The following is a 57,671-nucleotide window of genomic DNA, read 5'->3' on the forward strand; positions in this document are numbered from 1 at the left end:
GCTGCGGCTGGCGCTCGTGGACTGCGAGTTCTCCGTGGCGGGGCCGCCGCAGCTGGTGGCGTATCTGGAGAACCTGGGCACCCGGCTGACCCGCGCCGCCAGGCACCCGCCCGCACACCCGATGCGGAGCGACGCCCCGGAACGGGGAGACGCCCCGGAACAGGGATGAGCCCCGGCGCCGGGGGGTGGGCGCCGGGGCTCAGCTCAGGGACCGGGGAAAACCGGTCGGGTGACCGGAAAGACCCGGTCGGTCGGCCGGTGCGAACCGGCTTGATGGGGAGATTACGGGTTATTGGCTCACGCCGCAGCGTCAAAGCCCGTGTCGTGAGCCATTCGCTTCAATTCGAGGAGTGCGTGCTTCTCGATCTGGCGGATCCGCTCCCGTGTGAGGCCGTGCTGCTTGCCCACTTCGGTCAGGGTCCGCTCACGGCCGTCCTCGATGCCGTACCTCATCTTGATGATCGAGGCCGTCCGGTTGTCGAGCTTGCCGATCAGGTCCTCCAGCTCCTCGCTGCGGAGCAGGGTCATCACGGACTGCTCGGGCGAGACGGCGGAGGTGTCCTCCAGCAGGTCGCCGAACTGGGTGTCGCCGTCGTCGTCCACGGACATGTTGAGGCTGACCGGGTCGCGGGCCCAGTCCAGGACGTTGCCGACGCGCTCGGCGTTGGAGTCGAGCTCGGCGGCTATCTCCGCGTGCTCCGGGTCGCGCCCGTGCTCGCGGTTGAACTCGCGCTGGACCCGGCGGATCCGGCCGAGCTCCTCCACCAGGTGGACGGGGAGCCGGATCGTGCGGGACTGGTCGGCGATGGACCGGGTGATGGCCTGCCGGATCCACCAGGTGGCATACGTGGAGAACTTGAAGCCCTTGGCGTAGTCGAACTTCTCGACCGCGCGGACCAGGCCGGCGTTGCCCTCCTGGATCAGGTCGAGCAGGGGGAGCCCCGCGCGCGGGTAGCGGCGGGCCACGGCGACGACGAGTCGGAGGTTGGAACGGATGAATATGTCCTTGGCGCGCTCGCCCTCGGCGACCAGCGCCTCCAGCTCTTCGCGCTTCGCCCCGCCCGCGTCGCTCTCCACCTCGCCGTCGAGGATCTTCTGGGCGTACACGCCCGCCTCTATGGTCTGGGAGAGGTCGACCTCCTTGGCGGCGTCGAGCAGCGGTGTGCGGGCGATCTCGTCCAGGTACATGCCGACCAGGTCGCGATCGGCGATTTCCCCGCCCACGGCGCGAACACTGCTTGCCCGGTCGGTCCCACCGGAAGTGGCGGACGTACGACGGGCGACGGCACGGGTTGCCATGCGTGCTCCCTTGCTGAGTAGGTCGCGACACCCTCTCGGGTGCCCTGCATCCGATGGAAACAACGACTGGAATCCGGACAGAATTCCCATGCCACGCATTCATTTTCGCGATCATGCAGTACCCTGTTCGGCCCCACCAGGAGGCGGCACGCCGGAGATGCGCATGGACGTGCAGGTCAGAACCGGTACCGAAGCAGTTCCGGTGCCCGGGACCGAGATCTGCAACCGCTACGCCCATGAGACCGCGCTCACATTCGGCACGGCCCCCTTCACTCCTCGCCCCCCTCACTCCGGAGCAGCGGCTCCCGTGGCTGCGCTCCCACCCGGAAGACGGACCGCACCGCCTTCTGGTTGCCCGGGACGCCCACGGCCACCGCGTCCCGGGGTACGCCACCAGCAGCCGCCGTCCGCCCCAAGTTGGCCTACGACGCCTCCATCGAGCCGAGCGTCCACTGCGGCCCCGACACGGTGGGCCGGACGTTCGGCCGGCACGGGGACGCGCCCTGGTACGAGCACGAGCTCGGCCCGAAGTCCTAGGGCCCCGGCCCGTTCCGTCGGGTCCTGCGCCGCCCTAGCGTGACCGCCACGAAGCAACAGGCACGGCGTGACGGGCGCGGAGTGACGGGCAGAGTGCCCCGCGCGGAGTGACAGGCAGGAAGTGCCCCGCACGGAGTGACCCGCACGATGCGGCCCGCACACAGTGGCCCACTCAGCGGCCCGCACGGACGACACCACGGGAGCGTGATCGGCATGGACGACGACACCACGGGCACCCTCGACGAAGCTCTGGAGCGCCTCCACGCCTCGGGGCCGGAGCGCGACGGCTGGCTGAGCAATCACGCGCCGATGGCCGTGGAGGCCCTGGTGCGGCACGGTCAGGCACCGGTGGTGCAGCGATGGCTGGACCGCTACGGCCCCAAGCTGGAGGAGATGCCGGGCAGCGCAGCCCCGGTGACCGTGCGGAACTGGCGCGAGGCGCTGGGCGATCCCCGTCGCGTCGCCGACTGGACGGTGTACTTCGAACGGGAGACGGCCGACCGCCCCTGGCGTGATGTCCTGGCGGAGTGGTGGCCCCGGCTGCTGCCCGGTATCGCGGCGGGTGCCACGCATCCGGTGATCCGGGTGGGCCACTCCGTACGGACCCTGCTGGCGGGCGAGGAGACCGCGCCGCGCGTACGGGAGCTGGCCCACGGGCTCGGCTACTGGGCCGCCCGCCACCAGCCGCTGCCGGCCCTGGAACTCCTCGACCCGGCCCCGAGCGCGGCGGCTGCCCTGGACCGGGTTCCGCTGGTGCCCGATCCGAGCGGCGGCATCCTGGCCCGGTTCGCGCAGCTGACCGGCCTCCCCCACTGGCCGGGGCAGGAGCCCGCCGAGCCGGAGGAGGCCCGCTCCGCACTCCGTGAGCTGGTCCGGGCTGCCACCCACCGGTACGCCACCCACGGGCACGGTGAGCCGGTGATGCTGGTCCACGCGGCGACCGCGCCCAACGCGGTGCTCCGGACCCTGCCCGCGCTCCCCCGGGCCCTGTGGGGGCCGAGCCTGGGGGCGGCCTGGGCGGCGAGCGCGGCGGTTACCGCCGCCTACGCGCCCCCTCTCCGCGACAGTTCCCTCGATGCCCCCGCTCGCACTCCCGGGGCCCAGGGCGCTACGGACGCGGAGGAGCTGTTCGCCCGGGCGGCGGCGCACGGGGACGACCACACCATCAAGTTCGTCGACACGGCGCTGGACGTCGGCGATAGGACCGCGTTCGTCGCCGCCCTGCGCTCGATCGAGCTGAACACACCGGTCTTCTGAGACCCTCAAGCTCCCCCGGCCCCTCAGCCGAACCGCACAGCACCGCCCCTCACCGCACCGGGGCAGCCGGACTGCGCCGGATCAGCCGAACTGCACCGAGCGCTTCGCCAGTCCCATCCAGAAGCCGTCGATGACGCTCCGCCCCCTGTCCAGCTCGTCCTCGGCCGCGCCGAGCGTCACGAACAGCGGGGCGAAGTGCTCGGTGCGGGGGTGGGCCAGCTTCCCGGCGGGTGACGTGTGCTCGAAGTCGAGCAGCGCGTCGATGTCCTGCGCCCGCAGTGCGCGGTCGCCCCAGTCGTCGAACTCCGCCGACCAGCCGGGGACGCCGCCGCCGGTGTGCCGCAGGGCGGCCAGGTTGTGGGTGAAGAAGCCGCTGCCCACGATGAGCACGCCCTCGTCGCGCAGCGGGGCGAGCTTGCGCCCGACGTCCATCAGCTTCTGCGGGTCGAGCGTCGGCAGGGAGATCTGGAGTACGGGGATGTCGGCGTCCGGGAACATCTCCACCAGCGGTACGTAGGCCCCGTGGTCGAGTCCCCGGTCCGGAATGTCCTGGACCGGCGTACCGGCGCCGCGCAGGAGCCCCCGGACGCTGTCGGCGAGCCGCGGGGCGCCGGGGGCTCCGTACCGCACCCGGTAGTAGTGCTCGGGGAAGCCCCAGAAGTCGTACACGAGCGGCACGGTCTCGGTGGCCCCGAGTGCGAGCGGCGCCTCCTCCCAGTGCGCGGAGACCATGAGGATCGCGCGCGGGCAGGGCAGGGCGGCGGACCAGGCGGCGAGCTGGCCGGGCCAGACGGGGTCGTCGGCCAGCGGCGGGGCGCCGTGCGAGAGATAGAGGGCGGGCATGCGCTCCGCGGTGGCTGTCATGGCACTCACTCCCATCCACAGGACTCGGGACGAGTTCGTCCGAGCGTGGTTTCCCTAGGTCATCCGGGGGATCGTTGTCCAGGGGCCCTGCGGAACTCCGCCGGAGTCCCGCGGGATTCCTTCTCCGACAGGAATCCCTCAGGCATCCCAGGGATCTTGAAACTTCAAGTTCCCACCTCCGGAGACCTTAGCCCTATCTAGTTAAACTTTCAAGAAAAGGTCGTACAGTGGAGTCCATGACCACGGCATCCACCAGCGCGACGCGCTGGCTCACCGACGAGGAGCAGCGCGTCTGGCGCGCTTATCTGCATGCCACCACGCTGCTGGAGGATCACCTCGATCGCCAGCTCCAGCGCGACGCCGGCATGCCGCACATCTACTACGGACTGCTCGTCCAGCTCTCCCAGGCGCCCCGGCGCCGGATGCGGATGACGGAACTCGCCCGGAACGCCAAGATCACCCGCTCCCGGCTCTCGCACGCCATCGCCCGGCTGGAGAAGAACGGCTGGGTGCGCCGCGAGGACTGCCCCTCCGACAAGCGGGGCCAGAACGCGGTCCTCACGGACGACGGGTACGCGATGCTCCGACGCTCGGCGCCTGGCCATGTCGACGCCGTACGGCAGGCGATGTTCGACCGGCTCACGCCCGAGCAGGTGCGCAGCCTCGGGGAGATCATGCGGGTGCTCGCCACCGGCCTGGAACCGGAGGGCCCGGACGCGGATCTGCCCTGGCTCCGCTGAGCGGCGGAACCAGGGCAGAGGGGCGACGTTCCCGGTGCCGTACGGCGTCAGTGGGCGACGACCGGGATCCGGAACTCGTCCTCAGCACCGTCGGCACCCTCGGCGTCGCCGCCGGACGCACCGCCCGGACCCGCCCCCGGGCGGCCGGTGTTGATCAGGACGGCCGCGATCGCGGAGGCGGCGACCAGGATGCCGACCGCCCACCAGATCGCGGCGGAGAAGCCGCTGACCATGGCCTGGAGCTCCAGGAGCTCCGGGTCCGTGGCGCGGGCCGCGTGGTCGGCGACGTACGCGGTGGTGGCGCTGGCGGCGATGGTGTTCAGCAGAGCGGTGCCGATGGCGCCGCCGACCTGCTGCGAGGTGTTGACCATCGCGGAGGCCACCCCCGCGTCACGCGGCTCGATGCCGTGCGTGGCCAGGGACATGGCGGGCATGAACGCCGTACCCATACCGAGGCCGAGCAGCAGCTGGCCGGGCAGGATGACCGCCGCGTAGCTGGTGTTCAGGTCCAGCTGGGTCAGCAGCAGCATGCCGGTCGCGGCGACCAGGAAGCCGGGGCCCATCAGCAGGCGCGGCGGAACCCGGGTCATCAGCCGGGTACCGATCTGGGTGGAGCCGATGATCATGCCCGCGATCATCGGGAGGAACGCGAACCCGGTCGTGACCGGGGAGTAGCCCTTCACGACCTGGAGGTAGTAGGTCAGGAAGAGGAACAGCCCGAACATCGCGATGATCGCGAGACCCAGCGAGAGGTAGACCCCGCCCCGGTTGCGCTCGGTGAGCACGCGCAGCGGCAGCAGCGGGGACTTCACCAACGCCTCCGTCACGACGAAGGCGATCAGGAGGACGGCGGAGGCGATGAACATGGTGACGGTCAGCCCGTCCGACCAGCCGGCCGACTCGGCGCGGGTGAAGCCGTAGACCAGGGCGACCAGGCCGAGCGTGGAGAGGACGACGCCGGGGATGTCGAGCGACGCGCGGTTGCGGGTGCCGGACGGCTCGCGGATGACGAAGTACGCGCCCGCGGCGGCGACGACGGCGAACGGGATGTTGACGAAGAACGTCCAGCGCCAGTTCAGGTACTCGGTGAGGAAGCCGCCGAGGATCAGCCCGACCGCGCCACCGCCACCGGCGATGGCCCCGTAGATACCGAAGGCCTTGGCACGCTCCTTGGCGTCGGTGAACATCACGGCGAGCAGGGAGAGGGCGGCCGGGGCGAGCAGGGCGCCGAAGACACCCTGGAGGGCCCGAGAGCCGAACATCATCGCCTCGTTCTGGGCCGCCCCGCCGAGCGCGGAGGCCAGCGCGAAGCCGATCAGTCCGACGACGAAGGTGCGCCTACGGCCCCAGAGGTCGGCGATCCGGCCGCCGAAGAGGAGGAGCCCGCCGAAGGCGAGTGCGTAGGCCGTGATGACCCACTGCTTGTTGCCGTCGGAGATGCCCAGGTCGGCCTGGGCGGAGGGCAGTGCGATGTTCACGATGGTGGCGTCGAGGACGACCATCAGCTGGGCGAGCGCGATGAAGGCCAGCGCCTTCCAGCGCCCGGGATCGGGAAGTCGGCCGGGATCGGGAAGTCGGCTGGGATCGGGAAGTGCGGTGTCGGCCGTTTTCGACATGGGTGTAGCCACCTAAGGACGTATGAAGGCGCCGAGGGCGTCATGAGGCGAGCGTCGTCGGTACGGGCTGTGCCGTACACGCGACGGTTACGTGGGCTGCCGGTACGTGACGTGGACGCGGACGTGGACGTGGACGTGGACGTACGAGGCTGTGTTCAGGCGAGGAGAAGCGGGACCGGAAGGTTCAGTTCGGGGCGGGCGTCAGGGGCGGCGCCGCAGATCCTCCAAAGTGGCGGCCGATCCGGGCAGTTCGGAGCGGGCCGGGGCTTCCAGTCCGTCCAGGAAAAGCTGCAGATGGCGGTGGGTGAACCGGTCGATGCCCTGGCAGGCGATGCCGGGGAGCGGCCGGGTGAGCTGGGAGAGGACGACGAATACGTCACCGACGCCGATGTCGGCACGCAGCCGCCCCGCGGACATGGCGCGCCTCACGAGCCCCCCGACGGCCTCTTCGAGGCGTCGGCGCTCGGCGAGCAGGTCGGGGTGATCCTGGTCGAAGACGCCGGAGAGCATCGGGCACAGGGCGCCGATCCGTTCGTCGGCGGCCGCGTGCACGAAACGGCTGAGCGCGGCGAACGGGTCGGCCTCGGCGGCGACGGCCTCTTCGGCCCGGCTGGTGGTACGGGAGGTGACCGCGAGGACGACCTCGTGGATGAGGGCGGACCGGTCGGGGAAGTTGCGGTAGAGCGTGGCGTTGCCGACGCCGGCCCGCCGGGCGACGTCGTCGAGCGGCACCTCGGGCCCGAACTCGACGAAGAGCTCGCGCGCGGCGCTCACGATCCGCTCGCGGTTGCGCAGCGCGTCGGCCCGCGGGCGGGACGAACGGCACTGTGCTGCCGGTGCGGTGTTCTCGGCGGCGCCCTCGGTGACGGTCTCAGCGACGTTCTCGGCCACGCAGTTCACGACGACAGCCCTCCCTTTGCTTCCCGTTACCAGCGACTCCGCTGCCTCTGTGCAGCCGGTCGGCCCCCTCGCGTAACCGGGGACCGATTCCCCGGTTAGTGGGGACACGTATGCAAACGGGGAGTAGCTCCCCACTTATTTCCCTCATCGCATGTGACCTGAGTCACATCACCTGACGAGGAAAAACCTCCGATCGGCGCACCCAGCGAGCGCCCCCGGACCGCCCGGCACAGGCTGATCGCCAGAGCGCAGTCAGGTCGGCCGACTGCCGCGGACCCCGAAGGCGCCTCTATGCAGCAGCCTCGCCACCGCATACGCAGACACCGCCGCCCGGTCGCCCTGGCCGGGGCGACCGCCCTGGTCATAGCGGCCATGGCATCGGCGAGCACCACCCTCCCGACGGGCGGTCGCGCCTCGGCGGGTCCGGCGGCCACGTCCCCGGACTCCGCGCTCGCGCCCTGCCGGATCTCCGCGGTCATGGGTGTGCAGATGTCCGAGGGCATGCCGACCCCGCCCGGTTACACCCGGTCGACCGGCGACGTCAGGGCGCTCAACCTGATGATCGACTTCCCGGACGCGGAGGGCGCCGAACCGGCGATGGACCGGTTCGCGGAGTTCTTCCCGCAGACCTCCGACTGGTTCGCGACCAGCTCCTACGGCCGCCTCGTCTACCGCCCCGAGGCCCCCCTCAAGGACTGGCTGCGGATGCCGCTGCCGTTCACGGAGTACGGGATAGAGCGCGGCTCACCGTTCGAGCCGGGCTACCGCCAGCTGGTCAAGGACATCGTCGCGGCCGCCGACCCGGAGGTCGACTTCTCCGCGTACGACCTGGTCAACATCCTGGTCACCCCGAACGCCGGGCCCTCCGCTCTGGACACCGTGCTCTCGGTGACCTTCTCCGGCAACGACGACGCCCCGACCGCCGACGGCGTCCCGCTCTCCAACACGTCCTTCGTCTACAGCCGCCAGGACGACGGATCGGGTTCGTTCGCCGAGACCGGCTACCGCGTCCTGCCGCACGAGAACGGCCATGTCTTCGGGCTGCCCGACCTCTACACGATGGAGGGCGGGGGCTCGGTCGGACACTGGGACATCATGTCCGAGGACTGGGGCGCCAACAACGACTTCCTGGCCTGGCACAAGTGGAAGCTGGGCTGGCTCGACAACGAGCAGATCAGCTGCGCCTCGCAGCCCGGCGTCAGCGAGCACACGCTCGGCCCGCTGGCCACCGAGGGCGGCACCAAGCTCGCCTTCGTCCCGCTGAGCACCCAGTCCGGCTACGCCGTGGAGGTACGCACGGCAGGCGGCAACGACGACGCGGTCTGCCGTCCCGGGGTGCTGATCTACAAGGTGAGCTCCGATGTGGACACGGGCCAGGGGCCGGTCTCCGTCGCCGACGCCACCGAGGACAGCGGCGGCTGCACCCGGCGGCCGAACGTCCACGCCGAACTGTCGGACGCACCGTTCCGCCCCGGCCAGACGTTCACCGACCGGGCCAACGGCGTACGGATATCCGTGCTCGACGAGGACGACCGCGGCAACTACCGGGTGCGGGTCACACGTCCGTGAGCGGCGCGGGGGACTGATCGGGTTCGGGGCCGGGGTCGGGGCCGGGGTCGGAGCCGGTACCTGGCCCCGCGAACCCTTCCCCTGAGCCGGACCCCGCGAACCGGCCCCGGAGCTCGTGCTTGAGGAGCTTGCCGGTGGCGTTGCGCGGGAGCGGCTCGTCGGTGAGCAGCACCCGCGTAGGCACCTTGAACGCGGCGAGCGAGCGCCCGACGTGCGCCCGCAGGGCCTCGCCGGTGACCCGGGACCCGGTGCGCGGGCGGACGACGGCGGCCACCTCCTCCCCCAGCACCGGGTGCGGGACACCGAGGACGGCCGCGTCGCACACGTCGGGATGGTCGTGCAGGACGCCCTCGACCTCGGCGCCGTACACGTTCTCGCCGCCCCGGATCACCACGTCCTTGATCCGGTCGACGACGCTGACCCGCCCCTCGTTCCGTACGGCGAGATCCCCCGTACGGAACCAGCCGCCGTCGGCGAAGGCCTCCTCGGTCGCCGCCGCGTCGCGCCAGTAGCCGCGGAACAGCGACTGGCCGCGCAGCCACAACTCGCCCGGCTCACCGTCGGGCAGCTCCTCGCCCGAAGGACCGGCGACCCGCGTCTCGGTGACCGGGGTCGGGCGGCCCGCGCCACCGGGCTCGGCGCGGTAGTCGGCCCCGTTGTGCGCGAGGACCCCGCCGCTGGTCTCGGTCAGTCCGTAACCGGTACGGGGCTCGACGCGCTCGCCGTACCGGGCGGTGAGCCGGGCGACCAGGGCGGGCGGGGCGGCGGCGCCTCCGGTGCTGAACAGGGTGAGGCTCTCCAGCTCGTCGCCCGCCCCCGTCCGCTCGGCGGCCTCCAGCAGTCGGAGCCCGGTGGTGGGGACACCGGAGAAGTGCGTGACGCGGTGCGTACGGATCAGGCGCAGCGCCTCGTCCGCGTCCCACCGGTGCATCAGGACGAGGGTGCCGCCCGCGGCCATCACCCCGTAGAACCCGGTGAACGCGGCGACGTGGAAGAAGGGGAACGTCATCAGGGAGACCGGGGCGGCCCCCTGCCCGGGGATGACTCCCCGCGCCAGGGCGGAGGCCGCCGCCTGGTAGCGGGAGTTGAGCGCGGCCCCGGCCTGGGCGAGATGGGTGGCCACAGCGCCCTTGGGGCGGCCGGTGGTGCCCGAGGTGTAGAGGACCGTGGCGTCGTCCTCGGGCCGGGGCACCACGTCGGGCGGCGCGGCCAGCGGATCGGGGGCGGGGAAGTCCTCGTACCGCTCGACGCGCAGCCCCTCGGCCCCACTCCCCTCCGTACTCCCCTCCGCGTGGGAGCCGTGGAAGAGAACGACACGCGTCCCGGTCCGCCGCGCCCAGCCCGCGACCCGCCCGAGCCGCTCCCCGTCAACGAGGAGCACCCCGGGCCCGCAGTCGTCGAGGACGTGGGTGAACTCGCCCTCGGTCCACCAGGCGTTGAGCGGTACGGCGACGAGACCGGCCAGCTGGGCGGCCCAGAAGGCGATCTGCCACTCGGGGTGGTTCCGCATCGCGACGACGGCCCGGTCACCAGGGCGCAGCCCGTACCGCTCGTGCAGCCGGACGGCCAGGGCTGAGGCGGCGGCGAAGAACTCCCCGTACGTGTACGTCCGCTCCCCCGCGATCAGGAACGGCGCGTCCCCGAAGGCCCAGGTGGCCTCCACGAACTCCCGGAGCGTGCGGGGCCCGTCGGCGTACTCCAGCACCCCCCGCTCACCCCGCACCACGGCGAAGGGGGCGCCGGGCGCGGTGAGTGCGGCAGCGACGCGCGCGGCTCGGGCAGCGCGCTCGGCGCATTCCGCGCGGGCTGCGGCGCCTTCGGAGCCTGGTTCCGGGGACGGGCGGGTGTGCGGCACGGGCGGCCTCTCTCGCACTGGCGCTTGCTGGCTGGTACCCGTGACGCTATGCGTACGGCGCCGCAGCGCCAAGGCCGAGGTGGAGCCGCAGCGGCCGCTGCCGTCCCCGACGGACTCGACGGCGCCCGTCCACGGCCTGCGGTTGCCCTCGCGGAGGAGCCTGCCGGGTCCGCGGCGAGCGCGTCGGGGAAGTCAGTGACGCGACCGCGACCATGTCCGGCCGCGTGGGCGACCTCACCTCAGCCACCCCGAAGTGCGCGGAAGTACGCGGAGGCCCTGACCCACCCGCCACACCATGCCCGTACCCGCGGAACGGGTGTCGTCGACCAGCTCTGACGACGGCCGCGACCAGGAGTTTCCCGCACATATCGGGCTTATATGAGATAGACCACTTTCGGGGGCCATAGGCAGGGGCGGTCCCACCGGCCTACAGTCCTGTCGTTTACGGAGTATTCGGCTCCGCGCCGTCCGGCCCAACCCTCCGCTCCGTACACGACCTGTACGCGCACGCAGAGACCGGGCCGATTCCCCGACTCACAAGGAACCGGGAACATCCGCATGGGCACGTTGGAAACCTGGGTCGTCGAGTTCAACGACGTCTTCTGGACATACCTGCTGATTCCGCTGGTCGCCGTCGCCGGCGTCTGGTTCACGCTGCGCTCCAAGGGCGTGCAGATCCGCCTGATCCCGGAAATGTTCCGGGTCTTCAGGGACAAGCCGCAGTCCGGCGTCAGCCCCTTCGGCGCCTTCACCATCTCCGCCGCCGCGCGGATCGGCACCGGCAACATCGCCGGCGTGGCCACCGCGATCACCATGGGCGGCCCCGGAGCCGTCTTCTGGATGTGGGTGATGGCCCTGGTCGGCGGTGCCTCGGCGTTCGTCGAGTCGGTCCTGGCCCAGCTGTACAAGGTGCGCGACGCCGAGCCCGGTACGTACCGAGGCGGCCCGGCCTACTACATGCAGAAGGCGCTCGGAATGCGCTGGCTCGGCGTGGTCTTCGCCGTTCTGATCACGCTGACGTTCGGGTTCGTGCTGACCGCGGTGCAGTCCAACACGATCACGGTGGCCACGAAGGGCTCCTTCGGCTCGGACGCCTCCTGGTTCAATCCCGTCCTCGGCGTCGTGCTCGCCGGGCTGCTCGCGCTCGCGGTGTTCTTCGGCGTGAAGCGCCTGACGGCCGTCACCAAGGTCATCATCCCGGTGATGGCCGGGATCTACCTGCTGACCGGCCTGGTCATCGTGCTCCTCAACCTCGGCAACGTGCCGGGCATACTCGGCGACATCATCGGCGGCGCCTTCGGCTTCCGCGAGGTCGCGGGCGGCGCCGTGGGTACGGCGATCCTGCAGGGCGTGCGGCGCGGCATGTTCTCCAACGAGGCGGGCATGGGTTCCGCCCCGAACGCCGCCGCGGCCGCGGAGACCACGCACCCGGTCAAGCAGGGCCTGGTCCAGACCCTCGGCGTCTACTTCGACACCCTGGTCATCTGCACCATGACCGCCCTCGTGATCCTCTCCGCCAACCCGACCCTCGGTGAGCGCGGCGGCGCGGACGTCACGCAGGCCGCCTTCACCAGCGCGCTCGGCGACTGGGCCGGTCACCTGCTGACCCTGGTGGTCTTCATGGTCGCCTTCAGCTCCATGATCGGTAACTACTACTACGGCGAGTCCAACATCCAGTTCATCACCCGCAGCAAGAGCGTGATGAGCTCGTACCGTGCGATGGTCATCGCCTGCGCCGTCCTCGGCGCGATCGGCTCCGTCCCGCTGGTCTGGAGCCTCGCGGACGTCACGATGGGCGCGATGGCCCTGGTCAACCTGATCGCGATCATCCCCCTCAGTGCGGTTGCCTTCCGCCTCCTCGACGACTACCTGGCCCAGCGCCGTCAAGGCCTCGACCCGGTCTTCCGCAAGGACCGGGTTCCGGGCCTGCGCGGCGATGTGGAGTGCTGGGGCACGTCGGACCAGGACGCCACACCGCAGGAGCGGATGCCGGTCGGCTCGCTCTGACGCGGACGCGCCCCGCGCGACCGTACGCGTCGAAGGGCGGCATCCCGGGAGGGGTGCCGCCCTCGGGCGTTCGGAGGCCGGGCCCGAATCCCGGGACCGTGTCGTGCCGCGGCACGAAGGTGTCGCGGCGCACAGTGGCAACGGGGGCGACCTCCGCAATCCCTATCCGCTAGGCTGTCAGCGGTCAGTCGACCTCCAGTGCGCCTGCTCGGGAAAGTGTCCTTCCGGATCCCTACCGCGGCACCGCCACGGGGTCGCATGACCAGGGCGTTTGCCTCACTCCGCCCGGCATTCCCCCCTGGGGATTCCGGCACGGTTTTCGGCAAGCCCCCGCCTTCGTAGCTCAGGGGATAGAGCACCGCTCTCCTAAAGCGGGTGTCGCAGGTTCGAATCCTGCCGGGGGCACACTCTCCACCAGCACGAACACCAAGAAGGGCCAGGTCAGGGCACATGCCCAGCCTGGCCCTTCTCCGTTGGCCGCCGTCCTGCTCACGCTCTCAGACGTGCTGTCACGCACTGAGCACGTGACCTCGTGCCCCGAACAACGCCATGCGGATCACGGAAGCGGGTGAGCAGTGCCTCCGGTCACTGTGACTCACCCCCGGCGGTTCCCGCGCCCCGCGGCAAGCACCTCGTCGATCACGTGCGCCGCGATCCCCGCCATCACCGGGTTCGTCGTCCTGTAATGCGCGAGCTCCATCAGCGCGATGGACAGGGCCCAGCCGCGCCCCCGCGCCCAGGTCGCCTCGTCGGCGCCCACCGCCGTACGGAACGTCTCCCTGGCGTCCGCGGTCAGCAGGTACCAGGCCGCGATCAGGTCGACGGCCGGGTCGGCCAGGCCCAGGCAGTCGAAGTCGATGACCGCGGTGAGGCGGCCGTCCGCGACCAGGACGTTGCCGGGCTGGAGGTCCCCGTGCACCCAGACGGGCCGGTCCGTGAAAGCGGGGGCGGCCAGCGCCTCTTCCCAGGCCGTGGCGACGGCCTTCGCGTCCAGGACACCGTCCAGGGCCGCGAGCGCCTCGCGGGTCTCAGCGTCACGGGAGGCCAGGGCTTCGCTGCGGTAAGCGGGCGGGGCGTCGGCGGGGTCGATCCGGCGCAGGGCGCGCACGAACTCCGCCAGGTCCGCCGCGAGCAGCTCCGAGGCCGAAGAGCCGTCCCCGGGGCGCGGGTTGGCGCCCTCCAGCCAGCCGCACACCGACCACGCCCGGGGGAAACCCTCGCCCGGGGCCCCCTGGGCCAGCGGGACCGGAACGGGGAAGGGCAGGTGCGGGGCCAGCCGGGGCAGCCAACGGTGCTCCGTCGCCACGTCGGCCGCGCCGCCTTCGGTACGGGGCAGCCGCACGGACTTGTCGGCGCCCAGGCGGTAGATCGCGTTCGCGGTCCCGCTCGCGTCGACGGCCTCCACGGGCAGGTCCGCCCACTGCGGGAACTGGGCGGCGATCAGGCCTCGTACGAGCGACGGTGCGGTGGTGATGTGACTCATCGGTTGATGAAACCAGCCGCTCCGGGCGCGCACAACACGTTTCGGTCCGCGCCCGGGGAACCCGAGAACCCGGTCCGCCGGAAACCCGGTGGGCCACTCCCCCGTCCGTACGGGAGGATCGGCGACCGTGACCGACCTACCGCGCACCCTCGTCCTTCCACCCCGGCTCACCGCCTCCGCTCGGGCATTGCGCGACACGGCGCTCCGGCGCGGGCTGCGGATCCTGGAGTGCCCCCGGTTCGCGGTCCCCGAGGAGCTGGCGGGGCAACCGGAGACGGAACAGGGGACGGGACGGGAAACAGGGCAGGGAACAGGACAGGGGACAGAGCGTGCCGTCCATCTGCACGCCGGGCCCTCCTTCGCCGACGCCGTGGCCCCCGCGCTCGGGATCGCCCTCCTGGAAGCCCCCGCTGACTGGCTCGCCCGGCTCCCCCGTGCGCTGACCCTGCGCGAGATCCGGGCGGTACCCATCCGCGAGGCGTACCGGCTGCGGCGCCCCGCGTTCGTCAAGTCGCCCAACGACAAGAGCATTTCTGCGCTCGTTTACGCGGACGGGAGTCGGCTGCCCGGACCCGATGCCGTGAACCCGGCGACCGTGGTGCTGGTGAGCGACGTGCTGGCGTTCGCCGCCGAGTACCGGCTCCATCTGCTCGACGGGGCCGTCCACACGGCCGGTCGGTACGCCGAAGGCGGCAGGCTGCGGCTCGGCCCCGCCGACGCCGACGCGCTCGCCTTCGGGCGGGACGTCCTCGCGGCCGCCGGGGGTTCCCTGCCCTCCGCCGTCGTCGTCGACGTCGGCCGGGACGACGAGGGCCGGTGGGCCGTGGTCGAGGCCAACGCGGCCTGGGCGAGCGGATGTTACGACGCCGACCGGGACCGGGCCCTGGACACCGTACTGCGGGCGGCCGGACCCGCCGCAGCCCTCTCGCCGCACGACCGCGCCTTTGTACGGGCCGAAACGCGATAGGGCACGCTCAGCGGCACAGCTCAGCACAGCCGAGCCCGTCCCAGCACAGCTCAGCCCGGCTCAGCGGCAGGCCGCCCTCATCTGCCCCGACCCGTGGTGCGCCCCGACCCGGTCCGCGTCGCCCCAGTCCCGGCCCCGGTCGATGAGCTGTACGGCGAAGACGTCCCCCTTGACCGGGTAGTCGCCCACCGGGACCGCGATTCCCCGGTGCTCGGTCTGGAGCACCGTGAAACCGGTGTACGCGGAGTCCGGGTCGTCCGGGTCGGAGAGCACGCGGTAGACGGTCGGGGCCCCGGCGGCGTCCCGGGCGCGGCCGCTGTCGGGGACGAAGACGGTCAGCGCGCAGGTCCGGAAACCCTCGCCCGGCCGCCAGGACCAGGTCGCCGTGGAGCCCGCGTCCTCGGTCGGGGTGCCCGACATGGGGACGGCGCTGAACCGGCCGTCGCACCCGTCACCGGTGAAACCGCCCGCCTCGACCGTGTACCAGCCCGCGTCGCCCTTCTCGAAGCGGCCGTGCTCCCGGTACGTACCGGTCGTACAGCCGGGCCCCGCCCACTGCGAGAAGCGGTGGCCGTCCGCCGGGTCGGGTGCGGGAACCGCTCCCGCATCATCCGCTCCCGCGCCGATCCGGGTCGGGGCCGCGCCGCCGACCCGGTCGGGCAGCGCGCCCGCCCGGCCCGCCGCGTCCGTACGGCTGTCGCTGTCGCCGCCACCGCCCCGCGCGGCCCAGGGCGTCAGAAGGGTAGCGCCGGCGACCAGCCCCCCGGCGGCCACCACGATCCCCGCCGCCAGCAGGGCCTTGCGCCGCCGGGGCAGGGTGGAGATGCGGCCGGCCAGGGTCTCCGTGGCGATCCAGGAGCCCTCCGCGGCCGCCGACCGGGGCGCTCCCACTCCGCAGTCGGGACAGACCATTCCGGGCAACGCGCCCCGTTGTCCACCGCCGCAGTACGGGCACCTTGTCGCCTTCATGGCAGGACACCTTGCCAGGCTGCCGCCCGCAGAGGGAGGGCTCGCGCACGATGCCCCCTACACGCGCAGGCTGACGTTCAGTCAGCTCAGCTCTTCCGGGCAGGGTGTGCCCGGCTGGAGCTGGTACGGGGCCGCCAGCCGGTACACGCCCGGCCGCGGCGCGAGCAGCTCCGTCCACTCGTCGCCGTAGGGGCCTTCCTCGACCTTGTTCAGGCAGCCGTGGGTGTTGAGATACGTCTTCGGCGCGGTCTCGTCCGCCTGCGACCGTTCCTTCGACTCCTCGGTCTCCTGCGGGCGCTCCACACTCTTGCCGTCCTCGTCGACGAGGGCGAGCCAGCGCGTGTACGGGATACGGATCAGCACCCGGCCCGCCGACTTCACGGTGATCGTCAGCTCGCCCGCGCCCGCCCGCTCCACCGTCGCGGGCGGGTCTGCGAGCGGCACCGGGTCCAGGACCCGGAAGAGCTTCCAGTTCGCGTCGCCCCAGATCTGGCGCAGGTAGGGCTGCCCCCGCTCGATCAGCTCCGCTTCCTGAACGGCCCCCGTGCCGTCCGGCCGGTCCTTGGGCAGCACCACGTAGTGCACGGCCCACCGGTCCAGCCACTCCCGGTAGTTCACCGGGTCCAGGGTGTCGTCGTAGAAGAGCGGGTTGCGCTTCATGTCCGCCTGGCGGTTCCAGCCGCGCGCCAGGTTGACGTACGGGGCGAGCGCCGAGGCCTCGCGGTGGCTGCTCGCGGGCACGACCTCGACCCGGCCGCGCTCGGCCTTCACCTGCTGGAGCTGGTTGACCAGCGGGGCCAGTTCGCGGTTCCAGGACGCGGCGGGGGCGGTACGGACGATGTCGTCGACGCTCTTGAAACCGATCCAGAAGTTGAGCCCGGCGAACGCCAGGACCAGGGCGTACCAGCGGCGGCTGCGCGGCACCGCGTACGGCAGGGCGGCGAGCAGCGCCACCCCGGCGAACAGCATCGCCATGCGGGTGATGTTCGACCCGATCTGCGAGTCGATGAAGTACGTGAGCACCGTGCCGAGCCCGTAGACGGCGGCGGCGGTGCGGACCGTGCTCCAGTCGCGCGGTACGAGGACGAAGACGAGGACCGCGAAGAGCAACGGCAGCGAAACCGTCCCGAGCGACATCGGCTGCGTACCGGAGAACGGGAACAGCCAGGCGGACAGCCCGACCACGGCGACCGGGGCGAGCCCGATCGCGTACGCCCCCGGGCGCCGTTTGTGCAGGAACAGCGCCGCCGCCACGACCCCGAGGAACAGCCCGGCGACAGGGCTGGACGCCGTCGCGAGTCCGGCGAGCGGGGCGGCGACGGCGGCCTTGGCCCACCGCTTGTAGCGCCACCGGTACGGCCAGCAGAACACCGCCGCCACCGCACCGACCGCGAACATCATGCCGAGCCCGAACGTCACCCGGCCCGACAGCGCGTTGCACAGGAAGGCGAAGACCCCGGCGAGCGAGCAGACCAGCGGATTGCGGACCGCCGGGACCCGGACCAGGATCAGCGCGGTCAGCGCGGAGGAGACCGTACCGACGATCATCATCGTCGTACGGACGCCGAGCAGGGACATCACGTAGGGCGAGACCACGCTGTACGAGACGGGGTGCATGCCCCCGTACCAGGCGAGGTTGTACGCGGTTCCGGGGTGCCGTCCGACGAACTCGGCCCAGGCGTCCTGCGCCGCGATGTCGCCGCCGGTGTTGGCGAAGAAGAAGAACCAGAGGAGGTGCGCGACGGCGGCCAACGCCGTCGCGACGGTGACAGGGTGCCGCAGCAGCCGCCGCACCCGGCCGGACGGCAACCGACCGGGGGTTACGGGTACGGCGGGGGCGTCGGGTTCCGCCGGGGATTCGGCAGGCCCGGCATGCCCGCCGGGTGAGGATTCCCGGGGCCCCGGGGGCTCCGGGGCACGGGGGGACGGCACGCGGACGTGCAGGGCAGCCTCGTCCCCGGCACTGGTACCGGACCCGGCACTGTCACCGACCCCGGCACCGGTGGTGCCGTACCCAGTGGTGTCGCCCGCCTCACGGCCGGGTCTCGGCTCCGCGGTGGTCACTACGGCTCTCCCCGTCTCCGCCGGCCCCGTACCTCACCAAAGACGCGTCCCGGCGTCCTTGAGTTGTCCGGGGACGCTAACACGTACCTCCGACACGTATCCCTGTCATAGGAGCGGAGGGGCGGACGCCGCCGACCGGGCGCCGCTCACCCCTCCCCACCCGGGGTTTCCCACCCAGGGGTTTCAGCCGATCCTGGTCAGCTTGTCGCCGAAGGCCGGCTCGGGCAGGTCGCTGCGGAGCGCCACCGGCGCCGTGACCTTTCCGGTGCCCGTACCGACGGTCACCATGCCGACCTCGCTCCCGGCCTTCGCACCGTGGTCGATGCCCTTGCCGTTGCCGGTGACCTTCAGCTCGACCTTCAGCCCGGACCAGCCGACCGCCTTCAGGTTCTTGGTGGCGACCACCGGGGCCTGTCCGCCGTAGCCGTTGTCCACATACCCGACGACGTCACCCTTCTTCACCACCGTGGCGGAGGTGGGGGCCTCCTGCGCGCTCTTGATCAGCTTCAGGCTGTTGGTCAGGGACAGCGTCAGGCTGTCGTAGAGCCGTCCGGTACCGGCCTGCTGGCCCATGACCGCTCCGTAGATCCACAGCGTCTTGCCGTCGACCACGGTGTTCGCCGACCAGAGCAGGTTGCCGCCCGCCGGGGTGGAGGACCCGGTCTTGATGCCGCTCACGCCCGGCTCCAGCAGGAGCGTGTTGTTGTTGTAGATCTTGCCGTCTATGCCCTCGATCTCGACCTGCGGCATGTCCACGACCTCACGGAAGACGTCGTTGCGCATGACCGCCTGCGCCAGTTTCAGCTGGTCGCCGGCGGTGGAAACGGTGGTCTTCTCCAGTCCGCTCGGGTCGGTGTACGTCGACCCGGTCATCCCGAGCTCCTTGGCCGCGTCGTTCATCTTGTCGATGAACGCGTCCTCGGAGCCGGCGTCCCAACGGGCGAGCAACCGTGCCGCGTTGTTCCCCGAGGGGATCATCAGCAGCTGGAGCAGCTGCCGCTGGGTGAGTTGCTGTCCCTTGGTCAGTGGGGCCGTCGACTCGTCGGGGCGCTTGGACTCGTCCTCCGCCTGCTGGTCGACGGTGATCGTCTCGCCCTCCTCGTCGCCCTTGAGCGGGTGCTCCTTGAGGATCACATAGGCGGTCATGACCTTCGCGACGCTGGCGATCGGGGCCGACTTCTGCGCCCCCTCGGAACCGAGCGATCCCACGCCGTCCACCATCACGGCCGACTGCCCCTGGCCCGGCCAGGACAGCTCCGTCGCGCCGCCCTCGAAGGTGTACGTCGGCTTCGCCGTCAGCTTCAGCTCGGGCTCCGGCATCGGGCGCATCACCTGCACGATCGCAAAGACGATCAGCAGGAGGAGGACCAACGGGGTCCAGATCTTGACCCGGCGGACCGCATTGCGGACCGAGGTCTCCGGGGGCGGCGGGGTGTTCGTCAGCTCGGCGAGCAGGTCGAGCGGCGGCTTCGGCGGCAACGGCTGCTGCCGGGTCCGCTCGGCCGTGACCCAGGACGGCGCGGCGGACGCGCCGGAGGTCGACGGGCCCGCCCCGGGGGCACTGGCGGACGCGCCGGAGGTCACGGATGCCCCGGACGTACCTGACGCCCCGGACATGGTGGACGCCTCGGACGTCCCGGTCGCCTCGGACGTCCCGGATGGCTCGGGCTCCGGCTTGCGGGGCGCGGGAGCGGAACGTACGTCGTCGGAGCGCAGCGGCACGAAGGTGCTCGTGCGCTCGGCGGCGCTCTCGGGCTTGCCGTCCGCGGGCTTGTCACCGGCAGGCTCGTCGTCTGCGGGCTTGCCGTCCGCGGGCTTGCTGTCTGCGGGCTTGTCACCGGCCTTGCTTTCGCTCGGCGGGAGCTTCAGCGCGGTCGTCGCCTGGTCGACCCGATCAGGCGCCTTGGCCGCCTTGACCGCCTTGAAGACGGCAGTGGGCTGATCGATTCCTCGCAGGTCGGAGCCGGTGCCGGGGGCTGCGTCACCCGTGGATTCGTCCTCAGCCTTCCGCTTCGGCGCGTCCTTGGGCTCCGCCTCGGCGGCGGGCTTGGCCTCGGGCTTCTTACCCCCCTCAGCACCCGTACCCGTACCCGCATCCGCATCCGCGTCCTCCGCAGGCTCGTCCTCCGCAGCGGCATCGACCCACGCGGCCACTGCGGCGCGCAGCCGCACATCCCCGGGCTCGGCCTCCGCCTCGGAACCGCCCTTGGAACCGCCCTTGGAACCGCTCTCAGGCTCACTCCCGGCGGCCTCCCGGCCCTTCGGGACTTCCGGGCCCTCCGGAGGCTCGGCAGCCTCCCCAGAGGCCGTGACGGCCGCCTGCGGCTCGGGCTTCGCCGCGGGCTCGCTCACGGCGGCGCCCTCAGGAAGCCGGGGGCGGAAGACCGCGGTCGCCGTATCGGACGTCACACCGGAAGCCCCACCCACGCCTGCATCCGCTTCCGCGCCCCCGTCCGCTCCGGGGTCACGGAACACGGCGAAGCGCGGGTCGGGTTCCTCCGCAGCCGTCCCCGACGACTTCTGCTGCTCCGTTTTGTCGGGGGACTCGCCCGCCACCGATGCCTCCTCATACCCTGCGGGGCCACCCCGCGCAGTCCGAACCATCTACCAGTGTCCTGTGTGAACCCCTGGCCGAGCTGCTAGACGGGAACGACATAGCTACTGGTTCCCGTACAAAGCAGTCAGGCGCTCTCGACAGATGAATGTGAGAGGGGTCACCCTGTCAGACATCCACGCGGGGAGGCATGGATGGGCAGGAGCCGCAGAACAATTCCGGAGGAGCTTCTGCTGCTCGCTCTGGACCCGACCACGGGTACCACAGCGCAGCCGCAGTCGCTCGACCTCGGCCTGGCCGGGGCACAGCTAGTGGAGCTGGCTCTGGCAGGACGGATAGCCCCTGACGGGGATCGTATCGCCGTGGTGATGCCACGGCCGACAGGAGATCCGACTCTGGACTCCGCACTGGAACTGCTGCGCCGTCGCGGCAGCCCGGTTCGGGCCGTCCACTGGATCGGCGGACCCCGGCTGGGGCTGCGCCAGATCTATCTCGCGCATCTGGAGCGGTGCGGCATGGTCCATGCCGTGGCGGGCCAGATGTGCGGCGTACTGCCGACGACTCGCTACCAGGCGACGGACACGGCAATCAGCCGGGACATCAGGGCCCGGCTGGACAGCGCGATCCGCACCGGCGTACCGCCGGACCCGCGGACCGCCGCGCTCGCCGCACTGGCCCACGCGGTCGGACTCGGCAAGCACCTGTACCCCGGGAACGAGGGGCGTTCATCGCGCTCCCGGCTCCGGGACCTGATCAGGCACGACCCGATGGGCGGACTCGTGGCGCACGCCGTGATGGACGTCCAGAACGGGGTGGCCGTCCAGCCACGCCGTACGCAGCAGTCAGCGGGTCTCCCGTTGCAGCCGCAAGCACAGGCCCGTCGCGGCAGCATGGCGCACACCGCCGCAAGCTGACCGTCCGGACCCGAGCACAGAACAGCAGTACGCGACAACAGCACACCGCCGTACCGTCGTCACAGGACCCGGTCCGGGAGCCGCACCACGCACGGGGCAGCCGGTATTCACCATCACCGGCTGCCCCGTGCGCTTGCGCGCCCTCCCGCGCACCGGTGCGTACGCCCCCCGCAGTCCGCGTGTGGCCGTTTCCCAGCGCGGCCGGGGCAAGGGGTGGCAATCTGCTGAGCAGTAGATACGCACAGCTACATAGCCGGAGGTGCACTTTCCGTGCCGTCCAACGTCAATCCCACAGTCAGGCGACGCAGGCTGGGCCAGGAACTGCGCCGCCTGCGCGAACTCAAAGGCATGACGGCCGAGGAAGTGGCGGAACGACTGCTGGTCTCGCAGTCGAAGATCAGCCGCCTGGAGAACGGCCGCCGCTCGATCAGCCAGCGCGATGTGCGCGACCTCTGCGGGGTGTACGAGGTCGAGGACCACCGCATCGTCGACTCGCTCATGCAGATGGCCAAGGACTCGCGCCAGCAGGGCTGGTGGCACGCCTTCGGCGACATCCCGTACAGCGTCTACATCGGCCTGGAGACGGACGCGGAGTCGCTGCGGGTGTACGAGCCCCAGATGGTGCCGGGCCTGCTCCAGACCCGGGCGTACGCCGAGGCGCTGATCAGCGGCGCGCTCCCCGAGGCCCCGCCGACGGACATCGAGAAGCGGGTCAACGTACGCTCCCGGCGCCAGGACCGGGTGAACGCGCCGGAGAATCCGCTGCGGCTGTGGGCGGTGATCGACGAGTCGGCCCTGCGCCGTCGGGTCGGTGACAACCAGGTGATGATCGACCAGCTGGAGCACCTCGTCGAGCAGTCGCATCTGCCGCATGTGACCGTGCAGGTGCTGCCGTTCGACATGGGAGCTCACCCGGGGATCAACGGGCAGTACGCGATCCTGGAGTTCCCGGACGCGGCTGACTCCAGCGTGGTGTACATCGAGGGCGTCACGAGCGATCTCTACCTGGAGAAGGCGCACGACGTGCAGCGCTACAGCGTGATGTACGAACACCTGCGGGCCCAGGCTCTGAACGTGGAACAGACGCGGGAGTTCATCAGCAAGATCGCCAAGTCGTACACGAGCTGACCGATCACCAGCTGACCGTTTTCAGGGCTCGGCACCTGCCGTCGGCCCATCGAGTGAGTGGCGGCGGCACGGTACACCGCCGCCAGCTCACCACGGAAGATTTCACTGAAGAAGATCACCCGGTCGAGTGAACGGCCATCTCATGGAACAGGCTTGGCGAGTAGCGTCAATCACGCCAATCGGAATCAGGTTGGTGCGACTCACCCAACTCTCTGAACCGGAGTGAACATGGCAATTCTTCAGGGTGCTACGGACGCGTGGACGAAGTCGTCGTACTCCGGGGGCAACGGCGCGTGCGTCGAGGTCAAGTCCCCCGTCGCTCTGTCCATCGCCGTCCGCGACTCGAAGGCTCCCGAGGGGCCCTCGCTCACCTTCGTCCCCGGTGCGTGGAACGCGTTCGTGCGTGACGTCGCGGCGTACCGGGCCGACGTCTGACCCCGACCGGCCAGGCACGACCGGCGGTTGGCCGGTCACCACGCACCATCTGACAGGGCCCTCTCGACCGGTCGCCGTCCTGGCCGAGGGGGCTCGGCACGAGCCGAGGGGCTCGCCGCGGAGCGAGATCCGAGCCGGTTCGGAGCCGGCTCGGACGAGGGACCTCCCGCCTCACCCCCACCTCTCACCCCTCACCCCACCCCCCCCCCACCCCTCACCTCAGCCGGTCGACGTACCGGTCGGTCCCCGGCACGGTGGGAACGAACGGCGCGACCAGCTCCACCCGCCCCAGCCCCGTCTCCGCGACCGCCGCGTCCAGACCGGTGAAGTGCTCCTCCCAGCAGCTTCGCGGATCCTCCTGGAGGAACCACAGCAGCGTCAGCCGGGTCTCGACCCCCTCGACCTGCTTCACGTACGTCATCCGGTCGCCGGGCAGCGGGGTCGGCCGGAAGACCGTGACCATGGCCGCGGGTGAGCCCTTCAGCCGCTTCGGAAGATGGCGCGAACGCAGCCACTCCAGCAACTCCGCCCGTTGCTCCGGCCCTTCGGCGTCGACGACCTGGAGCACGAGCCCCGCGTACGGGTGATCCAGCGCGTGGAAGTCCCGGGGCCCAGCGGCACCGTCGCGGTAGACGGTGGCCTCGTGGTCCTGGAAGGCCGTGAAGACATGGGTCCGGTCCTGGTAGACCCGGCCGTCCCGGTTGAGCCGCTTGTTGATGGCGACGGTCCACTTCATGTGGTCGCCGTAGCGCCCCTCGGTCACCCAGTACGTCGACAGATAGCACCCCGTACCGACGGGCTGGGCGACGGCCGACTTCTCCGGATAGCGCAGGTCCTGGAGGTCCTTGGTGGCCACCCAGCGGCGCCCGGCGAACATCCACGGCATCGCCGTCGCGCCCGCGTAGTAGTGGTCGTCCTCGTACCAGCGGTTGTAGGCGTACTCATGGCCCGGGTGCGGTTCGACCATGGTGATCAGGGCGTGCCCTGGGCGCACCCCGTACGGCCCCACCCCGGCCAGCTCGGCATACCTCTCGCTGCGTGTCGCGTCGTCGCCCACCATGTCTCCCTTCCCCTTCCGCCAGATCCAGCGTCCCCCTACTCTGACGGTTCGTCAGATGGACTGCCAGGGCCGGGAGGCGCCGATGTTGCTCACGGGGAAGACGGTCATCGTCTCGGGTGTCGGGCCGGGGCTCGGGCACCGGGTCGCGGAGACCGTCGTACGGGACGGAGGCCGCGCGGTGCTCGGGGCGCGCACGGCGGCGAACCTGGCGAAGAGCGCGGCGGAGATCGACCCCGGGGGCCTGCACACCGCCCACCTCCCCACCGACATCACGGACGAGGCTCAGTGCGAGGCGCTGGCGGCGCTGGCGGTCGAGCGGTTCGGCGGGATCGACGCGGTGGTGCATGTCGCCGCCTGGGACAGCTGCTTCGGGGGACTCCAGGACGCGGACTTCGCCACCTGGCAGTCGGTCATCGACGTGAACCTGCTCGGTACGCTGCGGATGACCCGGGCCTGTCTGCCCGCCCTCAAGGAGCGGGGCGGCTCGGTGGTGGTGATCGGTACGCAGTCCGCGGTGGCCGCCCCCTCCCAGGTGCGGCAGGCGGCGTACGCCGCGTCCAAGGGGGCGCTCACCTCGGCGATGTACTCCCTGGCACGGGAGCTGGGCCCGGACCGCATCCGGGTCAACACGGTGCTGCCGGGCTGGATGTGGGGGCCGCCGGTGCAGGCGTACGTCCGGTTCACCGCGCACACCGAGGGCGTACCGGAGGCAGAGGTGCGGGCCCGGCTCACCGAGCGGATGGCGCTGCCGGAGCTGGCCACGGACGGGGATGTGGCGGAGGCCGTCGCCTTCCTGGCCTCCGACCGGGCACGGGCGATCACGGGCCAGTCGCTGCTGGTCAATGCGGGCGAACTGATGCGATGACGTTCTGCGTCCGGTTCCTGGGCACCGCTGCCCGCGCGGACCGCGGGCTCCTGGGCTGGATGCCTCGGATCAAACCGTCGAGGCACCGCTACCCGCGCGGGTAGCGGGCCAGCCAGCCCGGGGCGGCGGCGGACGGGCTGTGCAGGGCCGGCCCCTGGGTCATCTCCATCGCGAAGTCGTCGGCCAGTTCGAGGACGGTGGAGCGCCCCTCCAGCTCCACGAGCCAGGCCGGCGGCAGTGCGGTCTCCCCGTGCAGCGTGCCGAGCAGCGCCCCGCAGGCGGAGGCGGTGGCGCGGGAGGGGCCGCTGTGGTTCACGGCGAGCCGCAGCCCGTGCCGGATGTCCTCGCTGACCAGCGCGCAGTACACGGCGACGGCGAGGACCTCCTCGGCGGCGTCGCTCGCGCCCAGCGCCTCGATCAGGGCCGGGCCCGGGATGCCCTGCCGCACCGAGCCGAGGGCCTTCTGCAACGCCTCGGCGACCGGTTCGTGTCCGGGGCGTTCGACGAGCAGGGCCAGGGCGTTCTGCACGGAACCGTCCAGGGTCTCCCCGCGGGCCAGCCCGTGCACGAGTACGGCGAAGGCTCCGGCGGCCAGTTGGGCCGCGGGGTGGCCGTGGGACTGGGCGGCGCACTCGACGGCCAGCTGGAGCACGAGGCCCGGCTCCCAGCCCACGAGCAGCCCGAAAGGCGCGGACCGGGTGAGCGCGCCCGCGTCCCGGGCGGTGGGGTTCTTGGGCTGGTCGAGGGTCCCCATGACGGTGTCGCCGAAGCCGGTCAGGGCTTCCCGGGCGGGGCCGCGGCGGGCGTAGAGCCACTCCTCGGCGGCCAGCCAGCCGTTGTCCTCGCGGCGCTCGTCAGGCCCCCAGTCGTGCTGGGTGGCGGCCCAGCGCAGGTGGGCCCGGTGCACATCGGTGGGCGGGTGCCAGGCACCGGTGTCGCGGCGGACCTGGGCGCGGATCAGCCCGTCGACGGTGAACAGGGTGAGCTGGGTGAGCGCGGTGACGGCCCCGCGTCTGCCGTGCGCGACGACGTAGTCGGTGACCCCCTCGACCCCGTGGGCCGCCCGGATCTCCTCCAGCCCGAGCCCGCTGACCCCGGCCCCGAGCGCGTCCCCGACGGCCCCGCCGAGCAGGGCCCCGCGGACCCGGCTGCGGAAGTCCTGCTGCTCGGCCCGGCCCCAGACAGCCGTGGTCCCTGTGCTCACCCCGCCCCCTCCCGACGCCGCGTATCCCCGGACACCGCGTACAAGCCTGCGCGGGCCCCTGCGGGCGACCGCGCAAGCACTGTAATCGAACGGGAACGGGCGGCAGAGGGGGCGGCCGGGGTACGTACGGGTATGTCGACGCACGTCCCGCAGGTCGCTTTTGGCCGGTGTCCCGCAGGTCGTCTTCTGCCCGTGGGGACGGCGGCCGATCAGGAGATCGTCGGGCACGATCCGGAAGTGCGTGTACCGGCCCGCGAGCGGCCGCATGGCCCGGAAGTCCCGGATGTCCCGGGTCAGCACGGCGTCCGTGGCGTACTCGGCCGCCAGCGCGACATCGACCGCGTCCACCAGATCGAGGTTCGCCGTCGCGTACCGGGCCCGCACGGCGAGTACGGCGTCCAGGAGTTCCGCGGTCGGAGGCGCGAGGACGAGCCGCGTCTCCCTGGCCCGCTCCGTGATCGAGCGAAGAACGTGATCAGCCGCCCGGCCGCCTGCCCGGACCGTCGCGACGTGATGGATCTCGGTGAGCGCCAGAGGGCTCGCGACCCAGCCGTTCCCGCTGCGCCCGCGCCCACGCGTAGTCCGGGTCCAGCTCCAGCGCCCGGTCCAGGTCCGCCAGCGCCTCCGAGACCCGCCCCAGGGCCTCCAGCGCCAGGGCCCTGCTGCCGTGCGCCCAGGCGTACTCCGGGTCCAGGGCCAGCGCCCGCCCGTAGCAGCCGACGGCCTCCTCGTACCGTCCCGTCACCCGGTACACCTCGCCCCGCTCCCCCTCGGTCCCGGCGAGGCCGGGGGTCAGCTCCTCGGTCCGGTCCAGGTCGGCGAGGGCGCCCACCGGGTCGCCCAGCGCGGCACGGACCCGGGCCCGCCGCGCCAGCGCCCACGCGTACTCCGGCCACAGGGCGATCGCCCGGTCGAAGTCGCCCAGCGCCTCCTCGTGGCGGCCGAGGCGGTGGCGGACCAGGCCCCGGCTCCCGAGCGGCACGGCGTCCGACGGGTCCAGGGCATGAGCCCGGTCCAGGACGGTCAGGGCCTCCTCCAGGCGCCCCATCCTCCGGTACGTCTCACCCCGCTCGCGCACCGCCCAGGCCCAGGCGGGCGCGATCTCCTCGGCCCGGTCCAGGTCGGCGAGCGCGTCCTCGTACCGGCCGAGCGCCCGCAGCACCACCGCCCGCCCCTGGTAGGCCCGTTCGCAACGCGGGTCCACCGCGACGGCCCGCCCGTGGTCGGACAGGGCGGCGGCGGGCTCCCCGGCCCGGAGGCGGTCCCAGGCCCGCGCCACGAGGGCGGCGGCCCGGTCCTTGTCGGTCAGCTCGGCGCGGGTGAGGAGGAGGCCGAGGGCGGCGGTGGGGCGGGGCCCGTGGTCGGTGACGGCGGCGAGCAGGTCACGCCCCCAGTCGCGCAGGAGGGCGCTGTCGGCGTCCTCGCCCGCGTCCACGAGGGTCCGGGCCCAGTGGCGGGCGGCCGAAGGCTGCTGGGCACAGACCGCGATCCCGGCGCGCCAGGCGTCGGGCAGGGCGGTGCGTGGACGGGCGCACAGCCGGTGGTACAGCGCCTCCAGGGCTGCCCGGCGCCACGGCTCCTCGGCCCAGAGCCGTTCCGGGTCGACCCCCTCGGCGGCGGCGTCCCGGCGGGCGGCGAAGGCGTCGGCCAGCCGGTCGTGCGTCTCCTTCCACCGCCGCGGGGAGCCGGTACGCCGGAGCCGCAGCATCGGGGCCCGTACGACCCCGTGGTAGCGGGAGCGGCCCGAGTGCGGGGCGACGACGAACGGCAGCTCGTGCAGCCAGTCGTAGAGCCCGGGCGGGGAGTCCGGGGCGGCGACGGCCACCAGGTCCTCGTCGAACCGCCGGGGCAGGGCGCACGCGAGAGCGGCCGCCCGGCGGACCGGGTCGCTCTCGCCCGCCAGGAAGCGTTCGACGGCAGTGGCGTTCGCCTCACCCGCCGCGCCGGGGTTCGCGGCGAGCGTCGACACCAGGACCGGCAGCCCGCCGGAGAGCCGCAGCACCTCCCGTACGACGGGCTCCTCCACCACCCCGCGTCCGGTGAGGAGTCGGCGTGACTCCGCCTCCGTGAAGGGCCCGAGCGGCACGTCGGCGACCAGGCGGGCCCGGTCGCCCCAGCGCACGGGGTCCAGGCGGCGCTGTCCGGCCAGGGTCAGCACGAGGTTCGCGGGCAGCTCCCCGTACCGCCCCGCCGTCAGCAGGTCCGCCAGCCACCGGTCCAGCAGGGGCGCGGTGCGCTCGTAGGTGTCCAGGAACAGGGCGATCCACGGCACGGTGTCCGCGACCCGGTCCAGCTCGGCGACGAACACCGGGGTGAGGACCCGTACCGGTTCCGCCAGCAGCCGCGCCTCCTCCTGCTGCCGGGCCCGCCCCCCGAAAACCGCCCGCAGCCCGCCCGCGCCCCGGGCCACGACCGCCGGATCGATGCCCCCGGCGAGCGCGCCCACCACGGGGATCGCCCCGGCCGCGATCAGCCCCGCCTGCGCGGCGGCCAGCGCCCCGGGCGAGGGGTCGCCCCCGTCCCCGGCCAGTCGGCTCGCCGCGTCGTGGAGCGTGCGCCGGTATCTGGCGAGCAGCCGGTCGAGCGCCTTGAGCGGGTGCCCCTGCTCGGCGAACTGCGCGGCGACGGCGGCCAGTACCTCCGGCACGGAGTCGGCCCCCTCGTCCACGGACGCGACCAACGCCCCGAACTCCCCCGCCACCCGCCGCCATTCCCGCACCAGCGAGGTCTTGCCGACCCCCGCATTGCCCCGCACATGAAAGACGAACCGGTGCCGGGGGTCCTCCGGCGGTATCGCGAAGTTCCACCGATACAGGTTGAGTTCGGCCTCCCGGCCGACGAACGCGGCACGGCGCTGTTCCTCGATGATCTGCTGGAGGGACGGACGACGGGGCGTGGTCGCGGGCATGCCCCCAGTCTGTCAGCGCCCCTCACCCTCCGGCAGTCGCCCTCCCCTGCTGCGGGAGCCCCGTCGCCTGCCCCCACCCCCGTACGCCGCAGGGCCCGCGCGCCCGTCCTCACCGGGCGGGGGCGCGGGCCCCCGCGTCACCACTCGCCGAGGGCGGCCGCGCACGTCGCCGTCGGCGCCACCACCTGTCAGGCCCAGGGGTCGAAGGGGATTCCGGCGGGCCGGGAGTTGTTGAGCAGGTTGCGGAAGCGGTCGTCCTTGTCGGTGACCTTGATGGTCGCGGCACCGAAGTCGGCGTTCATGAGCCTTTCGCGCAACTCCGTGCTGGGGAAGCCGTTCCAGTCGACGACCGGGGGATAGCGCCAGTTGCCGTAGTGGTTCTCCGGCGGCTCGTCGTTGCCGTTGGCGAGGCGGAAGAAGTGCGTGCTCCAACCGTCCTTGTGGTAGACGACCTTGGGGTGCGAGCCGTCGAAACGCACCTGCGAGCGCGGGTAGGTCTTGACGGTGCTGTGCTGCGTCGTCGAGACGTAGTCCACTTGGTTGGAGCCCTGGTTGACCCAGGAGATCACATGCTCGAAGTCGTGCCGGTGCCCGCCGAGCCCGCTGCCGTGGACGGCCTGGTCCTTCTCGAAGTAGCTCGCGTAGACGATGGCGCACCAGCCGTTGTTGCACTTCGAGCGGGCGTACGTCTGAGAGTTGTCCAGGTCCCACTGGTCCCGGCAGCTGCCGTTGACCGCGCCGGTCGTCTTCAGCCCCGTCGCGAGGGTCCCGTCGGGACCGATGGCGGGCGTGGCGTAGCAGCCGTCCCCGTCGTAGTCGAAGGCGGGCGAGAAGGACTGCTCGTAACCCCCGGCGTTCTGGGGGAGGTTCTGCGGCGGGCCGGCGTGGGCGGCGGAGGCGGTGCCCAGCACGAGGAGGCCCGCGGCGGCGAGGACGGCGGCGGTGCGGGCAGTGCCGGCAAGAGCCGTGCCGATGCGGGCGGCGAACCCGTTGCGGCTGGGAAGTGGAACGCTCGCACCGGCGGGTGCGGCACTGCGGTTCCTGGGTGGCTTCGGCGGTATCGGTGGAGTTCGCATGTCTTCTGTCTCCTGACTCATCCGGCCCACTCAGCGCGTGGCGACGGGGGCGACCCCCGCAAGAGTTGCCCGGGTCATGACAGAGAGAAACAGAAAACCGCCTCCTACCTGCCCGTCGGCGCCTGGCCGCCGCCCTCCCGGCAAACGATCAAGAAGCGAAGATAACGTGAGGGAACAGGCGGCCCCATCGCGGAAGAAGAGATCGACGTACGGCGTCACGGAGGACCTATGGCTTGGGACGAGTGGGAGCAGGCGAAGGCGAGGGCGCAGCAGGACGCGGCCATGCGGTTGAACGAGGTCGCCCCCGCACGCGGTGGTGGCGACGGAGACCTGGTTGTCCACGACAACGTCCTCGGCGCGCTGGGGAACGCGGCCTACGACCTGCGGCAGCACTTCTCCTCCGCATCCGACCACGCGCGGCAGAACACCTTCGACGCGTCCGTCCAGCTGTTCAACGACGGGTTCGACATGGGTTCCGCCCTCACCGAACTCCATGACGCCTGGAACACGAAGGCGGGAACGCTCAAGGAGGCGTGCGCGCACATCTCCAACCATCTCGACTACACCCGCGCCGAGCACGCGAAGGACGCGGTCAAGATCGCGACGGACCTGCACACGATCGGCGGGGACGAGCTGTCCGTGTCGCGCATCAACGACTACTACAAGTAATCGGCACGTCGGGCAACGGGGGCACACATCATGGTCACCTTCCAAGAGCTCAACGACCTGCGGCTGGGAAAGCTCCAGGCGGCGGTCGCGGACTGGCAGGCGATGGTCGACAAGCTGGTCAAGGTCGCCGACGGCGGCAATGGCGAGGTCAGCGCGGCGGACCTGGGCAGCAAGGCCAAGGCGGCCGACTGGAAGGGGCAGAACGCGACCGTGACCAAGGACTTCGTCACGGTCACGGCGCGGGAGTTCGATGACGTCGTCACCGTCGCTCGGAGCGTGCACACGATCCTGAGCGGCGCGCACAGCAAGCTGACGAAGCACAAGAGCGACTTGGCCGACGCGGTGGGCCGCGCGGCCAAGAAGAACATCTATGTGAACGACAAGGGCATGGTCATCGGCGCCGTCCCCTCACCGCAGGCGGCCGGTAGCGCGAAGATCGAACCGCCGACCCAGGCGGAGATCGACGCGGTGGCCAAGGAGATCAGCACCATCCTGACCGCGGCCGGCGAGACCGACAGCACGGCCGCCACGGCGCTGCGTTTCCACGCGAAGGACAAGCACGGGTTCGAGTCGAACGGGTTCAACAGCTTCGACTCGGCGCAGAAGAGCATCCAGGACTCCGACGAACTCATCGCCCTGGGCAAGAAGGATCCCAGCCAGATCACCAACGAGCAGCTGGCCCGCTTCAACGCCCTGATGAAAGCCCACCCCAACGACCCCGTCTTCGCCGAGCGCGTGGCCCTCGGCCTCGGCCCGGAGAGGACGCTGGAGTTCTTCGCCGGAGCGGTGGACCTGGGCAGCTGGGAAAACCGGGACGGCGGCGGCACGGGCACGCAGGACGCGCGCGAGGAGCGCATGCGGCTGCTCGGCACGCTGGAGAAGCAGCTGGGCACCACGCTGGCCACCGCCTCCCACTCCAACAGCGAGGGCATGGAGTCCTGGAAGGACCGGGTGGTCGCGCTCGGCGGAGAGAACGTCGGCAGCGGCCAGGGCGGAAGCCAGACCCGCGTCCACGGCTTCCAGGCCATGAGCAACCTCATGCGCCACGGGAAGTACGAGGGCGAGTTCCTCAACGACTACGGCAACGCGCTCGTCAAGTACGAGAAGGAGAACACCGGGGACGTCAAGGACCCGGGCCCCGGCGGCAAGCGCCGGGAGGACGTGCTGCCCTGGGACAAGCTTCCGTCGTACGCGAAGATCGACCAGCTCCACTACGGGGAGAACAACGACGCGGGTACGGACCCGATGACCGGGTTCATGAAGGCGCTGGCCCACAACCCCGACGCGGCTACGGACTTCTTCAGCTCGACCGACCCCGAGGACAACGCCCAGTACGTCCTCAAGGACCGCGAGCCCTTCAACGACGTGGTGCCGGACTCCATGGGGTATGGGGAGTCGGCAAGCGACTACAAGGGCCCGAAGGCAATCTACGAAGCGACCGGTGACGCCCTCGTCGCGGCGGCGACCGGAGTCGACCCGGACGGCCGCTCCGCCCGGCCGGTCGAGCACACCGGACAGCACCGGCAGGTGCTCGACAGCTCCCTGAAGTACCTCGCGGAGCGGGGTGACGACTTCCCCTCCGAGCTGCGGGACGACATGGCGATCGTTCTGACGAACCACGGCGACACTGTTCACCACTCCGCCAGTGCGCTGGCTGACGACCCCGAGGACCCGAAGCTGCTGGACCGGGACCAGCTGCTGGAGGTCTCCAAGCAGATCTCCCGCGACCAGAACGCCTACGGCATGCTCAACGAGGGCTTGAACCGGGAGATCGTCAGGGACATCCACGAGGACGATCCCAAGGACCCGAAGGAGACCCTGCTCCGAGCGGGCAACACCATCGGTTTCCTGGAACAGGCCCGCTACCAGGCCCTGGTGACCGACAAGGACGATCCCACATGGGATGCGAAGTGGATCTACCACGGGTTCGGCAGCATCGCGAACTTCGTACCAGGGGTCGGCGACATCACCCAGCGGGGCATCGATGCGGCGGCGTACGAGTGGCAGACGCAGGAACAGAAGAGGATCGACACCATTCACGAGCAGGACAACAAGGATGTCTTCAAGGGCAGGGAGCAGCAGTTGCAGGCACTCGCCGACGAATGGGCCAAGGCGAACCCCGGCCACTCCAACACTCGCTACACCATCACGGACGAAATCAACGGTGCGGCGTACGACGGGAACAACCGCGCCAGCGGGTTGGCGGGCGGAGGGTGACGAGGTCGATGAGGTCGATGAGGGAAAACGGCCTGCGGCCGGTGGGCGGCGCTGTGCTGCTCGTGGCACTGTTCGTCGGAGCCACTGGTTGCGGCGAGCCCGAGGCCTTCGAAGTCTCGGAGGCCTGCGGCACGAAGTTCGACCCCGAACTGATCGGCCGGCTACTGCCCAGGGGCGATGACCTGCGTTCCGATAGCACCTTCTCGGAAGAAAAGCAGTTCCGCTGCGAGTTCGCGGTCGACGGACAGGAACAGGTCGGCCTGCGAGGTGACGTCGTCGAGCCGTTCGTCAAACCCTTGGAAGTCAAGAAGTCGGTCATGCTGCGACTGGGCAATCCGGCATCGGCCGACATCGGCGGCGGTGCCACCATCGCAGACCACGGAGCGATGGCCCTGCAGGCGTGCACGTACAAGGGCGAGAAGATGCAGTACGTACTGTCCATCGACGGCGTGGAGGACCCCAAGGACACCGCAGAACGTCGTCGCCTACTCGAAAGGTTCCTGCGCTCCCAACTGCCGATTGCCATGAAGGCAGAGAACTGCCACCCATAGCAGTCGGGACGTCAGGGGCAGGGGAATGCCCCCTGCCCCTGGGTCCTCAACCAGGCACCACCGGCAGCAGCTCCGGCAGCTGGCCGTCCGAGGCCGCTGCCGCCGCCACCCGTTCCGCCGGGACCTCCCCGTACAGGGTCGTGCGCGGGCGGGCCGGGCGGCCCGCCAGTTCGGCGATGGCGGTGAGGTCCTCGATGGAGCGGTACGAGCCGTAACTCGACCCGGCCATACGGGAGATCGTCTCCTCCATCAGCGTGCCGCCCAGGTCGTTCGCACCCGAGCGGAGCATTTCCGCCGCGCCCTCCGCGCCGAGCTTCACCCAGCTCGTCTGGATGTTGGTGATGTGGGGGTGGAGGAGGAGCCGGGCCATCGCGGTGACCGCGCGATTGTCGCGGTCGGTCGGGCCGGGGCGGGCGATGCCCGCCAGGTAGACAGGGGCGTTGGTATGGATGAAGGGGAGGGTGACGAACTCCGTCAACCCACCTGTCTCCTGCTGGAGTCGGGACAGCGTACGGAAGTGGCCCAGCCAGTGGCGGGGCTGGTCGACATGGCCGTACATCATCGTCGAGGACGAGCGCAGACCCACCTCGTGAGCCGTCCTGATGACCTCCAGCCAGGTGGCCGTGGGCAGTTTGCCCTTGGTGAGGACCCAGCGGACCTCGTCGTCCAGGATCTCCGCCGCCGTACCGGGGATCGAGCCGAGCCCGGCCTCCTTGGCGGCCGTCAGCCAGTCGCGGATCGACAGGCCGGTGCGGGTCGCCCCGTTGACGACCTCCATGGGGGAGAACGCGTGCACGTGCATGCCGGGGGTCCGCTCCTTCACCGCTCGCGCGATGTCGAAGTACGCCGTCCCGGGCAGGTCCGGGTGGATGCCGCCCTGCATGCAGACCTCGACCGCGCCCACGTCCCACGCCTGCGCAGCCCGGTCCGCGACCTGGTCGAGCGAGAGCGTGTACGCGTCGGCGTCCGTACGGCGCTGGGCGAAGGCGCAGAAGCGGCAGCCGGTGTAGCAGACGTTGGTGAAGTTGATGTTCCGCGTGACGATGTACGTGACGTCCTCGCCGACCACGTCCCGGCGCAGCGCGTCCGCGATCCGGCACAGCTCGTCCAGCGCCGGGCCGTCCGCGTGGAGGAGGGCGAGGGCCTGGTCGTCGGTGAGCTTCGTCGGGTCGTCGGCGGCCTGGCTCAGCGCCTGGCGTACGTCGGCGTCGATGCGGGACGGGACCATGCCGGGGGCCGCCGCCTCGCGGAGCGCCTCCCAGTCCCCGTAGACCTCGTCGAAGTCGTCGCGGCGGTCGCCGGTGCGGCCCTCGGTGTCGATGGTGGCGTGCAGGTCGGTGCGGCCGGTGGAGGTGAAGCCCTCGTCCGGTTCCTGCCAGGGCAGGCCGGCGGGGATCGCGTCCTCGCGGGCGAGGCCCGTCTCCGGGTCGGCCAGGGCGCGGACGTGCGGGAGGAGGCGGGGGTCGAGCCAGGGCTCCCCGCGCTGGATGAACTCGGGGTAGATGGTGAGGCGTTCGCGGAGCGTGAAGCCCGACTCGGCTGTCCGATCCGCCAGTTCGTCGATGTGGGGCCAGGGGCGCTCGGGGTTCACGTGGTCGGGCGTGAGGGGTGAGACCCCGCCCCAGTCGTCGATGCCCGCGCCGATGAGCAGCGCGTACTCCGCGTCCACCAGGTTCGGCGGGGCCTGGATGCGGGCGGACGGGCCGAGGATGTGCCGGGCTACCGCGATGGCCGCGGCCAGCTCCTCCAGCTCCGCGTCGGGCATCCCGCGCATCGCCGTGTCCGGCTTGGCGCGGAAGTTCTGCACGATGACTTCCTGGATGCCGTGGTAGGCGCGGGCCGTCTTGCGCAGCTCGAAGAGGGAGTCGGCGCGCTCCTCGTACGACTCGCCGATCCCGATCAGGATGCCGGTCGTGAAGGGGACGTTGGAGCGGCCCGCGTCCTCCAGCACGCGCAGCCGTACGGCCGGTTCCTTGTCCGGGGAACCGTGGTGCGGGCCGCCCGGCTCGGACCACAGGCGGGTCGCCGTGGTCTCCAGCATCATCCCCATGGAGGGGGCGACCGGCTTGAGGCGCTGGAGGTCGGTCCAGGTCATCACGCCCGGGTTGAGGTGGGGCAGCAGGCCCGTCTCCTCCAGGACCCGGATCGCCATGGCACGTACGTACGCGAGGGTGTCGTCGTACCCCTCCGCCTCCAGCCACTCCCGCGCCTCCGGCCAGCGGTCCTCCGGGCGGTCCCCGAGCGTGAACAGGGCTTCCTTGCAACCCATCGCCGCGCCCTCGCGGGCGATCTTCAGCACCTCGTCGGGCGAGAGGAACATCCCGTGGCCCGCCCGGCGGAGCTTGCCCGGGACGGTGACGAAGGTGCAGTAGTGGCAGCGGTCACGGCAGAGACGGGTGAGCGGGATGAAGACCTTGCGCGAGTACGTGATCACGCCCGGCCGGCCCGCGGCTTCCAGGCCCGCGTTCCGTACCCGGGCGGCGGACGCCGCGAGGTCCGTCAGATCGTCGCCGCGCGCCTGGAGCAGCACGGCGGCCTCGGTCACGTCGAGGGCGACACCGTCGCGGGCTCGTCTGAGCGCGCGCCGCATGGCGTTGGAGGTCGGGCGTCCGCTCTGAGCATCGGTCATGAACCGAGCATACGAGCGAGGTGCACGCGCCGGACCAGGGCCTCGGCCCGGGATTCGCCGCCCGCGACATGACCGTGGTCACTCGTGCGGGCCGACTCACCCGGATGAGAGCCCGCCGACGGTGTCCTCACGCCTACTGTCGGAACGGTGATGGAAACGATCGTCCTCGACATCGGCGAAACCCTCGTACGCGACGACCGGCACTGGGCGTCCTGGGCCAACTGGCTCGGCGTACCGCCGCACACGCTCAGTGCGCTGGTGGGCGCGGCCGTCGCCCAGGGCCGCGACGCCACGGACGCGCTGCTCGTCCTGCGGCCCGGCATGGACGTCGACGAGGCCTGCTCCGCCCGCGTGGCCGCCGGACGCGGTGAGCACCTCGACGAGTCGGACCTCTATCAGGACGTGCGGCCCGCATTGGGCGAACTGCGGGCCGCGGGCGTCCGCGTGGTGGTGGCGGGGAACGGCACGGCCCGCGCCGGAGAGCTGCTGCGGGCGCTGGACCTGCCCGCCGACCTGGTGGTCACCTCGGCCGAGTGGGGCGTGCGGAAGCCGGACCCGGCGTTCTTCGCGCGGGTGACGGAGTTCGCGGGTGCGGCCCCGGAGGCGACGCTGTACGTGGGCGACCACCCGGCCGAGGACCTGTTTCCCGCCGCCGCGGCGGGCCTGCGGACGGCCCATCTGCGGCGCGGGCCCTACGGGCACTGGTGGGCGGACCACCCGGACGTGGTGGAGACGGCGGACTTCCGCATCGGCGCGCTGACGGAGCTGGTGGGGCTGACGGACTCGGTCGGGCCGAAGGCGCCGCCCGACGCGGTGTCGGACGAGAAGCCGAAGGTGGTGCGGCGGGGGGCGCTGCGGTCGGTCCGGTAGGGACGGGTCGGCCCCCCGAGCCCGGCGTGATCCGAACGAAAGGCCCTGGCGTAGCTGTCGTCGTCCGCCCGCCAGGGATGACGGGACAGCCCTCAGTCCCCCAGCACCGCCTGCATCACGCTCTTCGCGATCGGGGCGCCGAGGCGGCCGCCGGAGATGTCGGAACGGGAGATGTCCATGTCCGTCGGGTCGATGAACACGGCGACCGCGACCGAGCGGCCGTCGTCCTTCTTGCCGTAGCTGACGAACCAGCCGTACGGGACCTCGTCGCGGACGTTCACACCGCGCTGGGCGGTGCCCGTCTTGCCGCCGACCGTCACACCGTCGATCAGGGCGCGCTGGGCGCTGCCCTCCTTCGCCGTGTGCTCCATCATTTCCTGGACCTTCTTCGCCGTCTCCGCCGAGACGGCCTGGCTCATCTCCTTCGGCTCGTTCTTCTCCAGCGTGGAGAGGTCCGGGCCGCGCAGCTCCTCCACGATGTAGGGCTGCATCAGCTTGCCGTCGTTGGCGAGGGCCGCCGTCACCATCGCCATCTGCATCGGGGTGCTCGTCAGGCTGCCCTGGCCCATGCCGGTGAGCGCCGTGCCGGGCTTGTCGAGCTTCTCGGGGTAGAGGCTCTTCGTGGCGAGCATGTCGCCGAACTCGTCCGAGTAGACGTCCTCGTTGAACCCGAACTTCTCCGCGGTCTCGCGCATCCGGTCCTCGCCCAGCTCGGCGGCCGCGTCGAGGAAGACGTTGTTGCAGGAGTACTGCATGGCGGTCTTCATGGACGCCTTGTCGCAGACCGCGTCCCCCGCCTCGCTGCCGATCCTGTTCGTGGAGAGCGGCAGCGGATACGGCGACACCGCGTCCGTCCGGGCGTCCACGTCCGTGACCACGCCGTGCTCCAGTGCGGCCGCCGCCGTGAGGATCTTGAAGGTGGAGCCGGGCGGGAAGGTCTCGCGCAGCGGGCGGTTGGCCAGCGGCTTGCTCTTGTCGTCGAGGAGCGCCTTGAAGCGGTCGCTCTCCTTGAACGAGATCCCGGCGAAGACCCCGGGGTCGTAGGAGGGCGTGGAGACCAGGGACAGGACCTTGCCCGTACGCGGGTCCAGGGCGACGACCGCGCCCCGGGCTCCCAGGTCCGTCAGCCCCTTGTAGGCGGCCTTCTGCGCCTTCGCATCGATCGTGGTGATCACGTCGCCGCCGCGCCGGGGCTGCCCCATCAGGACGTCCTTGGCGTGCCGGAAGGCGAAGCGGTCGTCCTGGCCGCTGAGGATGCTGTCGTACGTCCGCTCCAGCAGCGAGGTGCCCTGGGCCTGGGAGGCGTAACCGGTGACGGGCGCGTACATCGGCCCGTCCTTGAAGGTCCGCCGGAACTGGTAGTCCGTGCTCCCGGTCTCCTTCGAGCCGGTGATCGCCTTGCCGCCGACGATGATGTCGCCGCGCGGGGAGGCGAACCGCTCGAACCGCACCCGGGCGTTCCTCTCGTGCTGGGCCAGCTCCTCGCGGTCCACGTGCTGGAGCCAGTTCGCCCGCAGCAGCAGGGCCAGCACCAGCAGCCCGCAGAAGATGGCTATGTGCCGCAACGGCCTGTTCATTCCACTCCCCACTCGGGCGGGCACCAGGTCCAGCGCGGGACGCGCACTGACGCGCTCGTACGCGTCCGCGGACCGGGCCCGCGTTCGCGATCCCCGGAGAGTAAGGATGCCCTGCGGCCGTGCCCGGTTGCACCCGCCCCCCGCGGGCCTACAGGTACGCGGCGTAGGCGTCCAGTGCCCGCAGCACCTCCGGCTCGTCGGCCGGGGGCAGCTGGAGCACGACCTCCTCGATGCCCAGATCCGCGTAGTGGGCGAGCTTCCCCGGGCTCGGCAGGACCGCGTGCGGCACCACCTGGAGGCCCTTCGGGTCGCGCCCGGCCTCCTCCCAGACCGCCCGCAGCTTCGGGAGGGACTCGGTGAGGCCCCGGCCGCCGACGGGCAGCCAGCCGTCCGCGTACTCCGCGATGTGCGCGAACAGCTTCGGGCCCGCTCCGCCGCCGATCAGGGTGCGCGGGCCGTTGACCGGGCCGCGCGGCCGCTGGACCGGCTTGGGGTGCGCCTCGCTCGCCTGTACGGACCCGAACTCGCCGTCGTACGCCGTTGGCTCGTCCGCCCACAGGGCCCGCATCAGCGCCATCCGGTCCCGGCCCAGGTCCCGGCGGGTCGACCACCGCACCCCGTGGTCGGCGGCCTCCTCCACGTTCCAGCCGTAGCCGATGCCGAGGGTGAACCGGCCGCCGGAGAGGTGGTCCAGGGTGGCCGCCTGCTTGGCCAGGCCGATCGGGTCGTGCTGGGCGATCAGCGTGATGCTGGTGCCGAGCGCGAGGCGTTCGGTGACCGCGGCGGCCTGGCCGAGGGCGACGAAGGGGTCCAGGGTGCGGCCGTACTCGCGGGGCAGATCACCGCCCGCCGGATACGGCGTGCTCCGGCTCACCGGGATGTGGGTGTGCTCGGGCAGGTACAGCCCGGCGAACCCCCGCTGCTCCAGCTCGCGGGCGAGCCTGACCGGTGTCACCGTCTCGTCGGTGAGGAAGATCGTCGTGGAGATCCGCATCGGGAACACCTCCGTCGTCTGCACGGGGGCCAAGATATGCCGTAGGCCCGAGAATTCCGAGACCATGTCAGCCCTGGCCATAGCCTGGGAGCAGGCAGGACTGCGGGAGAGGACGTGGGATGGGAATGGGACTGGGGTTCTTCCTGCTGCCCGCAGGCGGTGTGCTGAGCCTGACCGGCGTGTTCCTGGGCAGCAGCACGCTGATCGGGCTGAGCTGGATCATGTGGGCGGCCGGGATCCTGCTGCTGATCGCCCAGCGCTACCGCCGCCCGCCGGACCCCCGGCAACTGGCCGTCGCCGCTGCCGCCGGGGACGCCCGTGCCGTACGGGGGCTGCGCACGCTCGCCCTGGACGCGCGGAGCCAGGGGCGGCCGGACGCCGCCGAGCGGATGCTGCGGCAGGCGGTGAAGGCCGGGGACGTGGAGTCGATGTGGGAGCTGGGCCGGCTGGTCCAGGACCGCGAGGGTCTGGCGGCGGCGGAACCTTGGTTCCGGATGGCCGCCGGGCGCGGTCACGTCGTCGCCCGGCGGCTTTTCCGGGCGGGCGGCGAGCTGAACCGGGACGGGACGAGCCCTCTGTAGCCGCGCGTGCGGACTACAGAGGGCTCGCCTTCTTCCGTTCAGGAGATCAGAACTTGCCGTAGCGGCCCGTCAGGTCCGCCTCCTGGCACAGGACTGATCCGATCAGGCAAGGCAGGCCGACGTACTTGCGGGTGTAGACGTTGGTGACCTTGCCGCCGTTGTAGATGTAGATGTGGTGGTTGGGCATCAGGCGGTGCTTGCCCGAGCGGATGGTCCAGTTGCCGCTCTTGGTCATGTTGATGGTGGCCGCGCCGCTGATGGCCCCCTTGACCCCGCCCAGCCCCTTGCAGAACGGGTTCGCGGCGTGCATGACGAACCGGATGTCCACGGAGTTCTTGCCCGACCCCAGCTTCTTGGCGGTCATGTGCTTGTCCGTGGCCGTCTTCGTGGCGACCTTCTTGCCGGTCGACTTCTTGTAGACGTGGGTAGGCTTGACCGACTTGTTGCCCACCACCTTCTTGTTGCTCCAGGTGACGGTGGCGTGCAGGGCCGCGCGGTACTTGTCCGACTTCCAGTCGAACTTGGAGCGGCCGTCACCGCCGTACTGGAAGCCCTTCTTGTAGTCGCAGCCGGCCGCGGGAGCGTCCACCTTCTTGAACGGCAGGAACGCGACCCAGCTCAGCGTGGTGGTCTTCGCCGCGGCCGCCGCCTCGGCCTGCCGGACCGCCTGACCGCGCAGCCCGGCGAGGGAGCCGGTGGCCGGGACGGAGACGTTCATGCCCCAGGTCCTGGCGCCGGAGTGACCGCCCTCATGGAGGAGCGGAATGACCTGGTAGTCGTGCTGGGCGCCCGGCTTGACGGCGGTGTCCCGGAAGGACTGCACGCCCGCGCCCGGCCGGGCGATCTCCTTGCCGTCGCGGGTGACGACGTACTGGGCGTTCTCGGCGTAAGCCTTCCAGGACAGCTCCACGAAGCCCTGGCCGGCCGCGGCGGTTATGCCTTCGTCCGCCGACGAGGTGTCGACGACGGCGGTCTCGCCGGAGGCGGCCCGCGCGACGCCGAGGCCCTGCGCGTCGAGCGCCTTGCCCTGGGCGCTGTCCGCGGCGAAGCCGGTGACGTCCTTCAGTCCGCCGTACGACGTGGCGGACAGCTGCGACACGGCGAACGCCGGACCGGACCGGTCGGAGGAGACCGCGGAGGCGGAGGCCGGTCCGGAGGCCGAGCCCGAGGCGAGAGCGGTCGCCTGGAAGCCGCCCGCGACGAGCGCGAGCGGGGTCACTGACAGCGCGGTCACCTTGGCGAAACGCGAGAACTGCATGTATTTCCCTTCATCCCCGTCGACACCACGGCCGAGGCCATGGCATCGGGCGCCCTGGTGTCAGGCACCTGCCATCGACCTTAGGAAGGGGGACAGAAGGGTTCAATTGCCCCTTGAGGCATTGCCCTTAGGGACAATGCCTCAAGGGGCAATGGCTCAGAGGCCGCCGGTGTAGGCGAAGAGGAAGAAGAGCGGGAGGAGCACACCGACGGCACCGGCTGCGAGGCCGATGTAGCACTGGGTCCGGTTGACCGGGACCCTGCTGACCAGACCGAGGACGCCGAAGGTGACCGCGAGGGCGCCGGCCAAGAGCGCGAAGACGGCGAGGAAGAAGGAGAGGACCACCGCGACGACGCCCAGGCCGAGCGAGACGGGCGCGTAGAGGGTGGCAGGGCTTTCGGTGGTTCCGGTGGCCATGGCGCTTCCCTTGTCGTGAGGTGTCTGCATCGTCCTGTGTACGCGGGCGGGAGGCCTCCCGCTCCTCCCCATCATGGCATTCGCCGACGGCCCGGCCGGAACGGCCCCTGAGCGCCGCACGGCAGGGCCACGGCCCTCAGACCAGGCCCAGCGCCGCCCGGCTCAGGAACGCCAGCCGGGCCGTCTTCTCCGGCTTCTTGATCTCCGGGCCCAGCTCGAAGCCGACCCGGACCATCCGGGCGAGCGCCTTCTCGTTGCGGGCGTCCGGCTCGACGACGACCCGCAGGTGGGCCGGGTCGCTGAAGACGTAACCGATGAACGCGGTGAGCAGGGCGTCGGTGTACCCCTTCACCGCGCCCTCGCCCTCGGCGGGCGCGATCAGCAGGTGGATACCGAAGTCCCCGGGCTGGACGTCGTAGCACTCGCCCACCGGGTCGGCGTCCGGCTCGTACGTCTGGAAGAGCGCGGCCGGGACGCCGTCGCGCAGCGCCAGGTAGGCGTGGTGGGTGGGGAGTGAGGCGACGAACTCGTAGATCTCCTGGACCTGTTCACGGGTGTGGTCGGCCATGCCCCAGAACCGGGCGCGCTCCTCGGTGACCCAGCCGTGCAGCAGGCCGGCGTCGGCCGCCGGGTCGACCGGGACCAGGCGGACGGTACCGAAGCCCTCGACCTTCTGCTCGTGCACGGCCGGGCGGAGGGCGGGCGCGGTGGGTTCGGTGACGGTCATGGGAGCCTTGTCCTCGTCGTTCTCGGCGCCCTCGGGGCGGGGCGTCGTGGGGTGTGTCGTGCGGTGCAGCAGGTTCCAGTCGGTGACGACCGGGGCGAGGTCGCCCCGCGCCCACAGGGGTGTCTGGTCGCGGTGGTGCGCGGACCCGGGGACGCCGGACGCGCCGAAGGGCACCACCCACCTGCTGTCCTCGCGGCGGGCCAGGTCCCAGACGTAACGGGCGGCCGGGCCCCGGGCGAACAGGTCGGTGACGCCGGGCACGCTGGAGGTGGACAGCACGCAGTCGTGGTCGCCCGCGAGCCCCGGCCGGGCGGCCTCGTCGGGGACCGCGTCCGGGAGCGCCTGCCAGGGGGACAGCCGGTGCAGTTCGCCCCACGGGCCGGGCGGGGTCTCCTCGGCCGCCGCCGCGACCGCCTCGGCCGAGGCCGCGACCACCGCCAGCCGGTCCTCGTACGGCAGGAACCCCACGGTCAGCAGGGTCTCCAGGGCGTAGCCGATCCGGGGGACGGCGGCGAGCCAGGGGCGGAAGAGTGGCGGGTACGCGGTCGAGCGCCACGGATCGTCCGCAGCCGTGAGGGCCTTCAGGGCTGGGTGGGCGGCCAGGCGGTGGACGACGTCCGTGCGCAGCCGCGCGTAGAGGGTCGCTTCGGTGCTGTCCGCGTCCATGTGGCGGTCCCAGCGCAACAGCAGCCGGTCCCGGAGGCGTTCGGCGGCGGGCCCCAGGGCCGGGGCCCCGGCGAGCAGGGACAGCAGCGGGCGGGCCGAGGCGAGGCGGGTGTCGGTGTGGACGGCGGCCATGTCGGCGGGCGAGCGGTCCGTGTCCGCGTCGAGCAGCTCCCGTATCCGGCGGGCCCGGTGCGGGGGCGCGAACTCCACGCCCAGCGGGGCGGCGAGACCACGCTCGTTGGCCATCACGGCGATCCCGGTGGCGGGGTCGACCTCGGTGCGGGGCAGGGGGACGGTCTCGCCCCCGCGCCAGGCGTACGCGGGGTCCTCGGCCGGAACAACCCGCAGCCGGTTGGCGTACGGGCGCGCCGGGACGTGTCCGGCGGTCCGGTGCAGGGTGTCCCCGGCGGTGTCGGCGGCCAGGACCACGTTGACCGGCTCGACCCAGCGGTCGAGGGCGGCGTCGAGGTCGGCGACCGTACGGGCTCGGAGCAGCGCGGGCAGCACGTCGAAGCCGAGCTCGCCGGTGACGCGGGGCGGGTGGCGGAGGCTGATGACGGGCGCGTCGGAGCTCGGAGCGTCGTGCACGTCCCCGATGATCACCGGCCCCCGGTCCGTCTCCACGATCTCGACCGTCTCCGGCTCTCCCCCGGCGACCTCCACGGTCTCGGTGTGGGCGTGGACCCGGTACCAGCCGTCCGGCCCGAGCGCCTCCACGTCCCCGCCCGCCGTGCGGCGCAACCGCTCCCGGTACAGGTCCTGGTAGTCCGCCATGGCGTTGGTGATCGCCCAGGCGACGCCCCCCGTGTGTCCGAAGTGGGCGATGCCGGGGATGCCCGGGACCGCGAGGCCGACGACGTCGAACTCGGGGCAGGCGAGCCGGATCTGCTGGTAGACGCCGGGGGCCTCGATGAAGCGGTGCGGGTCACCCGCGATGAGGGGGGCGCCGGTGGTGGTGCGGTCGCCGGTGAGGAGCCAGCCGTTGCTGCCCGCGGTGCCGGGGCCGTCGGTGGCGAAGAGGGTCATGTGGTCCTCGCCGAGTCGGCGGGCGACCTCTTCGCGCCAGAGTTTGGTGGGGAACCCCGCGAACAGGATGTGCGTGGAGAGCCAGACGCCGAGCGGGGTCCAGGGCTCCCAGCGGCCGGGGACGAGCGAGGCCGCGGCGAACTCGGGGGCCAGGGCGGCCCCTTCGGCGAGGCCCTCGTTGACTCCGTCGACGTACGCGCCCACCCAGGCGGCGGTCTCGGGCGCGAGCCCCTCGTAGCAGCGGCGGGCGGTGTCGGCGAGCCGGGCCCGCCGGACGAACCGGTCCCAGTCGACGGCCTCCGCACCGAGGTACGCGGCGGTCGTGCCGAGCACCCGGTGGCGCTCTGTCTCCAGCTGCCAGGCCCGGTCCAGGGCCGCGTTGTGCCCCTGGGCGCGGGCCAGGCCGAGGACGTCGGCGGCCCGCAGGTGGGGTATCCCCCAGTCGTCCCGGAACACCTCGAAGCGGCCACCGGCGCCCCGGTCCGGTCCGGCGTCGGGTCTCTCGCTGCCGGTGCCAGCGGTCATCGCTCTGCCCATCCCCTGCTCCGGTGGTTTTCAGCCACTCCCCAGCCCTAAAGATTTAGGTTAGCCTAACCTAAAGCGACTCTTTGGCAGTGGGCCGGGGCGCCAGGGCGAGGCAGGAGACACCGTGGGACATGGCTGGGAAGGCGTCGTTCTCAAACTGCTCCGGGGGCGTGATTTCACGTTCACGGTGACCGGCGCGGAGCAGGTCACCGACCGCTTCCGCCGGGTGCACATGAGCGACGGCGGGCTGCTCGCGGCGACCGGCGGCGCGCATCCGACGATGTGGGTGCGGCTCTGGTTCGAGGAGGCCGGCAAGCCGCACCAGCGCGCCTACACCCTGGTCGACCCGGACCCCGAGGCCGGGACCTTCAGCCTCGAATTCGCCCTCCACGAGGGCCCCGCCTGCGACTGGGCGCGGGCCACCCAGCCCGGCGACACGATCGACGCGACGCTCCAGGGCACCGGCTTCGCCCTGCCCGACCCGGCGCCCTCCCGGCTCTTCGTGATCGGCGACCCGGCCGCGCTGCCCGCGATCAACTCGCTGCTGGACGCGGTCCCGGACACCCCGGCGACCATCTGGTTCGAGACCTCGGACGAGGACGACCGGAAACTACCGTTCCGCCTCGACGAGGCCCACCACACCCTGCACCACGTGGAGCGCCGCGAGGCGGGCGCACATCTGGTCTCCGAGGTGAAGGCCGCCCTGCCGGGGCTGCTGGGCGAGGACCACTCGGACGCGTACGTCTGGGTCGCCTGCGACACGTCGACCACCCGGACCCTGTCGGCGTACCTCCGCAAGGAGCTGGGCCTGCCCAAGGACCGGGTGAACGCGCTGGGTTACTGGCGCCCGTAGCCGGCGGAGGACCGCCGCGCCGGAGGCCTCAGTCCTCGACCACCAGGGCCGGGGTCTCCTTCGTCAGCACCTGGCCCCGGAAGAACGCCGGGCTGCGGCGCTCCATCGCGGCCATCAGCACCACGCCCAGGAGCAGCAGCCCCACCCCGATGACGAAGACCGAGCCGACGCCGAACACCGAGGAGCCGGAGCCGTACGCCGGGTCCCACATGTCGTAGAGGGTCTTGGCGAAGACGGCCGCGAGCAGGATGCCGCCGACGACCGGGAAGAGGCCCTTGAAGACCAGGTCGCGGCCGGAGCGGGTCAGTTCGGCGCGGAAGTACCAGGCGCAGGCGAAGGCGGTCAGCGCGTAGTAGAAGCAGATCATGAGGCCGAGCGCGTAGATGGTGTCGATCAGCACATGCTCGCTGACCAGCGTCATCACGGTGTAGAAGACACCGGTCCCGATGCCCGCCACGACCGTCGCCCGGCCGGGAGTCCTGAAGCGGGGATGGACCTTCGCGTACGAGGCGGGCATCGCCTCGTACGTCGACATCGCGAGGACCGTGCGGGCCACCGGGATGAACGTGGTCTGGAGGCTGGCGGCGGCCGAGGCGAGGACGGCGACGAAGAGCAGCACACCGAGCCCGGAGCCCATGACCGGTCCGGCGAGGGCGGCGAAGACGTTCTCACCGGTCTCCGGGTTGGCGAGGCCGAGCCCGGTGGTGCCGGAGCCGACGGCCATCTGGGCGGCGACGGCGGTGGCCAGGTAGGCGCCGACCAGGACGATCATGGCGACGAGCGCGGCGCGGCCGGGGGTCTTCTCGCTGCCGGTGGTCTCCTCGTTGGCGGTCAGGCAGGCGTCCCAGCCCCAGAACATGAAGATGGAGAGGGAGAGACCGGCCGTGAAGGCCGCGAAGGACTGGACGGCGAACGGGTTCAGCCAGGACCAGGAGAAGTCGAGCGAGGTGGCGAAGTCCGCGCCGCCGCTGCCCGCCTTGCTGAGGGCCATCGCCACGAACAGCGCGAGCACGGCGAGTTGCAGCCCGACCAGGGTGTACTGGATGCCCTTGGTGGCGGTCATCCCCCGGTAGCTGATGGCGGTGGCGACGGCGACGAGGACGAGGCAGGTGCCGATGTGGACCAGCTTGCTGTCGTCCAGGGCGGCGACCGAGGGGCTGCCCGTGACCTCACCCGCCAGCAGCCAGAAGAACGAGGTGGCGACGCCCGCCAGGTTGGACAGGACGATGATCGTCGCGATGACCAGGCCCCAGCCGCACATCCAGCCGACGCGCGGGCCGAACGCCTTCACCGTCCAGGTGAAGGACGTACCGCAGTCCGGCATCGCCCGGTTCAGCTCGCGGTAGGCGAAGGCCACCAGCAGCATCGGCAGGAACCCGGCCAGGAAGACGGCGGGCATCTGCACGCCGACCTCTCCGGCGGTGGAGCCGAGGGTGGAGGTCAGGCAGTAGACGGGGGCGACGGTGGAGACGCCGATGACGGCGCTGCCCATGAGGCCGACGGAGTTCCCGCCGAGCCCCTTTCCGCGTACACCGCCGTCGGCCGGGGCACTTCCCCGTACCGTGTCTCCGGCCTGCGGCCGCGCGTCCAGCTGAGTCATGGGAAGGACGCTATGCGCTGCGATATCCACATCCGGAGCGTGAGACTCCAACGTCTCACCCTTAGGTACACCGGCCAACCACCCATGAACGCCTCATTAATTCAAGGTCACACTCACGTGAAACCTTGCAATGCATGACGCTCGGCCGGACGTGACGACGTACGGTAATCGCAGCACTGTCCGTTTTGTACCGATTCAAAATTTTCCCGCGCCCTCTGCGACAGGTTCCCGGAAGCCTCCTCAGCCCGGCCAGACGATCGCCTGCGTCTCGCTGTAGGCGTGCAGCGCGTACGAGCCCACGTCCCGTCCCACCCCGCTCTTCTTGAACCCGCCGAACGGGGCCTCCATGTTCCGCCCGACCGTGTTGACACCCACCCCGCCCGCGCGCAGTCGCCGGGCGAGGCGGAAGGCGCGGGCCACATCGCCGGACCAGACGTAGTCGATGAGGCCGTAGTCGCTGTCGTTGGCGAGCGCGACGCCCTCCTCGTCCTCGTCGAAGGGGACGACCACGACGACCGGGCCGAAGATCTCCTCCCGGACGACCCGCATGTCGTTGGTGCAGTCGGCCAGCAGGGTGGGGGCCACGTAGAAGCCCCGGTCCAGGTGCACGGGGCGGGCGCCTCCCGTGACGACCCGCGCCCCCTCCTTGCGGCCCAGCTCCACATACGCCTCGACGCCGTCGCGGTGGGCGGCGGAGATGACCGGGCCGACCACGGTGGCCCGGTCGGCGGGGTGCCCGACGGTGAGCCGCCCCGCGTACGCGGCCAGCCCGGCGATCAGCTCGTCCTGGCGGGACCGGTGGACCAGGACGCGGGTCGGAGCCGTACAGATCTGTCCGCTGTAGAACGAGAAGGTCGTCCCGATCCCCGCGACCGCGGAGCTGAGATCAGCGTCTTCGAGGACGAGCGCCGCCCCCTTGCCGCCCAGCTCCATCAGCTGCCGCTTCATCCCCCGCCCGCACGCCTCCGCGATGCGCTGCCCGACGGCCGTGGAGCCGGTGAAGCTGACCATGTCGACGTCCGGGGAGTCGACGGCGGCCTCCCCCGCCTCCGCGCCCGACCCGGTGACGACGTTCACCACACCCGGCGGAACACCTGCCTCCGCGAGGGCGGCCGCCATCCGGTAGACGGAGAGCGGGTCCTGCGGGGCGGGCTTCACGACGACCGTGTTGCCCATCGCGAGTGCGGGCGCGACCTTGCCCGCCGGGTTGGCCCAGGGGTTGTTGTACGAGGTGATGCAGGTGACCACGCCGACCGGCTGGCGGACGGTCAGCGCCCCGAAGACCCCGGCCCGCCCCATCGGCCCGGCCTCGTTGATCTGCGGTGCGATGGCCTCCTCGACGGGCTCCAGGGCGCCGCGTGCGTACCGGCGGAAGCGGGCGGCGCCCACCGCGACCTGCATGCCCCGGGCGGTGGAGGCGGTCGCTCCGCTCTCCGCGCGGGCGAGGTCCGCGTGGGCGGGGAGGTCGCGCTGGATGATGTCCGCCGCCCGGTCCAGGATCGCGGCGCGCTCCTCGGGGCGGGTCCGCGACCAGGGGCCGAAGGCTTCCTTGGCGGCCGCGGCTGCCTCGTGCACCTGGGCGCGGCTCGCCTCGGGGGCGAGGCCGACCACCTCCTCGGTGGCGGGGTCGATCACTTCGTAGTGGCCGTCGGCGGGCTCGGTCCACCCACCGCCGATGAACAGCCGCTGCGGTTCGGGGCTCACGCCGTGCTCACCGTCCGGGTGTCGCGGCCCGAGCGCAGCACCGTCCCCGGCACCGCCCCCGTGACCTTGTCGTCGCGCAGGGTCTCGATGCCGTTGACGCGTACGGAGACGATCCCTATGGCCTTGGAGTCCAGGCGCGGGCTGTCCCCGGGCAGGTCGTGGACGAGCGTTGCGGGTCCGGCGTCGATCCGCTCGGGGTCGAAGAGGACGAGGTCGGCGTGGAAGCCCTCCTCGATCCGGCCGCGTTCGCGCAGCCCGAAGAGCCGGGCCGGGTCGTCGGTGAGCATCTTGACGGCGGCCGTCAGCGGGACCAGCCTGCGCCCGCGCAGGCAGTCGCCGAGGAAGCGGGTGGTGTACGGGGCCCCGCACATGCGGTCCAGGTGCGCGCCCGCGTCGGACCCGCCGAGCATGACGTCCTCGTGCTCCCAGGTGCGCTGCCGCAGCGCCCAGGAGTCCGGGTCGTTGTCGGTGGGCATCGGCCACAGGACCGTACGCAGGTCGTCGGCGGCGCAGATCTCGACCAGGCAGTGGAAGGGGTCCTGTCCGCGTTCGGCCGCGATGTCGTTGACGACACGTCCGCTGAGGCCTTCGTTGGCGGCGCTGTAGGTGTCCCCGATGACGTACCGGCCGAAGTTCGCGAGCCGCCGGAAGACCCCGGCCTCCTTGCTGTCGGCGCGGCGCAGCATCTCGGCGCGGATGGCGGGGTCCCGGAGGCGTTCGATCCGCTCGGGCACGGGGAGGGCGAGGATCTCACCCCAGCCGGGGATGAGGTTGAGGGCGCAGAACGTACCGAGCGACATGTTCATCGGCGTGAGGATCGGCATGGTCAGCGCGACGATCCGGCCGCCCGCGCGGCGGGCGCGTTCGCTGGGGATCAGCTGGCGCGGTACGCGTTCGGGGACGGCGGCGTCGATGGTGAGGACGTTCCAGTTGAGCGGACGCCCGGCGGCGGCCGTCATGTCGACGAAGAGGTCGATCTCCTCGTCCGAGAACTGGTCCAGGCACCCGGCGACGATCGCCTCCAGCTGGGTCCCTTCGTGCTCCCCGACCGCTCGGGACAGGGCGAGCAGCTCCTCGGGCCGGGCGTGCCGGGAGGCGACGGGCTCGCCGTCGCCGTCGGAGTGCGTGGCGGACTGGGTGGTCGACAGACCCCAGGCCCCGGCGTCCATCGCGTCGTGGAGCAGGGCGAGCATGGCGTCCAGCTGCGCGGGGGTCGGCCGGCCACCGACCGCGTCCGGCCCCATCACGTACCGGCGCAGGGCGCAGTGGCCGACCATGAACCCGGCGTTGACGGCGATGCGCCCTTCGAGGGCGTCGAGGTATTCGCGGAAGGTGGACCAGGTCCAGTCGACGCCTTCCTCCAGGGCCGCGAGCGCCATGCCTTCGACCCGGGACATCATCCGGCGGGTGTAGTCGGCGTCCTCGGGCCGGTCGGGGTTCAGCGGCGCGAGGGTGAACCCGCAGTTCCCTCCGGCGACGGTGGTGACGCCGTGGTTCATGGAGGGGGTGGCGTAGGGGTCCCAGAAGAGCTGGGCGTCGTAGTGCGTGTGCGGGTCGACGAACCCGGGCGCGAGGACGAGCCCGTCGGCGTCCTCGCTGGTGACGGCCTCCTCGGAGATCGCCCCCGGCTCGGCGATGACCGCGATCCTGCCCCCGCGGATTCCGACGTCGGCGGTGTGGGCGGGACCGCCGGTGCCGTCCACGACGGTCGCGTGGCGAATGAGGTGGTCGAGCATGACGGTGTCCCTTCTTCGGTTCGGTTGGGACAGCCGGGGTACGCACGCTTTCGGCCGCGGTACGTACCCCGGCTCATCAGGGCGACGATCCGGGAAGACGCCGCCCGGCCATGGGTGAGGGCTCAGCGAACCGGGCCCCGCCGGGTTCGAGGCGCGGGGCCCGGGGCGGAGCCCCGAGTTCTCGCCCCTCCGGCGATTCAGGCGCGGGGTCCGGGGCGGGCCCCGGGTTCAAGCCCCTCCGGCGATCCAGGCGCGGGGCCCGGGGCGGGGCCCGGGAAGGTCAGCCCGCCGAGTCACGGAACCGCGAGGTCCGATGCACCGGGTCCGTGTCGATCTTCGGGATCACGTGCTCCCCGATCAGCTTGATCGTGTTCATCGTGTCCTCGGGACTGATCCCGATCGGCAGCCCGAAGCTCAGCTGGTCCGCCCCCGCCCGGTCCCACCGACGGCACTGCTTCAGCACCTCGTCCGGGTCGCCGCAGATCATCAGCTCCTCCGCGATGAGCAGCTCGACGATCTCCTCGGTGTACTCCGGCAGCAGCGCGGGCCACTCCGGGATGCCCTCCGGCCGGGGGAAGGTGTCGTGGTAGCGGAACAGCAGCGACTGGAGGTAGTTGAGCCCGCCGCCCACCGCGATCTCCACCGCCTTGGCGTGCGTCTCGGCGCAGATCGCGGTGGAGGTGACCATCACGTTGTCGTTGACGAACGCCCCCACCGGCTCCGCGTCCTTGACCGCGTTCTTGTAGGACTCGACGACCCATTCCATGTCGGAGACCTTCTGCACGCTGAACCCCAGCACCCCGAGCCCCTTCTTCCCCGCCATGGCGTACGAGGACGGCGACCCGGCCGCGTACCACATGGCCGGGTGAGCGGCCCCGTACGGCTTCGGCAGGATCTTGCGCGGCGGGAGCGACCAGTGCTTGCCCTGGAAGCCGGAGTACTCGTCCTGGAGCCACATCTTGGGGAACTCGGCGATCGTCTCCTCCCACAGCTCCTTCGTGTGGTTCATGTCGGTGATGCCCGGCATGAACCCGAGGATCTCGTGGCTGCCCGCCCCGCGCCCGGTGCCGAACTCGAAGCGCCCCTCGGAGAGATGGTCGAGCATGGCGACCTTCTCGGCCACCTTCACCGGGTGATTGACGGGGGCGAGCGGGTTGAAGATGCCCGATCCGAGGTGGATGCGGTCGGTGGCGTGCGCGAGGTAGCCGAGGTACACGTCGTTGGCCGAGAGGTGCGAGTACTCCTCCAGGAAGTGGTGTTCGGAGGCCCAGGCGTACTTGAAGCCGGACTTGTCCGCCTGGATGACGTACTCGGTCTCCTCGATCAGCGCCTTGTGCTCTGCCTCGGGGTCCACCCTGGCACGCGCGGCGGGCACGTACCCCTGAACAAAGAGCCCGAATTCCACGGAGGTTCACCGTCCTCAAGTTTTCCTGCCCAGGTCTCCCCGACAGATTCTGACGCATCGTCAGATTGCGATGCGACCGACTGTTCCACCGCCACCGCGACCCGTCAATACCTGACGCTGCGTCAGGCAAGGGGCTTCAGAAGGGACTGACGCCGGCCAGCCACCCCCCGTCGACGACGAACGGCTGTCCGGTGATGTACGAGGAGTCCTCGGAGGTCAGGAACAGCACCAGCGCGGCGACCTCCTCGGGCCGCCCGATCCGGCCCATCGGGACGAGCTTGCGGTAGTACGCGTCCAGGGCGGCGCTCGACGCCGTCAGGTCGGCGTCCGGCTCCAGCAGGGCCGGGTTACTCATGGCGGTGTCGACGGCCCCCGGGCAGACGGCGTTGACCCGGACCCCCTTTCCCGCCAGCTCCATGGCGGCGACCCTGGTGAGCCCCAGCACCGCGTGCTTGGTCGCGGCGTACGCGCCGACCAGGGGCATCCCGGTCAGACCGGTGTACGAGGACGTGTTGACGATCGTCCCGCCGCCCGCGGCCTCGATCTCCGGCGCGACGGCCCGCATCCCGAGGAACGCGCCCGTGAGGTTGACCCGCACCACCTGCTCGAACTCCGCCAGGGGGGTGTTGACCAGCTCGTTGAAGCGCAGGATGCCCGCGTTGTTGACGAGCCCGTCGATCTTCCCGAAGGCGTCCTTGGCCACGGCGACGGCGGCGGCCCAGTCCTCCTCGCGCCCGACGTCCAGCCGTACGAACCGGGCCGCACCCCCACCGAACTCCTCCCCCAACTCCTTTGCCAGCACCTCCCCTTGCTCGACCAGCACATCGGCGACGACGACCCGCGCACCCTCGGCCGCGAAGAGCCGCGCCTCCTGCTCGCCCTGTCCGCGCGCCGCCCCGGTGACGAGGACGACCCTCCCGTCCAGCTTGCCCATGACGCTCTCCCCTACGTGTTGAGATGCGGGGCCACGTCCGTATCGAACGCCGCCATCTGATCGGTCAGTTCGTCCACGCTCCGGCTGCGGAAGCGCACCTGGATCTGATGCACGCCGATCGCCGCGTACTCCCGCAGCGACGCTGCCAGCTCCTCCGGCTTCCCGGCGAGCGTCCGCCGCCCCACCGGCCACCCGGGCTCACCGACGTACAGCGGTTCGGTGATCGCACCGATGACGATCGGGGCGTCGACGCCCGCCTCCCCCCGCAGGGCGTGCACCCGGGCGATCTGCGCGGGCAGCCGGTCGCGGGGGTCACCCTGCGGGAGCCACCCGTCCCCCCGTACGGCGGCGCGGCGCACGGCGGCGGGCGAGGAGCCGCCCACCCAGAGGGGCACCCGCTCCTGCGCGGGCCGGGGCAGCTGCCCGAGCCCGCCGAACGAGAACCGCGCGCCCGAGAACTCCGGGTACTCCTCGGGCCCGAGCGCGGCCCGCAGCGCGTCGATCGTCTCGTCGAGGACACCGCCGCGCCCGTCGAAGTCCGCCCCGACCGCCTCGAACTCCTCCCGCACGTGCCCGGCCCCGACCCCGAGGATCAGCCGCCCGCCGCTGAGGTGGTCGAGGGTGGCGTACTGCTTGGCGGTGACCAGCGGGTGGCGCAGCCCGACGACGGCGACATGGCTCATCAGCAGTACGCGCCTCGTGACCCCGGCGAGGAACGAGAGCGTGGCGACCGGGTCGTACCAGACGGTGCCCATCCCCTCGGCGAGCCGTCGCGGGATGGCGACATGGTCGCAGCTCGCGATGTAGGCGAAGCCGCCGCGATCGGCGGCGCGGGCGATCCGGGCGAGGTCGGCGGGGGTCGCCGCCGCCTCCCAGGGTTCCGCGTAGATGGCGCTCTGCGACTGGACCGGCAGCTGCATTCCGTACGAAAGCGGCCCGTCGGACGACGGCAGCGGTATCGGCACGGCAGCCTCCTTCCCCTCCGGCCCGGGACGGTCACGCCCTGGGCGACGGCCGCCATCGTCATACCTGACGCTCCATCAGACAAGGGGTGCGGGCCGCATCAGCTCCAGCACGCTGGAGAAGCTGTCGCCGCCGTGCCCCTCGGCGGCCCGCCGGTCCAGCAGCGCCCGCAGCGGCTCGTGGACGTCACCGGCCACGCCGTGGTCGGCGCCCAGGCGCAGAAGGCTGTGGACGGCGGCCCGGTTCAGGTCGACGGTGGAGACACCGTCCCCGTACGAACGCGTCCCCGCCTCCTGGGCCAGCTCCGGCAGGAACGCGGCCATGCCGCGCAGCCAGCGGGCGGCGAGCGGGGCGAACGCCTCAGGGTCCGTGCCCGACGGCTCCAGCAGCGCGACGGCGTGCAGGAATCCGGTGAGCGCCGCGTATCCGGTGGAGAGGACGGCGAGATCGTGGACCTCGGCGGCTCCGGGGTCGGCCCCGAAGTAGTGGGCCGACGCCATCACCTCCAACTCCCCTCCATACGTGGTGAACGCGCGCTCGGAGCCGCTGTAGAGGAAGAACGCGTCGTCGGTGCCGACGGTCTCGGGGAGTGCCATCATGGCGCCGTCGAGGTAGTCGATACCGTGCCCGGCCGCCCAGTCGGCCAGCTCCCGGGCCTGGTCCGGACTGCTGTTGGCCAGGTTGACGAGGGTCCGGCCGCGGAGCGCCTCGCCGACCGGCCCGAACGCCTCCCGTACGGACGCGCTGTCGACGAGCGCGGCGAGGACCAGCGGCCCGGCCGCCACCGCCCGGGCCAGGCTGATGGACCGGACCGCGCCCCGCTCCACGAGCGCGTCGTCCTTTCCCGGGGAGCGGTTCCACACGGTCACGGCATACCCGGCGTCGAGGAGGGCGGCAGCGATGGCCACGCCCATCCGGCCGAGCCCGACGACGGTGACGTGCGGGGCAGCGGTGCGCCGCTCAGTGCCGTCAGACATGGCGCCGGCCCTTCGCGTTCGGGGCCGGGGCCGCGGCCGGGGTAGTCGTCGCCGTGTCCGCACCGGCCCGCATCCCTTCGACGACGCTCGCGATGCCGCTTCCGCCGTGCCCGGCGCCCTCCGCCCCCGCCAGCAGGGCCCCGAACAGTTCCGGCACCTCGGTGCCGACCCCGCCCGCGCGGCTGGTGTGGACGAGGTGGTCCATGGCGGCCCGGTGCACCTCCACCGTGCCGTCGTCCGACGGGTAGCGGCCCTCCTCGATCTGGCGGGCGTGGTCGGCCATCAACGAGGTCACGAAGCCCATGTGGCCGGTCACGACCTCCGCGTACGTACGGAGGTCGGCGCCTGCGGCCCCGGCGAGGGCGATTGAGTGGTAGAACCCGGCCAAGGCGCCCCAGGCCGCGCCGAAGAGAGCCGTGTCGTAGACCGGGGCCTGCGCGGGATCGTCGCCCACGTGGACGGAGTTGCCGAGGGCGCCCAGCACCTCCCGGTGCGCCGCGAAGACCCCGGCCGGACCACCGAAGACGAACAGCGCGTCCGGGCGTCCGACGAGCCGGGTGCCGCTCATGGCCGCCCCGTCGAGGTAGCCGATGCCGTGTCCGGCCGCCCAGTGTGCGGTCTTCGTCGCGTCCTGGGGCGTGCCGGAGGTGAGGTTCACCAGCACCCGGCCGCGCAGCGCCCCGGCCACCGGCTCGACCAGGCCGCGTACGGTCGCGTAGTCCGGCAGGCACACGACGACCAGCGGACTCGCGGCCACCGCGGCCTCCAGACCAGCGGCGCGGGCCGCGCCCTGGGCGACGAGCGCGTCGGCCTTCGCGGGGGTGCGGTTCCACACGGTCGTCGGGTGCCCGGCGGCGAGAAAGGCCTGGGCGAGGCGGGTGCCCAGCTGCCCGAGGCCGATGACGGAGACGGTGGCGGTGCCGGCGTCCTCACCGGGCTCGCGTCCCCCTGCCGCCCCCTGCGCTGCCGACGCTTCCGGTGCTGTCCGCTGCTGAGTCATCTGTTTCTCCGCTCTCGCGTTGGTCTGGTGCCTGGCGTCAGGTCCCAGGCGTCCGATGCCCGCTGCCTGACGTCCGGCGCCTGGTGGATGACCTCACCGTGCCGACCGGCGCTGTCGGTCCGCTGTCGATCGGCTGTCGGCCCGTCCGCGGCCGGGAGAGGGCCTCCCGGCTCGGGCTACCTTTCAGCCATGCGTTTCTCCGTACTGGGCCCGCTCACCGTGACCACGTCGACCGGGGCCCCGGTGGCCGTCCCCGAGGCGAAGGTGCGGGCCCTGCTGTCGGTTCTCCTCCTCGACGCCGGTCGGGCGGTGCCGGCTGACCGGCTGGTGGACGCCCTGTGGGGAGACCGGTTGCCCCGCAACCCGGCCGGGGCGCTCCAGACGAAGGTGTCCCGGCTGCGCAGGGCGCTGGCCGAGGCCGAGCCGGGCGCCGAGGCCCTGGTGGAGTCCCGGCCGCCGGGCTATCTGCTCCGGGCGGGGGCGGCCGAGGTGGACGCCCTGGGGTTCACCGAGCGGACAGCGCGGGCGTATGCCACCGGGGAGCCCCGGGCGAAGGCGGAGCTGCTGACGGAGGCGCTGGCGCTGTGGCAAGGGGACGCCTTCGCGGACGCGGGAGACGGGGAGGCGGTGCGCGTGGCGGCGGAACGGCTGGAGGAGCAACGTCTCACCGCCGTGGAGGCGCTGGCCGAGGCGCGCATGTCCCTGGGCGAACACGACGTTGTTGCGGATGAGCTGGGTGAGCTGACCGCCGCCCACCCGCTGCGGGAGCGCCTGCGCGCCGCGCACATCCGGGCGCTGTACGGGGCGGGTCGGCAGTCCGAGGCGCTGGCCGCTTACACCGAGTTGCGCGACCTGCTGACCGAGGAGCTGGGGGTGGACCCTGGGCCCGAACTGGTCGCCCTGCACCGGTCGGTGCTCCGGCACGATGTCTCGCTGGCGCCGGCTCAGCCGCCGCAGCCCGCTCCGCGCCACCCGGCGCCCCTGCCCGAGCCGCTCACCGAACTGATCGGCCGCGCGGATGCGGTGACCGCACTGACCGAACTCCTGGGACGCGAAAGGCTGGTGACGCTGACCGGCCCGGGCGGGGTCGGCAAGACCCGGCTGGCCGAGGAGGTGGGCCGCCGCATGGCCGGGGCCTCACCCGACGGCGTACGGATGGTTCCGCTGGCGGCGGCCGGAGAGGTGGAGGAGCAGATCGCCGCGGCGCTCGGCCTGCGGGAGGACGCGGGGGCGAGCCTGGAGGACGCGCTGCGTTCCCGCCGTTCGCTGCTCCTGCTGGACAACTGCGAGCACGTGGTGGACGCCGCCGCCGGCACCGTACGCCGCATACTGGCGGCGGCCCCGGGGCTGCGCATCCTCGCGACCAGCAGGGAGCCGCTGGGGCTGGCAGCCGAGTCGGTGTGGGTGGTGCCGCCGCTGTCGCAGACCGACGCGGAGTCGCTGTTCGCCCGGCGCGCGGCGGCCTCCGCGCCCGGGTTCACGGCCGCCGGGGAGAACGCGTCGGCGGTCGCGGAGATCTGC

45 protein-coding genes and 1 tRNA gene (2 of these 46 running past the window's edge) are annotated in these 57,671 nt (G+C 71.8%); 19 read left to right on the plus strand and 27 right to left on the minus strand.

What is annotated here, in order from left to right; genetic code table 11:
• Positions 1–169, plus strand: partial view of a helix-turn-helix transcriptional regulator gene (locus RI138_RS12545; RefSeq protein WP_311119987.1) — the 3' end only. 932 nt of this gene lie to the left of the window's left edge; only the last 169 of its 1,101 coding nucleotides appear in the window; the start codon falls outside the window, past its left edge; the stop codon is at positions 167–169.
• A 128-nt stretch (positions 170–297) separates the two neighbouring features.
• Here RI138_RS12545 and RI138_RS12550 read toward each other — a convergent pair whose 3' ends face one another.
• Positions 298–1,299 (minus strand): sigma-70 family RNA polymerase sigma factor, encoded by a 1,002-nt coding sequence (locus RI138_RS12550; RefSeq protein WP_096627088.1) that lies wholly within the window; start codon positions 1,297–1,299, stop codon positions 298–300.
• 351 nt (positions 1,300–1,650) lie between these two features.
• Between RI138_RS12550 and RI138_RS12555 the strand changes: the two genes are divergently transcribed.
• A complete protein-coding gene (locus tag RI138_RS12555) occupies positions 1,651–1,836 on the plus strand; it encodes a hypothetical protein (protein ID WP_311119988.1) in 186 nt (61 codons plus the stop codon).
• Positions 1,837–2,049: 213 nt separating this feature from the next.
• Entirely contained in the window at positions 2,050–3,093 is a 1,044-nt protein-coding gene (locus tag RI138_RS12560; protein ID WP_311119989.1) for a questin oxidase family protein, read from the plus strand.
• An 81-nt stretch (positions 3,094–3,174) separates the two neighbouring features.
• On the opposite strand, the gene RI138_RS12565 is transcribed toward RI138_RS12560, so the two are convergent.
• On the minus strand, positions 3,175–3,957 hold the full coding sequence (locus RI138_RS12565; RefSeq protein ID WP_311119990.1) for a dioxygenase family protein: 783 nt from the start codon (positions 3,955–3,957) through the stop codon (positions 3,175–3,177).
• Between the two features lie 227 nt (positions 3,958–4,184).
• Here RI138_RS12565 and RI138_RS12570 point away from each other — a divergent pair, with 227 nt between their 5' ends.
• The gene (locus RI138_RS12570) at positions 4,185–4,697 is read left to right on the plus strand and encodes a MarR family winged helix-turn-helix transcriptional regulator (protein ID WP_179500093.1); all 513 of its coding nucleotides are present in this window, start codon (positions 4,185–4,187) and stop codon (positions 4,695–4,697) included.
• Between the two features lie 47 nt (positions 4,698–4,744).
• On the opposite strand, the gene RI138_RS12575 is transcribed toward RI138_RS12570, so the two are convergent.
• Together RI138_RS12575 and RI138_RS12580 are read right to left on the minus strand one after the other, a co-directional pair.
• A complete protein-coding gene (locus RI138_RS12575) occupies positions 4,745–6,313 on the minus strand; it encodes an MFS transporter (RefSeq protein WP_311119991.1) in 1,569 nt (522 codons plus the stop codon).
• Between the two features lie 201 nt (positions 6,314–6,514).
• Positions 6,515–7,213, minus strand: coding sequence for a TetR/AcrR family transcriptional regulator (locus RI138_RS12580; RefSeq protein ID WP_311119992.1), 699 nt, complete (start codon positions 7,211–7,213; stop codon positions 6,515–6,517).
• A gap of 291 nt (positions 7,214–7,504) precedes the next feature.
• Here RI138_RS12580 and RI138_RS12585 point away from each other — a divergent pair, with 291 nt between their 5' ends.
• Entirely contained in the window at positions 7,505–8,782 is a 1,278-nt protein-coding gene (locus tag RI138_RS12585) for a M6 family metalloprotease domain-containing protein (RefSeq protein WP_311119993.1), read from the plus strand.
• On the opposite strand, the gene RI138_RS12590 is transcribed toward RI138_RS12585, so the two are convergent.
• Entirely contained in the window at positions 8,769–10,637 is a 1,869-nt protein-coding gene (locus tag RI138_RS12590; protein WP_311119994.1) for a class I adenylate-forming enzyme family protein, read from the minus strand. The two genes, RI138_RS12585 and RI138_RS12590, sit on opposite strands and share 14 nt — an antisense overlap.
• A 558-nt stretch (positions 10,638–11,195) precedes the next feature.
• Here RI138_RS12590 and RI138_RS12595 point away from each other — a divergent pair.
• Together RI138_RS12595 and RI138_RS12600 are read left to right on the plus strand one after the other, a co-directional pair.
• A complete protein-coding gene (locus tag RI138_RS12595) occupies positions 11,196–12,644 on the plus strand; it encodes an alanine/glycine:cation symporter family protein (RefSeq protein ID WP_311119995.1) in 1,449 nt (482 codons plus the stop codon).
• Between the two features lie 332 nt (positions 12,645–12,976).
• A tRNA-Arg gene (locus RI138_RS12600) sits at positions 12,977–13,049 on the plus strand.
• A 190-nt stretch (positions 13,050–13,239) separates the two neighbouring features.
• Here the strand turns inward: RI138_RS12600 and RI138_RS12605 are convergent.
• A complete protein-coding gene (locus RI138_RS12605) occupies positions 13,240–14,127 on the minus strand; it encodes an aminoglycoside phosphotransferase family protein (RefSeq protein WP_311119996.1) in 888 nt (295 codons plus the stop codon).
• A gap of 127 nt (positions 14,128–14,254) precedes the next feature.
• Between RI138_RS12605 and RI138_RS12610 the strand changes: the two genes are divergently transcribed.
• Positions 14,255–15,094, plus strand: coding sequence for an ATP-grasp domain-containing protein (locus RI138_RS12610; protein WP_311119997.1), 840 nt, complete (start codon positions 14,255–14,257; stop codon positions 15,092–15,094).
• A 60-nt stretch (positions 15,095–15,154) separates the two neighbouring features.
• On the opposite strand, the gene RI138_RS12615 is transcribed toward RI138_RS12610, so the two are convergent.
• The 3 genes from RI138_RS12615 to RI138_RS12625 form a co-directional block, all read right to left on the minus strand.
• A complete protein-coding gene (locus RI138_RS12615) occupies positions 15,155–16,006 on the minus strand; it encodes an adhesin (RefSeq protein WP_311122870.1) in 852 nt (283 codons plus the stop codon).
• A 138-nt stretch (positions 16,007–16,144) separates the two neighbouring features.
• Complete coding sequence (locus RI138_RS12620) at positions 16,145–18,127, minus strand: MFS transporter (protein ID WP_311119998.1); 1,983 nt, start codon at positions 18,125–18,127, stop codon at positions 16,145–16,147.
• A gap of 183 nt (positions 18,128–18,310) precedes the next feature.
• A complete protein-coding gene (locus RI138_RS12625) occupies positions 18,311–20,731 on the minus strand; it encodes a serine hydrolase (protein WP_398862879.1) in 2,421 nt (806 codons plus the stop codon).
• 144 nt (positions 20,732–20,875) lie between these two features.
• Here RI138_RS12625 and RI138_RS12630 point away from each other — a divergent pair, with 144 nt between their 5' ends.
• The 3 genes from RI138_RS12630 (at position 20,876) to RI138_RS12640 (ending at position 23,158) form a co-directional block, all read left to right on the plus strand.
• Complete coding sequence (locus tag RI138_RS12630) at positions 20,876–21,595, plus strand: GOLPH3/VPS74 family protein (RefSeq protein ID WP_096628970.1); 720 nt, start codon at positions 20,876–20,878, stop codon at positions 21,593–21,595.
• Positions 21,596–21,865: 270 nt separating this feature from the next.
• The gene (locus RI138_RS12635; protein WP_096628968.1) at positions 21,866–22,723 is read left to right on the plus strand and encodes a helix-turn-helix domain-containing protein; all 858 of its coding nucleotides are present in this window, start codon (positions 21,866–21,868) and stop codon (positions 22,721–22,723) included.
• A 228-nt stretch (positions 22,724–22,951) separates the two neighbouring features.
• Positions 22,952–23,158, plus strand: a complete 207-nt coding sequence (locus RI138_RS12640) for a DUF397 domain-containing protein (RefSeq protein ID WP_096628967.1) — start codon at positions 22,952–22,954, stop codon at positions 23,156–23,158.
• A gap of 214 nt (positions 23,159–23,372) precedes the next feature.
• Here RI138_RS12640 and RI138_RS12645 read toward each other — a convergent pair whose 3' ends face one another.
• Complete coding sequence (locus RI138_RS12645) at positions 23,373–24,218, minus strand: hypothetical protein (RefSeq protein ID WP_311120000.1); 846 nt, start codon at positions 24,216–24,218, stop codon at positions 23,373–23,375.
• Positions 24,219–24,300: 82 nt separating this feature from the next.
• On the opposite strand from RI138_RS12645, the gene RI138_RS12650 reads away from it, so the two are divergent.
• Positions 24,301–25,083 carry an SDR family oxidoreductase gene (locus tag RI138_RS12650; RefSeq protein WP_096628965.1) on the plus strand — a complete coding sequence of 261 codons (783 nt, stop codon included), beginning with the start codon at positions 24,301–24,303 and terminating at the stop codon, positions 25,081–25,083.
• Positions 25,084–25,171: 88 nt separating this feature from the next.
• Here RI138_RS12650 and RI138_RS12655 read toward each other — a convergent pair whose 3' ends face one another.
• The 3 genes from RI138_RS12655 to RI138_RS12665 form a co-directional block, all read right to left on the minus strand.
• Positions 25,172–26,287 (minus strand): ADP-ribosylglycohydrolase family protein, encoded by a 1,116-nt coding sequence (locus RI138_RS12655; protein ID WP_311122871.1) that lies wholly within the window; start codon positions 26,285–26,287, stop codon positions 25,172–25,174.
• Between the two features lie 475 nt (positions 26,288–26,762).
• The gene (locus RI138_RS12660) at positions 26,763–29,195 is read right to left on the minus strand and encodes a tetratricopeptide repeat protein (protein WP_311120001.1); all 2,433 of its coding nucleotides are present in this window, start codon (positions 29,193–29,195) and stop codon (positions 26,763–26,765) included.
• Positions 29,196–29,383: 188 nt separating this feature from the next.
• Complete coding sequence (locus RI138_RS12665; protein ID WP_311120002.1) at positions 29,384–30,271, minus strand: NPP1 family protein; 888 nt, start codon at positions 30,269–30,271, stop codon at positions 29,384–29,386.
• Between the two features lie 228 nt (positions 30,272–30,499).
• On the opposite strand from RI138_RS12665, the gene RI138_RS12670 reads away from it, so the two are divergent.
• From RI138_RS12670 to RI138_RS12680, 3 genes are read left to right on the plus strand one after another with little or no spacing between them, the layout of a single operon-like run.
• Positions 30,500–30,940: a hypothetical protein gene (locus RI138_RS12670; RefSeq protein WP_311120003.1), complete on the plus strand. Its 441-nt coding sequence runs from the start codon at positions 30,500–30,502 to the stop codon at positions 30,938–30,940.
• A 30-nt stretch (positions 30,941–30,970) separates the two neighbouring features.
• On the plus strand, positions 30,971–33,157 hold the full coding sequence (locus RI138_RS12675) for a DUF6571 family protein (protein ID WP_311120004.1): 2,187 nt from the start codon (positions 30,971–30,973) through the stop codon (positions 33,155–33,157).
• 17 nt (positions 33,158–33,174) lie between these two features.
• Positions 33,175–33,708, plus strand: coding sequence for a hypothetical protein (locus RI138_RS12680; protein ID WP_311120005.1), 534 nt, complete (start codon positions 33,175–33,177; stop codon positions 33,706–33,708).
• Between the two features lie 46 nt (positions 33,709–33,754).
• Here RI138_RS12680 and RI138_RS12685 read toward each other — a convergent pair whose 3' ends face one another.
• Positions 33,755–36,337, minus strand: a complete 2,583-nt coding sequence (locus tag RI138_RS12685; RefSeq protein WP_311120006.1) for a bifunctional FO biosynthesis protein CofGH — start codon at positions 36,335–36,337, stop codon at positions 33,755–33,757.
• Positions 36,338–36,487: 150 nt separating this feature from the next.
• Here RI138_RS12685 and RI138_RS12690 point away from each other — a divergent pair, with 150 nt between their 5' ends.
• Positions 36,488–37,207 (plus strand): HAD family hydrolase, encoded by a 720-nt coding sequence (locus RI138_RS12690; RefSeq protein ID WP_311122872.1) that lies wholly within the window; start codon positions 36,488–36,490, stop codon positions 37,205–37,207.
• A gap of 92 nt (positions 37,208–37,299) precedes the next feature.
• On the opposite strand, the gene RI138_RS12695 is transcribed toward RI138_RS12690, so the two are convergent.
• On the minus strand, positions 37,300–38,784 hold the full coding sequence (locus RI138_RS12695; protein ID WP_311120007.1) for a peptidoglycan D,D-transpeptidase FtsI family protein: 1,485 nt from the start codon (positions 38,782–38,784) through the stop codon (positions 37,300–37,302).
• A gap of 148 nt (positions 38,785–38,932) precedes the next feature.
• On the minus strand, positions 38,933–39,778 hold the full coding sequence (locus RI138_RS12700) for an LLM class F420-dependent oxidoreductase (protein ID WP_311122873.1): 846 nt from the start codon (positions 39,776–39,778) through the stop codon (positions 38,933–38,935).
• A gap of 125 nt (positions 39,779–39,903) precedes the next feature.
• Between RI138_RS12700 and RI138_RS12705 the strand changes: the two genes are divergently transcribed.
• Positions 39,904–40,359, plus strand: a complete 456-nt coding sequence (locus tag RI138_RS12705) for an SEL1-like repeat protein (protein WP_311122874.1) — start codon at positions 39,904–39,906, stop codon at positions 40,357–40,359.
• Positions 40,360–40,405: 46 nt separating this feature from the next.
• Here the strand turns inward: RI138_RS12705 and RI138_RS12710 are convergent, their stop codons facing one another.
• The 3 genes from RI138_RS12710 to RI138_RS12720 form a co-directional block, all read right to left on the minus strand.
• Complete coding sequence (locus RI138_RS12710; protein ID WP_311120008.1) at positions 40,406–41,617, minus strand: hypothetical protein; 1,212 nt, start codon at positions 41,615–41,617, stop codon at positions 40,406–40,408.
• A 156-nt stretch (positions 41,618–41,773) separates the two neighbouring features.
• Positions 41,774–42,034, minus strand: a complete 261-nt coding sequence (locus tag RI138_RS12715; protein WP_096628941.1) for a hypothetical protein — start codon at positions 42,032–42,034, stop codon at positions 41,774–41,776.
• A 136-nt stretch (positions 42,035–42,170) separates the two neighbouring features.
• Complete coding sequence (locus RI138_RS12720) at positions 42,171–44,978, minus strand: GNAT family N-acetyltransferase (protein WP_311120009.1); 2,808 nt, start codon at positions 44,976–44,978, stop codon at positions 42,171–42,173.
• A 124-nt stretch (positions 44,979–45,102) separates the two neighbouring features.
• On the opposite strand from RI138_RS12720, the gene RI138_RS12725 reads away from it, so the two are divergent.
• Positions 45,103–45,831 carry a siderophore-interacting protein gene (locus RI138_RS12725; RefSeq protein WP_096628938.1) on the plus strand — a complete coding sequence of 243 codons (729 nt, stop codon included), beginning with the start codon at positions 45,103–45,105 and terminating at the stop codon, positions 45,829–45,831.
• Between the two features lie 28 nt (positions 45,832–45,859).
• On the opposite strand, the gene RI138_RS12730 is transcribed toward RI138_RS12725, so the two are convergent.
• The 8 genes from RI138_RS12730 to RI138_RS12765 form a co-directional block, all read right to left on the minus strand.
• Positions 45,860–47,431 carry an APC family permease gene (locus tag RI138_RS12730; RefSeq protein ID WP_311120010.1) on the minus strand — a complete coding sequence of 524 codons (1,572 nt, stop codon included), beginning with the start codon at positions 47,429–47,431 and terminating at the stop codon, positions 45,860–45,862.
• Positions 47,432–47,671: 240 nt separating this feature from the next.
• Positions 47,672–49,135, minus strand: coding sequence for an aldehyde dehydrogenase family protein (locus RI138_RS12735; RefSeq protein WP_311120011.1), 1,464 nt, complete (start codon positions 49,133–49,135; stop codon positions 47,672–47,674).
• Positions 49,132–50,871 (minus strand): N-acyl-D-amino-acid deacylase family protein, encoded by a 1,740-nt coding sequence (locus tag RI138_RS12740; RefSeq protein WP_311120012.1) that lies wholly within the window; start codon positions 50,869–50,871, stop codon positions 49,132–49,134. The genes RI138_RS12735 and RI138_RS12740 overlap by 4 nt, the downstream gene beginning before the upstream one ends.
• A 280-nt stretch (positions 50,872–51,151) precedes the next feature.
• On the minus strand, positions 51,152–52,276 hold the full coding sequence (locus tag RI138_RS12745; protein WP_096628932.1) for an LLM class flavin-dependent oxidoreductase: 1,125 nt from the start codon (positions 52,274–52,276) through the stop codon (positions 51,152–51,154).
• Between the two features lie 136 nt (positions 52,277–52,412).
• Positions 52,413–53,210 (minus strand): SDR family NAD(P)-dependent oxidoreductase, encoded by a 798-nt coding sequence (locus RI138_RS12750; protein ID WP_311120013.1) that lies wholly within the window; start codon positions 53,208–53,210, stop codon positions 52,413–52,415.
• A gap of 11 nt (positions 53,211–53,221) precedes the next feature.
• Entirely contained in the window at positions 53,222–54,130 is a 909-nt protein-coding gene (locus RI138_RS12755; protein WP_398864264.1) for a TIGR03619 family F420-dependent LLM class oxidoreductase, read from the minus strand.
• Positions 54,131–54,250: 120 nt separating this feature from the next.
• Complete coding sequence (locus RI138_RS12760; RefSeq protein ID WP_311120014.1) at positions 54,251–55,150, minus strand: NAD(P)-dependent oxidoreductase; 900 nt, start codon at positions 55,148–55,150, stop codon at positions 54,251–54,253.
• A complete protein-coding gene (locus RI138_RS12765; protein ID WP_311120015.1) occupies positions 55,143–56,150 on the minus strand; it encodes an NAD(P)-dependent oxidoreductase in 1,008 nt (335 codons plus the stop codon). The genes RI138_RS12760 and RI138_RS12765 overlap by 8 nt, the downstream gene beginning before the upstream one ends.
• 189 nt (positions 56,151–56,339) lie before the next feature.
• On the opposite strand from RI138_RS12765, the gene RI138_RS12770 reads away from it, so the two are divergent.
• Positions 56,340–57,671 carry the beginning of a BTAD domain-containing putative transcriptional regulator gene (locus RI138_RS12770; RefSeq protein ID WP_311120016.1) on the plus strand. It continues 1,845 nt past the right edge of the window, so only the first 1,332 of its 3,177 coding nucleotides appear in the window; the start codon lies at positions 56,340–56,342; its stop codon lies beyond the right edge, outside the window.

The organism is Streptomyces durocortorensis, from assembly GCF_031760065.1.
Taxonomy (GTDB): Bacteria; Actinomycetota; Actinomycetes; order Streptomycetales; family Streptomycetaceae; genus Streptomyces.

Excerpts from the sequence above, each read along its gene's own strand:
- RI138_RS12550 (WP_096627088.1), bottom strand. The coding sequence starts at position 1,299 with ATGGCAACCCGTGCCGTCGCCCGTCGTACGTCCGCCACTTCCGGTGGG.
- RI138_RS12560 (WP_311119989.1), top strand. The coding sequence starts at position 2,050 with ATGGACGACGACACCACGGGCACCCTCGACGAAGCTCTGGAGCGCCTC.
- RI138_RS12565 (WP_311119990.1), bottom strand. The coding sequence starts at position 3,957 with ATGACAGCCACCGCGGAGCGCATGCCCGCCCTCTATCTCTCGCACGGC.
- RI138_RS12575 (WP_311119991.1), bottom strand. The coding sequence starts at position 6,313 with ATGTCGAAAACGGCCGACACCGCACTTCCCGATCCCAGCCGACTTCCC.
- RI138_RS12585 (WP_311119993.1), top strand. The coding sequence starts at position 7,505 with ATGCAGCAGCCTCGCCACCGCATACGCAGACACCGCCGCCCGGTCGCC.
- RI138_RS12595 (WP_311119995.1), top strand. The coding sequence starts at position 11,196 with ATGGGCACGTTGGAAACCTGGGTCGTCGAGTTCAACGACGTCTTCTGG.
- RI138_RS12605 (WP_311119996.1), bottom strand. The coding sequence starts at position 14,127 with ATGAGTCACATCACCACCGCACCGTCGCTCGTACGAGGCCTGATCGCC.
- RI138_RS12615 (WP_311122870.1), bottom strand. The coding sequence starts at position 16,006 with ATGGTCTGTCCCGACTGCGGAGTGGGAGCGCCCCGGTCGGCGGCCGCG.
- RI138_RS12625 (WP_398862879.1), bottom strand. The coding sequence starts at position 20,731 with ATGGTTCGGACTGCGCGGGGTGGCCCCGCAGGGTATGAGGAGGCATCG.
- RI138_RS12630 (WP_096628970.1), top strand. The coding sequence starts at position 20,876 with ATGGGCAGGAGCCGCAGAACAATTCCGGAGGAGCTTCTGCTGCTCGCT.
- RI138_RS12640 (WP_096628967.1), top strand. The coding sequence starts at position 22,952 with ATGGCAATTCTTCAGGGTGCTACGGACGCGTGGACGAAGTCGTCGTAC.
- RI138_RS12645 (WP_311120000.1), bottom strand. The coding sequence starts at position 24,218 with ATGGTGGGCGACGACGCGACACGCAGCGAGAGGTATGCCGAGCTGGCC.
- RI138_RS12650 (WP_096628965.1), top strand. The coding sequence starts at position 24,301 with ATGTTGCTCACGGGGAAGACGGTCATCGTCTCGGGTGTCGGGCCGGGG.
- RI138_RS12660 (WP_311120001.1), bottom strand. The coding sequence starts at position 29,195 with ATGCCCGCGACCACGCCCCGTCGTCCGTCCCTCCAGCAGATCATCGAG.
- RI138_RS12665 (WP_311120002.1), bottom strand. The coding sequence starts at position 30,271 with ATGCGAACTCCACCGATACCGCCGAAGCCACCCAGGAACCGCAGTGCC.
- RI138_RS12670 (WP_311120003.1), top strand. The coding sequence starts at position 30,500 with ATGGCTTGGGACGAGTGGGAGCAGGCGAAGGCGAGGGCGCAGCAGGAC.
- RI138_RS12675 (WP_311120004.1), top strand. The coding sequence starts at position 30,971 with ATGGTCACCTTCCAAGAGCTCAACGACCTGCGGCTGGGAAAGCTCCAG.
- RI138_RS12680 (WP_311120005.1), top strand. The coding sequence starts at position 33,175 with ATGAGGGAAAACGGCCTGCGGCCGGTGGGCGGCGCTGTGCTGCTCGTG.
- RI138_RS12685 (WP_311120006.1), bottom strand. The coding sequence starts at position 36,337 with ATGACCGATGCTCAGAGCGGACGCCCGACCTCCAACGCCATGCGGCGC.
- RI138_RS12690 (WP_311122872.1), top strand. The coding sequence starts at position 36,488 with ATGGAAACGATCGTCCTCGACATCGGCGAAACCCTCGTACGCGACGAC.
- RI138_RS12695 (WP_311120007.1), bottom strand. The coding sequence starts at position 38,784 with ATGAACAGGCCGTTGCGGCACATAGCCATCTTCTGCGGGCTGCTGGTG.
- RI138_RS12700 (WP_311122873.1), bottom strand. The coding sequence starts at position 39,778 with ATGCGGATCTCCACGACGATCTTCCTCACCGACGAGACGGTGACACCG.
- RI138_RS12705 (WP_311122874.1), top strand. The coding sequence starts at position 39,904 with ATGGGACTGGGGTTCTTCCTGCTGCCCGCAGGCGGTGTGCTGAGCCTG.
- RI138_RS12710 (WP_311120008.1), bottom strand. The coding sequence starts at position 41,617 with ATGCAGTTCTCGCGTTTCGCCAAGGTGACCGCGCTGTCAGTGACCCCG.
- RI138_RS12715 (WP_096628941.1), bottom strand. The coding sequence starts at position 42,034 with ATGGCCACCGGAACCACCGAAAGCCCTGCCACCCTCTACGCGCCCGTC.
- RI138_RS12720 (WP_311120009.1), bottom strand. The coding sequence starts at position 44,978 with ATGACCGCTGGCACCGGCAGCGAGAGACCCGACGCCGGACCGGACCGG.
- RI138_RS12730 (WP_311120010.1), bottom strand. The coding sequence starts at position 47,431 with ATGACTCAGCTGGACGCGCGGCCGCAGGCCGGAGACACGGTACGGGGA.
- RI138_RS12740 (WP_311120012.1), bottom strand. The coding sequence starts at position 50,871 with ATGCTCGACCACCTCATTCGCCACGCGACCGTCGTGGACGGCACCGGC.
- RI138_RS12750 (WP_311120013.1), bottom strand. The coding sequence starts at position 53,210 with ATGGGCAAGCTGGACGGGAGGGTCGTCCTCGTCACCGGGGCGGCGCGC.
- RI138_RS12755 (WP_398864264.1), bottom strand. The coding sequence starts at position 54,130 with ATGCAGCTGCCGGTCCAGTCGCAGAGCGCCATCTACGCGGAACCCTGG.
- RI138_RS12760 (WP_311120014.1), bottom strand. The coding sequence starts at position 55,150 with ATGTCTGACGGCACTGAGCGGCGCACCGCTGCCCCGCACGTCACCGTC.
- RI138_RS12765 (WP_311120015.1), bottom strand. The coding sequence starts at position 56,150 with ATGACTCAGCAGCGGACAGCACCGGAAGCGTCGGCAGCGCAGGGGGCG.